Source organism: Streptomyces sp. NPDC021749 (assembly GCF_040640655.1).
Lineage (GTDB): Bacteria > Actinomycetota > Actinomycetes > Streptomycetales > Streptomycetaceae > Streptomyces.
In genome coordinates this window covers 173,015-229,245 of sequence record NZ_JBFACE010000002.1, presented here as the reverse complement: position 1 = coordinate 229,245, position 56,231 = coordinate 173,015, and the positions used below count along the sequence as shown (strand labels likewise).

General features: G+C 71.3%; 51 protein-coding genes, 2 tRNA genes and 3 pseudogenes (2 of these 56 running past the window's edge). 22 read left to right on the top strand and 34 right to left on the bottom strand.

Annotated elements, in window-relative coordinates; genetic code table 11:
* Window positions 1–248, bottom strand: the start of a protein-coding gene (locus tag AB0G35_RS02875) for a protein kinase (protein WP_360942628.1). 1,366 nt of this gene lie to the left of the window's left edge; 248 of the gene's 1,614 nt are visible here — the first part of the coding sequence; its start codon is at window positions 246–248; its stop codon lies off the left edge, out of view.
* Between the two features lie 320 nt (window positions 249–568).
* Here AB0G35_RS02875 and AB0G35_RS02870 point away from each other — a divergent pair, with 320 nt between their 5' ends.
* The gene (locus tag AB0G35_RS02870; protein ID WP_360942625.1) at window positions 569–2,239 is read left to right on the top strand and encodes a protein kinase; all 1,671 of its coding nucleotides are present in this window, start codon (window positions 569–571) and stop codon (window positions 2,237–2,239) included.
* A gap of 63 nt (window positions 2,240–2,302) precedes the next feature.
* Here AB0G35_RS02870 and AB0G35_RS02865 read toward each other — a convergent pair whose 3' ends face one another.
* The 9 genes and pseudogenes from AB0G35_RS02865 to pdhA all read right to left on the bottom strand — a co-directional run bounded on the left by AB0G35_RS02865 (window position 2,303) and on the right by pdhA (window position 11,658).
* Window positions 2,303–2,866: a bacterial proteasome activator family protein gene (locus AB0G35_RS02865; RefSeq protein ID WP_360942622.1), complete on the bottom strand. Its 564-nt coding sequence runs from the start codon at window positions 2,864–2,866 to the stop codon at window positions 2,303–2,305.
* Window positions 2,867–3,104: 238 nt separating this feature from the next.
* Window positions 3,105–3,965, bottom strand: coding sequence for a hypothetical protein (locus tag AB0G35_RS02860; protein ID WP_360942619.1), 861 nt, complete (start codon window positions 3,963–3,965; stop codon window positions 3,105–3,107).
* Between the two features lie 137 nt (window positions 3,966–4,102).
* Entirely contained in the window at window positions 4,103–5,080 is a 978-nt protein-coding gene (locus AB0G35_RS02855) for an NAD(P)H-quinone oxidoreductase (RefSeq protein ID WP_360942616.1), read from the bottom strand.
* Window positions 5,081–5,201: 121 nt separating this feature from the next.
* A pseudogene (locus tag AB0G35_RS02850) lies at window positions 5,202–5,422 on the bottom strand (Ion channel protein); the annotation flags it as partial.
* Window positions 5,419–6,996 carry a molybdopterin-binding protein gene (locus AB0G35_RS02845; RefSeq protein ID WP_360942613.1) on the bottom strand — a complete coding sequence of 526 codons (1,578 nt, stop codon included), beginning with the start codon at window positions 6,994–6,996 and terminating at the stop codon, window positions 5,419–5,421. The pseudogene AB0G35_RS02850 and the gene AB0G35_RS02845, both read right to left, overlap by 4 nt.
* Window positions 6,993–7,892, bottom strand: coding sequence for an NTP transferase domain-containing protein (locus AB0G35_RS02840; RefSeq protein WP_360942610.1), 900 nt, complete (start codon window positions 7,890–7,892; stop codon window positions 6,993–6,995). The genes AB0G35_RS02845 and AB0G35_RS02840 overlap by 4 nt, the downstream gene beginning before the upstream one ends.
* Before the next feature lie 93 nt (window positions 7,893–7,985).
* Window positions 7,986–9,437: a dihydrolipoamide acetyltransferase family protein gene (locus AB0G35_RS02835; protein ID WP_360942607.1), complete on the bottom strand. Its 1,452-nt coding sequence runs from the start codon at window positions 9,435–9,437 to the stop codon at window positions 7,986–7,988.
* Complete coding sequence (locus tag AB0G35_RS02830) at window positions 9,437–10,471, bottom strand: alpha-ketoacid dehydrogenase subunit beta (RefSeq protein ID WP_360942604.1); 1,035 nt, start codon at window positions 10,469–10,471, stop codon at window positions 9,437–9,439. Before AB0G35_RS02830 ends, AB0G35_RS02835 begins: the two co-directional genes overlap by 1 nt.
* A complete protein-coding gene (gene pdhA / locus AB0G35_RS02825) occupies window positions 10,468–11,658 on the bottom strand; it encodes a pyruvate dehydrogenase (acetyl-transferring) E1 component subunit alpha (RefSeq protein WP_360942601.1) in 1,191 nt (396 codons plus the stop codon). Before pdhA ends, AB0G35_RS02830 begins: the two co-directional genes overlap by 4 nt.
* A 225-nt stretch (window positions 11,659–11,883) precedes the next feature.
* Here pdhA and AB0G35_RS02820 point away from each other — a divergent pair, with 225 nt between their 5' ends.
* Window positions 11,884–12,399 carry an Lrp/AsnC family transcriptional regulator gene (locus tag AB0G35_RS02820; RefSeq protein ID WP_360942598.1) on the top strand — a complete coding sequence of 172 codons (516 nt, stop codon included), beginning with the start codon at window positions 11,884–11,886 and terminating at the stop codon, window positions 12,397–12,399.
* Window positions 12,400–12,478: 79 nt separating this feature from the next.
* Here AB0G35_RS02820 and AB0G35_RS02815 read toward each other — a convergent pair whose 3' ends face one another.
* Together AB0G35_RS02815 and AB0G35_RS02810 are read right to left on the bottom strand one after the other, a co-directional pair.
* Window positions 12,479–13,069 carry a TetR/AcrR family transcriptional regulator gene (locus tag AB0G35_RS02815; RefSeq protein WP_360942595.1) on the bottom strand — a complete coding sequence of 197 codons (591 nt, stop codon included), beginning with the start codon at window positions 13,067–13,069 and terminating at the stop codon, window positions 12,479–12,481.
* Window positions 13,070–13,080: 11 nt separating this feature from the next.
* Complete coding sequence (locus AB0G35_RS02810; RefSeq protein ID WP_360942585.1) at window positions 13,081–14,592, bottom strand: 3-hydroxyacyl-CoA dehydrogenase; 1,512 nt, start codon at window positions 14,590–14,592, stop codon at window positions 13,081–13,083.
* A 146-nt stretch (window positions 14,593–14,738) separates the two neighbouring features.
* On the opposite strand from AB0G35_RS02810, the gene paaN reads away from it, so the two are divergent.
* Window positions 14,739–16,421: a phenylacetic acid degradation protein PaaN gene (paaN, locus tag AB0G35_RS02805; RefSeq protein WP_360942582.1), complete on the top strand. Its 1,683-nt coding sequence runs from the start codon at window positions 14,739–14,741 to the stop codon at window positions 16,419–16,421.
* Window positions 16,422–16,475: 54 nt separating this feature from the next.
* Here paaN and AB0G35_RS02800 read toward each other — a convergent pair.
* The 5 genes and pseudogenes from AB0G35_RS02800 to AB0G35_RS02780 all read right to left on the bottom strand — a co-directional run.
* Window positions 16,476–16,900 (bottom strand): annotated as a pseudogene (locus AB0G35_RS02800) (TrmH family RNA methyltransferase); the annotation flags it as partial.
* Between the two features lie 57 nt (window positions 16,901–16,957).
* Complete coding sequence (locus tag AB0G35_RS02795; RefSeq protein WP_360942579.1) at window positions 16,958–17,719, bottom strand: TrmH family RNA methyltransferase; 762 nt, start codon at window positions 17,717–17,719, stop codon at window positions 16,958–16,960.
* A gap of 301 nt (window positions 17,720–18,020) precedes the next feature.
* Window positions 18,021–18,209, bottom strand: a pseudogene (locus tag AB0G35_RS02790) (rRNA methyltransferase); the annotation flags it as partial.
* Between the two features lie 59 nt (window positions 18,210–18,268).
* Window positions 18,269–19,714, bottom strand: coding sequence for an HTTM domain-containing protein (locus AB0G35_RS02785; RefSeq protein WP_360942576.1), 1,446 nt, complete (start codon window positions 19,712–19,714; stop codon window positions 18,269–18,271).
* Entirely contained in the window at window positions 19,711–20,382 is a 672-nt protein-coding gene (locus AB0G35_RS02780) for a DUF5819 family protein (RefSeq protein ID WP_360942573.1), read from the bottom strand. Before AB0G35_RS02780 ends, AB0G35_RS02785 begins: the two co-directional genes overlap by 4 nt.
* A 167-nt stretch (window positions 20,383–20,549) precedes the next feature.
* Between AB0G35_RS02780 and paaA the strand changes: the two genes are divergently transcribed.
* The 6 genes from paaA to AB0G35_RS02750 all read left to right on the top strand — a co-directional run bounded on the left by paaA (window position 20,550) and on the right by AB0G35_RS02750 (window position 25,638).
* A complete protein-coding gene (gene paaA, locus AB0G35_RS02775) occupies window positions 20,550–21,500 on the top strand; it encodes a 1,2-phenylacetyl-CoA epoxidase subunit PaaA (RefSeq protein ID WP_360942570.1) in 951 nt (316 codons plus the stop codon).
* The gene (gene paaB / locus AB0G35_RS02770; RefSeq protein WP_360942567.1) at window positions 21,497–21,847 is read left to right on the top strand and encodes a 1,2-phenylacetyl-CoA epoxidase subunit PaaB; all 351 of its coding nucleotides are present in this window, start codon (window positions 21,497–21,499) and stop codon (window positions 21,845–21,847) included. The genes paaA and paaB overlap by 4 nt, the downstream gene beginning before the upstream one ends.
* Entirely contained in the window at window positions 21,844–22,563 is a 720-nt protein-coding gene (gene paaC / locus AB0G35_RS02765) for a 1,2-phenylacetyl-CoA epoxidase subunit PaaC (protein ID WP_360942564.1), read from the top strand. The genes paaB and paaC overlap by 4 nt, the downstream gene beginning before the upstream one ends.
* Window positions 22,557–23,117, top strand: a complete 561-nt coding sequence (gene paaD / locus AB0G35_RS02760) for a 1,2-phenylacetyl-CoA epoxidase subunit PaaD (protein WP_360942561.1) — start codon at window positions 22,557–22,559, stop codon at window positions 23,115–23,117. The genes paaC and paaD overlap by 7 nt, the downstream gene beginning before the upstream one ends.
* The gene (gene paaE / locus AB0G35_RS02755) at window positions 23,117–24,160 is read left to right on the top strand and encodes a 1,2-phenylacetyl-CoA epoxidase subunit PaaE (protein WP_360942558.1); all 1,044 of its coding nucleotides are present in this window, start codon (window positions 23,117–23,119) and stop codon (window positions 24,158–24,160) included. Before paaD ends, paaE begins: the two co-directional genes overlap by 1 nt.
* Window positions 24,161–24,504: 344 nt before the next feature.
* Window positions 24,505–25,638, top strand: a complete 1,134-nt coding sequence (locus AB0G35_RS02750) for an acyl-CoA dehydrogenase family protein (RefSeq protein WP_360942555.1) — start codon at window positions 24,505–24,507, stop codon at window positions 25,636–25,638.
* Between the two features lie 188 nt (window positions 25,639–25,826).
* Here AB0G35_RS02750 and AB0G35_RS02745 read toward each other — a convergent pair whose 3' ends face one another.
* The 4 genes from AB0G35_RS02745 to AB0G35_RS02730 form a co-directional block, all read right to left on the bottom strand.
* Window positions 25,827–26,171: a rhodanese-like domain-containing protein gene (locus AB0G35_RS02745; protein ID WP_360942552.1), complete on the bottom strand. Its 345-nt coding sequence runs from the start codon at window positions 26,169–26,171 to the stop codon at window positions 25,827–25,829.
* Between the two features lie 10 nt (window positions 26,172–26,181).
* The gene (locus AB0G35_RS02740; RefSeq protein ID WP_360943076.1) at window positions 26,182–27,117 is read right to left on the bottom strand and encodes a J domain-containing protein; all 936 of its coding nucleotides are present in this window, start codon (window positions 27,115–27,117) and stop codon (window positions 26,182–26,184) included.
* 838 nt (window positions 27,118–27,955) lie between these two features.
* On the bottom strand, window positions 27,956–29,449 hold the full coding sequence (locus tag AB0G35_RS02735) for a DUF2252 domain-containing protein (RefSeq protein ID WP_360942549.1): 1,494 nt from the start codon (window positions 29,447–29,449) through the stop codon (window positions 27,956–27,958).
* Between the two features lie 387 nt (window positions 29,450–29,836).
* The gene (locus AB0G35_RS02730; RefSeq protein WP_360942546.1) at window positions 29,837–31,231 is read right to left on the bottom strand and encodes an ABC transporter permease; all 1,395 of its coding nucleotides are present in this window, start codon (window positions 31,229–31,231) and stop codon (window positions 29,837–29,839) included.
* 309 nt (window positions 31,232–31,540) lie between these two features.
* On the opposite strand from AB0G35_RS02730, the gene AB0G35_RS02725 reads away from it, so the two are divergent.
* Entirely contained in the window at window positions 31,541–31,975 is a 435-nt protein-coding gene (locus AB0G35_RS02725; RefSeq protein WP_360942543.1) for a MarR family transcriptional regulator, read from the top strand.
* 110 nt (window positions 31,976–32,085) lie between these two features.
* On the opposite strand, the gene AB0G35_RS02720 is transcribed toward AB0G35_RS02725, so the two are convergent.
* Window positions 32,086–32,448 (bottom strand): helix-turn-helix domain-containing protein, encoded by a 363-nt coding sequence (locus AB0G35_RS02720; RefSeq protein WP_360942540.1) that lies wholly within the window; start codon window positions 32,446–32,448, stop codon window positions 32,086–32,088.
* 367 nt (window positions 32,449–32,815) lie between these two features.
* On the opposite strand from AB0G35_RS02720, the gene AB0G35_RS02715 reads away from it, so the two are divergent.
* Window positions 32,816–33,466 (top strand): NAD(P)H-dependent oxidoreductase, encoded by a 651-nt coding sequence (locus AB0G35_RS02715; protein ID WP_360942537.1) that lies wholly within the window; start codon window positions 32,816–32,818, stop codon window positions 33,464–33,466.
* 326 nt (window positions 33,467–33,792) lie between these two features.
* Here AB0G35_RS02715 and AB0G35_RS02710 read toward each other — a convergent pair whose 3' ends face one another.
* The gene (locus AB0G35_RS02710) at window positions 33,793–34,935 is read right to left on the bottom strand and encodes an MFS transporter (protein ID WP_360942534.1); all 1,143 of its coding nucleotides are present in this window, start codon (window positions 34,933–34,935) and stop codon (window positions 33,793–33,795) included.
* A gap of 259 nt (window positions 34,936–35,194) precedes the next feature.
* Between AB0G35_RS02710 and AB0G35_RS02705 the strand changes: the two genes are divergently transcribed.
* Window positions 35,195–36,133 (top strand): LysR family transcriptional regulator, encoded by a 939-nt coding sequence (locus AB0G35_RS02705; RefSeq protein ID WP_360942531.1) that lies wholly within the window; start codon window positions 35,195–35,197, stop codon window positions 36,131–36,133.
* A 229-nt stretch (window positions 36,134–36,362) separates the two neighbouring features.
* On the opposite strand, the gene AB0G35_RS02700 is transcribed toward AB0G35_RS02705, so the two are convergent.
* A tRNA-Leu gene (locus tag AB0G35_RS02700) sits at window positions 36,363–36,446 on the bottom strand.
* Between the two features lie 579 nt (window positions 36,447–37,025).
* On the opposite strand from AB0G35_RS02700, the gene AB0G35_RS02695 reads away from it, so the two are divergent.
* From AB0G35_RS02695 to pknB, 6 genes are all read left to right on the top strand, one after another.
* Window positions 37,026–37,859 carry a DUF3662 and FHA domain-containing protein gene (locus tag AB0G35_RS02695; protein ID WP_360942528.1) on the top strand — a complete coding sequence of 278 codons (834 nt, stop codon included), beginning with the start codon at window positions 37,026–37,028 and terminating at the stop codon, window positions 37,857–37,859.
* A 10-nt stretch (window positions 37,860–37,869) separates the two neighbouring features.
* Window positions 37,870–38,400 carry an FHA domain-containing protein gene (locus tag AB0G35_RS02690; protein ID WP_360942525.1) on the top strand — a complete coding sequence of 177 codons (531 nt, stop codon included), beginning with the start codon at window positions 37,870–37,872 and terminating at the stop codon, window positions 38,398–38,400.
* 132 nt (window positions 38,401–38,532) lie between these two features.
* Entirely contained in the window at window positions 38,533–40,092 is a 1,560-nt protein-coding gene (locus AB0G35_RS02685; protein ID WP_360942522.1) for a PP2C family serine/threonine-protein phosphatase, read from the top strand.
* Window positions 40,093–40,115: 23 nt separating this feature from the next.
* Window positions 40,116–41,513 (top strand): FtsW/RodA/SpoVE family cell cycle protein, encoded by a 1,398-nt coding sequence (locus tag AB0G35_RS02680; protein WP_360942519.1) that lies wholly within the window; start codon window positions 40,116–40,118, stop codon window positions 41,511–41,513.
* Window positions 41,510–42,979 (top strand): penicillin-binding transpeptidase domain-containing protein, encoded by a 1,470-nt coding sequence (locus tag AB0G35_RS02675; protein WP_360942516.1) that lies wholly within the window; start codon window positions 41,510–41,512, stop codon window positions 42,977–42,979. The genes AB0G35_RS02680 and AB0G35_RS02675 overlap by 4 nt, the downstream gene beginning before the upstream one ends.
* 147 nt (window positions 42,980–43,126) lie before the next feature.
* Entirely contained in the window at window positions 43,127–45,109 is a 1,983-nt protein-coding gene (pknB, locus tag AB0G35_RS02670) for a Stk1 family PASTA domain-containing Ser/Thr kinase (protein WP_360942513.1), read from the top strand.
* 104 nt (window positions 45,110–45,213) lie between these two features.
* On the opposite strand, the gene AB0G35_RS02665 is transcribed toward pknB, so the two are convergent.
* From AB0G35_RS02665 to AB0G35_RS02640, 6 genes are all read right to left on the bottom strand, one after another.
* Window positions 45,214–45,960, bottom strand: coding sequence for a class E sortase (locus AB0G35_RS02665; RefSeq protein ID WP_360942510.1), 747 nt, complete (start codon window positions 45,958–45,960; stop codon window positions 45,214–45,216).
* Window positions 45,961–45,984: 24 nt separating this feature from the next.
* Window positions 45,985–47,490: a class E sortase gene (locus AB0G35_RS02660; RefSeq protein ID WP_360942507.1), complete on the bottom strand. Its 1,506-nt coding sequence runs from the start codon at window positions 47,488–47,490 to the stop codon at window positions 45,985–45,987.
* Window positions 47,487–48,125 (bottom strand): aminodeoxychorismate/anthranilate synthase component II, encoded by a 639-nt coding sequence (locus AB0G35_RS02655; RefSeq protein WP_030412299.1) that lies wholly within the window; start codon window positions 48,123–48,125, stop codon window positions 47,487–47,489. The genes AB0G35_RS02660 and AB0G35_RS02655 overlap by 4 nt, the downstream gene beginning before the upstream one ends.
* Window positions 48,122–48,298 carry a hypothetical protein gene (locus AB0G35_RS02650; protein WP_360942504.1) on the bottom strand — a complete coding sequence of 59 codons (177 nt, stop codon included), beginning with the start codon at window positions 48,296–48,298 and terminating at the stop codon, window positions 48,122–48,124. Before AB0G35_RS02650 ends, AB0G35_RS02655 begins: the two co-directional genes overlap by 4 nt.
* Before the next feature lie 81 nt (window positions 48,299–48,379).
* On the bottom strand, window positions 48,380–49,099 hold the full coding sequence (locus tag AB0G35_RS02645; RefSeq protein ID WP_360942501.1) for a class E sortase: 720 nt from the start codon (window positions 49,097–49,099) through the stop codon (window positions 48,380–48,382).
* A 37-nt stretch (window positions 49,100–49,136) separates the two neighbouring features.
* Window positions 49,137–49,907, bottom strand: coding sequence for a DUF881 domain-containing protein (locus tag AB0G35_RS02640; RefSeq protein ID WP_360942498.1), 771 nt, complete (start codon window positions 49,905–49,907; stop codon window positions 49,137–49,139).
* 122 nt (window positions 49,908–50,029) lie between these two features.
* On the opposite strand from AB0G35_RS02640, the gene crgA reads away from it, so the two are divergent.
* Window positions 50,030–50,284, top strand: coding sequence for a cell division protein CrgA (gene crgA / locus AB0G35_RS02635; RefSeq protein ID WP_360942495.1), 255 nt, complete (start codon window positions 50,030–50,032; stop codon window positions 50,282–50,284).
* Window positions 50,285–50,521: 237 nt separating this feature from the next.
* Here crgA and AB0G35_RS02630 read toward each other — a convergent pair whose 3' ends face one another.
* Together AB0G35_RS02630 and AB0G35_RS02625 are read right to left on the bottom strand one after the other, a co-directional pair.
* A complete protein-coding gene (locus tag AB0G35_RS02630) occupies window positions 50,522–51,439 on the bottom strand; it encodes a rhomboid family intramembrane serine protease (protein ID WP_360942492.1) in 918 nt (305 codons plus the stop codon).
* Window positions 51,440–51,614: 175 nt separating this feature from the next.
* Entirely contained in the window at window positions 51,615–52,142 is a 528-nt protein-coding gene (locus tag AB0G35_RS02625; protein ID WP_360942489.1) for a peptidylprolyl isomerase, read from the bottom strand.
* Between the two features lie 300 nt (window positions 52,143–52,442).
* Between AB0G35_RS02625 and AB0G35_RS02620 the strand changes: the two genes are divergently transcribed.
* A complete protein-coding gene (locus AB0G35_RS02620) occupies window positions 52,443–53,156 on the top strand; it encodes a DUF5324 family protein (protein WP_360942486.1) in 714 nt (237 codons plus the stop codon).
* A gap of 183 nt (window positions 53,157–53,339) precedes the next feature.
* Here AB0G35_RS02620 and AB0G35_RS02615 read toward each other — a convergent pair.
* Window positions 53,340–53,412, bottom strand: a tRNA-Ala gene (locus tag AB0G35_RS02615).
* A 127-nt stretch (window positions 53,413–53,539) separates the two neighbouring features.
* Here AB0G35_RS02615 and AB0G35_RS02610 point away from each other — a divergent pair.
* Window positions 53,540–54,088: a DNA-binding protein gene (locus tag AB0G35_RS02610; RefSeq protein WP_360942483.1), complete on the top strand. Its 549-nt coding sequence runs from the start codon at window positions 53,540–53,542 to the stop codon at window positions 54,086–54,088.
* A 41-nt stretch (window positions 54,089–54,129) separates the two neighbouring features.
* Entirely contained in the window at window positions 54,130–55,545 is a 1,416-nt protein-coding gene (locus AB0G35_RS02605; RefSeq protein ID WP_360942480.1) for a serine/threonine-protein kinase, read from the top strand.
* A gap of 32 nt (window positions 55,546–55,577) precedes the next feature.
* On the opposite strand, the gene AB0G35_RS02600 is transcribed toward AB0G35_RS02605, so the two are convergent.
* Window positions 55,578–56,231, bottom strand: partial view of a hypothetical protein gene (locus tag AB0G35_RS02600; RefSeq protein WP_360942477.1) — the 3' end only. 681 nt of this gene lie beyond the right edge of the window; only the last 654 of its 1,335 coding nucleotides appear in the window; its start codon lies off the right edge, out of view; the stop codon is at window positions 55,578–55,580.

Here is a 56,231-nt window from a genome sequence, read left to right as displayed (position 1 = left end):
AAGCGGGCCTTGGACACCGGGTCCTCGGCGAGGTCGGCGCGCAGCAGCTTCACGGCCACGGTGCGGCCGAGGCGTACGTCCTCGGCGGCGAACACCTCCGCCATACCGCCGCGCCCGAGTCGTCGCGTGAGCCGGTAACGGCCGTCGCCGACCAGCCCGCCGTTGCCCCACATCTCCGGTGCGTCGGGAACATGGGAGCCGGTGGCCTCATGGTCGGACGGGCCCTGGGGGCTCTGCGTCGGTGCCATCGGTCCTCGCCGTCGAATCAATCCGCCCGAGAGCGGTAAGGTCATCGGTCTTCGCTAGAGCACGCTACAGGTTCCGCGGCACCCACCGGTCCGTCGTGGACCGGCCATCAAACCCGCCGTTCGCCTGACATCGCAAGTTCCCCCGGTGACCCAGGGTGCCGAACGTCTCAGGCCCGTGACCGGATCTTGCACATCTGGTCACGGAACGGGCACACGGCTTGACGTGTCCGGGCCCTGGGGCACACTTGGCTGCGGAATTCCAGATTTTGATCGCTATAACGTACGGGTAGTGCGCCGTGCGCCTAGGGGGAAGCGGAACGATGAGCCAGGACGGCGCTCAGGGCCAATTCGAGGGCCGTTCGGTCGGCGGAGGACGTTACCAGCTTCGTGATCTTCTCGGGGCCGGCGGAATGGCATCCGTGCACCTCGCGCACGACACCGTGCTCGACCGCGACGTCGCGATCAAGACACTCCACACCGAGCTCGGTCGCGAGCAGGCCTTCCGCGAGCGCTTCCGCCGCGAGGCGCAGTCAGTGGCGAAGCTCACGCACACCAATATCGTCTCGGTCTTCGACTCCGGCGAGGACGAGCTCGACGGCGGCATGGTGCCGTACATCGTCATGGAGTACGTCGCGGGCCAGCCGCTGCGCTCCGACCTCGACGCCGACGTCGCCCAGCACGGCGCGATGCCGACCGAGAAAGCCCTGAAGATCACGGCCGATGTGCTCGCGGCCCTGGAAGTCAGCCACGAGATGGGGCTGGTCCACCGCGACATCAAGCCCGGCAACGTCATGCTGAACAAGCGCGGCGTCGTCAAGGTCATGGACTTCGGCATCGCCCGGGCCATGCAGTCCGGCGTGACGTCCATGACCCAGACCGGCATGGTGGTCGGCACCCCGCAGTACCTCTCCCCCGAGCAGGCGCTGGGCCGCGGGGTGGACGCCCGCTCCGACCTGTACTCCGTCGGCATCATGCTCTTCGAGCTGCTGACCGGCCAGCTGCCGTTCGACGCGGACTCCCCGCTCGCCATCGCCTACGCCCACGTCCAGGAAGAGCCGCCGGTCCCGTCGAGCATCAACCGCTCGCTGCCGCCGGCCGTGGACGCGCTGGTGGCCCGGGCGCTGAAGAAGAACCCCAACGAACGGTTCCCGACCGCCGAGGCGATGCGGGACGAGTGTCTGCGGATCGCCGGTTCCGGGCAGTCCGGCGCCACCCCGCTGATCATCGGCGAGGGCCCGCGGGCGCGCACCAGCGGTTCCTCGGTGGCCTCCGCGGTCTTCCCCACCGCGTCCGGCAACCCGCAGACGCCGGCCCCGTCGAACGTCCAGCAGCCCTACCAGCCGACGCAGGCGGCCGCCTTCGGCCCGCAGACGCCTCCGCCGCCGAACAACGCGTACCCGACGCCGGTCCCCGGCCCGGTCCCCGGTCCCGTTCCGGGACCGGCGCCGTTCAACACGGGCGGCTACCAGGCCCCGCCGGCGTACACCCCGCCCCCGCCGCCGATCACCGCCTCGATGCCGACGGCCGGCGGCCCCGGTGGGCGGAAGAACAACACCCCGGTGATCGTGGTCTCGGCGATCGTCGGTGTCGTCGTGGTGACCGCGATAGCGATCGGCATCGGTCTGAGCGCCGGCTCCTCCGACGACAACGGCGGCGACGTCACGCCGTCCAGCTACTCCGCTTCGCCCAGCGAGAGCGTCCGTCCCGAGGACAAGACGGCGACGATCCTGACGTCCGAGTGCACCAACCCGACCAAGAGCTACTCCGACAAGCGCAAGATCCTCTTCCCGTCGTTCCGGTTCAAGAACCTGGACTCGGTGAAGGAGTGCATCAAGGCGGCCGGCTGGAAGTACAAGATCGTCAAGGAGGAGGACAGCGCGATCTGGGGCAAGAACACCGTCACGGATCAGTCCCCCGCCGCCATCAGCTGGTGGTACCCGACCAAGGACGCCACCATCGAGCTGACCATCTCCACCGGTCGCAGCGGCTGACGGTCGCACCGCACGCAGAAGGGGCCGGCACGCATCGCGCGCGCCGGCCCCTCGTGCATCAGGTCAGAGGTACGGGCCCGAGCGGGCGCCGCCCTGGCGGGGCTTGCCCTCATCGCCCTCCGTGGGCACGACACCGGGCGGCAGGGCACGGCGCATCGACTCCAGCTGGGCGCGGGCGGCCATCTGCTGGGCGAACAGCGCGGTCTGGATGCCGTGGAACAGACCCTCCAGCCAGCCCACCAGCTGCGCCTGGGCGATCCGCAGCTCCGCCTCCGTCGGCACCGACTCATCGGTGAACGGCAGCGACAGCCGCTCCAGCTCCTCCACCAGTTCGGGCGCCAGCCCGTCCTCCAGCTCCTTCACCGAGCTGGCGTGGATCTCCTTGAGCCGGACCCGGCTGGCCTCGTCGAGGGGCGCGGCCTTCACCTCTTCCAGCAACTGCTTGATCATGCTGCCGATGCGCATGACCTTCGCAGGCTGTTCGACCATGTCCGTCACCGGGACCTCGCGGGGCTCATCGCCGTCGTCCCCGCCACCGGAGCCGGCGCTGCCGAGCGCCATGCCGTCCGGGCCGACAACCAGGACGTGCGGGTTCTCCTGCGACCGTTCGTTCATCGGCATATCCATGCCGCCCATTCTCTCGTACGAGGGCTTCTGAACGGTGGTGCCCCCGGGAGAACGTGATCCACCTTTCTGAAGCCCCCGCCCTGGCGTTTCACGTGAAACAACAAGGTTTCGCTGTTTCACGTGAAACCACGCCCACCATTTCCACGGTTTCACGTGAAACAACGGAGAGTGTTTCACGTGAAACCGTGCGTCTCGCTGCCTCGTTTCACGTGAAACGAGGCAGCGAGAAACGGCGGCCTCAGCGGCGGCGCAGCCGCAGGCCCAGGAACGCCAGCCCCAGGCCCGTCAGTGCCAGGCCCGCACCCATCGGCAGCACCCGTTCGACCGGGGCCGTCGGAGACTCCAGGGCGTACGGGCGGGCGGTGTCCGCGTCCCCGTCCGTGCCCGTCGTCGCGTCCTCGGGGACGGTGGGCGACGGGAGCGGCGGCAGCTTTTCGTACGAGCGCTGGGTGCGCCGGTCGGCGGCCCTGACGCGGTGCGACGACGCGGAGTGCGACCTGGCGGAGTCGGATGCGTCCGCCACCGGCGCATGCCGCTGCACGGGATCGCGGCGGCCGGGCAGCTGATGGGCGCGGTCGGAGTCGGACGGCCCGTCCGGCCCCGCCTCCCGGGTGTGGCCGCGGCCCGCAAAGGCCGGACCGCCGGGACCCTCGCCGTGGAAGCCCGGACCGAACGAGTGGGGGTGGTGGTGCCACCGGCCGTGCCAGCGTCCCGGGTGGTGGTGCGGCCCCCGGTGCGGATAGCCCGCCATGCCGTACGGGAAGCCGGGAAAGCCGTCCGGGAACTCGCGGAAGCGGGCCGGAGGCCCCGGGTGGCCGGCGTGGTGCCGGCCCGGCGCGTAGGGCTCCTCGCCCTGCGGCAGATCGCCCATGAAGTCCTCAGGGGCGAAAGCCTCGGCCCCGAGCATCTCGGGCCGGAATTCCTCCGCCACGTCGTCGTCCGGCGAATCGCCCGGCCGGACGAGCTGAGGTGAGCGGTCCACCGGTGTGGCCTGCCGGTCCGCGGCCGCCGCGGGAGCGGCTCCCACCGGGACGGGCAGGACGACGGCGGCGACCAACAGACTGCTGGCAATGCGCGAACGGAAAGCTGGAGCGACCACAGTGCCCCTCCCGTGCCGAGCCGTCGGGTGTCCAGCCCAGCGTCACATGTGATCAGATTCACGGCATCTTGGGACTGTCCGCCGGGGCATCCGCCGACGGCTCGGGAGGGGCGGTCCGGAAGGCCGCAGCGGCCGTTTCAGACGGTCAGCACGACCTTGCCGACGTGCACGCTCGCGTCCACCACGCGGTGCGCCTCCGCGGCCTCGGACATCGGGAGCGTACGGTCCACGATCGCCCGGACCTGGCCGTTGCCGATCAGCGGCCAGACGTGCTCGCGTACCGCGGCGACGATGGCCGCCTTCTCACTGAGCGGGCGGGCGCGCAACCCGGCGCCGGTGATCGCGGCGCGCTTGGCCATCAGCGCGGCGAGGTTCAGCTCCGCCTTGACCCCGCCCTGCAGCCCGATGATCGCAAGTCGTCCGCTGACCGCCAGGGCCTTCACGTTCCGCTGCAGGTACTTCGCGCCGATGATGTCGAGGATGACGTCCGAGCCCTTGCCGTCGGTGGCCTTGCGGATCTCCTGGACGAAGTCCTGCTCGCGGTAGTCGATCAGGATGTCCGCGCCGAGCTCCGCGCAGCGGGCCAGCTTCTCGGGGCCGCCGGCGGTGACCGCGACCCGCGCCCCGACCGCCTTGGCGAGCTGGATCGCCATCGTTCCGATGCCGCTCGCGCCGCCGTGGACCAGCAGCGTCTCGCCGGGCCGCAGGTGCGCGATCATGAAGACGTTCGACCAGACCGTGCAGGTCACCTCGGGCAGCGCGGCGGCCGTGACCAGGTCCAGGCCGGGCGGCACCGGCAGCACCTGCCCGGCCGGGACCACGACCTTCTCCGCGTAGCCGCCGCCCGCCAGCAGCGCGCACACCTCGTCGCCGACCGCCCAGCCGTGCACGCCCGGGCCGACCGCGCTGATCCGCCCCGAGCACTCCAGGCCCGGGTACGGCGAGGCGCCGGGCGGCGGGTCGTAGAAGCCCTGCCGCTGGAGCAGGTCGGCGCGGTTCACGGCGCTGGCCACGACCTCGATCAGGACCTCGCCCTCGCCGGGCTGCGGGTCGGGCACATCCGTCCAGACAAGTGCTTCGGGGCCACCGGGCTCCGGGATAGTGATCGCTCGCATGGGCGCGAGGCTACTCGCCGTCCGCGGACGGAGCGATGGCACGGGGGCCGGTGACCACGGACGCGTCGTCACCCTCCGGCACGTCGTACCGGCTTGAGTGACCGTCATTCGTCGTCCAGCCGGCTCCGTGCTCTGCAGCGAGCAGGTCGACCGTGCCGTCGGCGTGGTCGTGGTACTCGTCGCGGTCCATCCAGACGATGAAGACCGTCGCCAGCAGCACCACCAGCGCCATCAACAGCCGGCGGGCGACCTGCCGCAGTGGCGGCGACGCGGCAGCATCACGCGGTGCGACCGGTCCTCGGGCGCCTCGTGCGCGGTGCTGTCGTGGGAGGGGAGCTTCACACGGGGCTTCCGGCCGGCCCGAACGGGTCCCCGGCCCGGTCTTCGGGTCCGCCCGCCGACCACCCCGCCGACCAGGGAAGTTCCAGGAGTTCGAGCTCGGTGCCGCGCTGTGCACCGCCGGGCGGGACGACCGCCAGCGCATCGGCGGCGGCGATCCCGCGCAGCATGGCCGGACCGTGGAAGTGCAGCGGCTCCGCCATCAGGCCGTACCGCTCGTCGTCGCGGTAGGCCACCGGGACGAGCCGGGTGTCGTGCGGATGCCCGTGCACCGGCGCGGTCACCGGCGTACGGCAGGGGCCCGGCGGCCGGCGGGCGGCGAGGGTCCGGAGCAGCGGCTCGGCCAGCGTGCAGAGCCCGGACACTGCGGCGAGGGGGTTGCCGGGCAGGCCGACGAGGTGCCGGCGCGGTGCCAGCCGGGCCAGCAGCATCGGGTGCCCCGGGCGCACCGCCACGCCGTCCACCAGCACCTCGGCGCCGAGGCGGCGCAGGATCGGGTGCACGTGGTCGACCGGGCCCGCGGCGGTGCCGCCGGTGGTGATCACCACGTCGGCGGTGGACCCCGCGAGCGCCGCGTACAGCGCGTCGGCGTCGTCGGCGAGGTGGCGGGGGGCGGCCGCGACCACACCGAGGGCCTGCAGCCAGGGGCCGAGCATCGGCCCGAGCGCGTCCCTGATCCGGCCCCCCTGAGGCAGCCCGTGGTCCAGCAACTCGTCGCCCAGGACGAACACTTCGGCCTGCGGCCGGGGATAGGCGGTCAGCTCGTCGTAGCCGGCCGCGGCGGCCAGCCCGAGGACGGCGGGGGTCACCAGCGCGCCGGCCGGCAGCAGGTGGTCACCGCGGCGGCATTCCTGCCCGCGCGGGCGGATGTCCTGGCCGGGTGGTACGGGGCGCGGCGCGGACAACTGCCGAGCGCCGCCGGGCAGTTCGCGTACCTCGCCGTGCTCGCTGCGCAGTACGGCGGTGGCACCGGACGGGATGCGCGCACCGGTCGCAATCGCGATGGCATGGCCGTCCTGGAGTGCCTCGGCAGGGGCCTGACCGGCGAGGATGCCCGGAGCGGCGGCGCCCGCGGGCTGGTCGAGGCGCCAGGGGCCGGGGCCGGAGACCGCCCAGCCGTCCATGGCCGAGGTGTCGAACGACGGCAGGTCGGTGAGGGCGGTCAGCGGGACCGCGAGCGTCCGGCCGAGCGCCTCGGCGAGCGGGGTGGCCACCGGTGCGGGAGGCCCGGGGACGGCGTGCGCGGCGAGTTCACGGGCGCGCTGCCAGGGCGTGGCGGCCGGCCTGCGGCGCGGGCCGGAGGACGGCGGCGGCGCTCCGGCATCCGCAGGGCCGGAAGGGCCGGCCGGGTCGGTGGCGCCGTCCGGGTCGTGGCCGCCGCACGCGCTGGGAGCACCGGAGGCCGCCGCGCGCGGGACGCCTGCGGACGGGATGCCGTGGCCCGGCTCCGGCGATCGGGCCGGGCCGGTGGCCGCTTCGTGGGGGTGGTTGGCCAGGGCGAGCGCGTCCTCGAACGGGTCGCCGCCGCACCGGTCGTCCCGGGCGCCGAGCGCCCCGCGGGTCTCGCCGTCGGTCATTCCGCGGGCTTCGTTCCGGAGTCCGCGGCGCCCCCGGAGCCGGCCGGCCCCTCGGCCTCCGCCCCCTCGGCCTCCGCGGCCCAGCGGTTCGCCAGGGCCGCGGCCCGGTCGGACAGCTCCTTCACGTCCCGGCCCTGCCGGCCCGCCGCGTACCCGATCAGGAAGGTCGTCAGCGGCGCGGCCGGGCGGGCCACGCCGTGCGCCGCGTCCCGCGCGAGGTCGAGAAGCGCCGCGACGTCGACATCGAGGTCGATGCCGAGTTCGGCCTTGACTGCGGTGATCCATTCGTCCAGCACGTGTCCATGCTCCCTGATCCGGGCGCGCGCCGCGCCGAGGTCTTCCCAGGTGTCGCAGTCGAAGGAGGCGGTGGCCGTGGGGTCCGGGACCCGGACGAGTGTCAGGCCGGCCAGCAGGGCGCGCAGCGGCAGACCCGCCGGTGTGCCGTGCTCGCCCCGGATCCGGGCCAGCGCGCGGCGCAGCGGCTCGGCGCGATAGGCCGCCACCAGCGGCTGGTCCCGGCCCGAGGCGTCCTGCAGCAGCGCCCCGTCCGCCGGGGCGGCGGCCGCGGCCAGCAGGCCGCGTACGGTCGCGGCGGTCAGGAACGGCAGGTCCGCGGAGAGGACGAGGACCGTGGGGGCGGTGGTGTGCCGCAGGCCGGCGTCCAGGGCGGCGAGCGGGCCCCCGCCGGGCGGGTCCTCGCGGGTGTGCAGCACGGCGCGGGCGGTCGGGCGGGCCGGGCCGACGACGACGGCGCGGGCGGCGTCCGGGCAGGCGGCGAGCACCCGGTCCAGGAGCGGGCGGCCGCCGACGGACAGGGCGGGCTTGTCCGCCCCGCCGAACCGCCGGGCCGCGCCGCCGGCCAGGACGATCGCGTCGTGGTCGGTGTGGTCGTTCACCCCTTGAGTATCGCCAGCCTCGGCGCGCCCACACAGGGGGTCGTGCACGGGCCCCTCCGGGCCCGACGGGGGACGGGTCCGGAGGGGCCGGGCTCACAGGCCGCGCAGCAGCAGCGCGGGCCGCTCGACGCAGTCGGCCACGTACCGCAGGAAGCCGCCCGCGGTGCCGCCGTCGCACACCCGGTGGTCGAAGGTGAGCGACAGCTGGACGACCTGCCGGACCGCCAACTCGCCGTCGTGCACCCACGGTTTGGCGACTATCCGGCCGACGCCGAGCATCGCCGCCTCGGGATGGTTGATGATCGGCGTGGAGCCGTCGACGCCGAAGACGCCGTAGTTGTTGAGGGTGAAGGTGCCGTGGGTCAGCTCGGCCAGGGACAGCCCGCCGGCCCGGGCGGTCTCCGTGAGCCGCGCCATCTCGGCGGAGAGGTCCTCGACCGTACGGGCCTGGGCGTCGCGGACGACCGGCACGACCAGGCCGCGGTCGGTCTGCGCGGCGAAGCCGAGATGGACTGCGGGCAGCCGGACGATCTCCTGGGTGCGGGTGTCGACGGTGGCGTTGAGCTGCGGGAAGCGCGCGAGCGCGGCGGTGGTGATCCGGGCCAGCAGCGCGAGCAGCGACACCTTGGGGGCGCCGGGGACGTTCATCGCCCGGCGGGCGGCGAGGAGTTCGGTGGCGTCGGCGTCCACCCAGCAGGTCGCCTCGGGGATCTCCCGGCGGCTGCGGCTGAACTTCTCGGCGGCCGCACCGAGCATCCCGCGCAGGGGGATCCGCTCCTCGCCGGGGGTGGGGGCGACGCCGGCAGCGGCGGCCGTGGCGGTCGCGCCCTCGGGGCCCGTCCCGCCGGCCGGGGCGGCCGGCTGGGGTGCGCGTTCCCGGCGGGCGCTGAGCGCGGCCTCGACGTCCGCACGGAGGATCAGTCCGTCCGGCCCGGTGCCGGTGACCTCCCGCAGGTCCAGGTCGTTCTCCCGCGCCATGCGGCGCACCAGCGGCGAGATGACGGGCACCGTACGGCTGTCGGCGTCCGCGGTGCGGGCCGGGCGGTCCGCTCCGCCCTCCTCGGCCGGCGCGGCCGGCTCCGCTCCGGTCGGGGGCTGCGGGCCGCCCGTCTCGAGATGCGCGGCGTCCGCGGGCCGGACCCGGCGCCGCCGGGCCGCGGCCGCGCTCGTGCCGTAGCCGACCAGGACGTTGCCGGAGCCGGTGTCGGCCGCCTCGCCGGACGGTGCCTCGGCGGCTGTCCCGGTGGCGGCGCCCGCATCGGCGCCCGCCTTCGGGGTCTCGGTCAGATCGTCCGGGACCGCGCCGACCGCGACCGTCACCAGCGGGGCACCGACCGGGAGTTCCGCCCCTTCGTCGCCGAAGCGGGCGGTCACCACGCCGCCGTACGGGCACGGCACCTCGACCATTGCCTTGGCGGTCTCGACCTCGACCACCGGCTGGTCGACGGCGACGACCTCGCCGACCTCGACCAGCCACTGCACGATCGTCGCCTCGGTGAGGCCCTCGCCCAGGTCGGGCAGGGTGAATTCACGGACCACGGCCATCACGCACCACGTCCTTCGGTCCAGTCCGACTCCCACTGCAGGCGGGCGACGGTGTCCAGGATCCGGTCGACGCCGGGGAGGTGGTGCCGCTCCAGCATGGGCGGCGGGTAGGGGATGTCGAAGCCGGTCACCCGCAGCACCGGCGCCTCCAGGTGGTGGAAGCAGCGCTCGGTGATCCGCGCGGCGATCTCCCCTCCGGGACCGCCGAACCCACCCGCCTCGTGCACCACCACGGCCCGTCCGGTGCGCCGGACGGATGCGCAGACCGTGTCGTCGTCGAACGGCACCAGGGAGCGCAGATCGACCACTTCCAGGTCCCAGCCCTCGGCGCGGCCGGCCTCGGCGGCCTCCATACAGGCGGGCAGCGAGGGGCCGTAGGTGATCAGGGTGGCGCTGCTGCCGCGGCGGCGTATCTCGGCCCGGCCCAGGGGCGCGACCGGGGTGGGCGCGTCCGGCGACCATTCGGCCTTCGACCAGTACAGCCGCTTGGGCTCCAGGAAGACGACCGGGTCGTCGGAGGCGATGGCGGCCCGCAGCAGCCCGTAGGCGTCCTCGACGGTGGCCGGGGTGACGACCTGCAGCCCCGGGGTGGCGAGGTAGTACGCCTCGGAGGAGTCGCTGTGGTGCTCGACGCCGCCGATGCCGCCGCCGTAGGGGATGCGGATGGTCAGCGGCATCGGGACCGCGCCGCGGGTGCGGTTGCGCATCCGGGCGACATGGCTGACGAGCTGCTCGAACGCCGGGTAGGCGAACGCGTCGAACTGCATCTCGACCACCGGCCGCAGCCCGTACATCGCCATGCCGACGGCGGTGCCCAGGATGCCGGCCTCGGCGAGCGCGGTGTCCGTGCAGCGGTCCTCGCCGAACTCCTTGGCCAGGCCGTCGGTGATACGGAAGACGCCGCCCAGGGTGCCGACGTCCTCGCCCATCACATGGACGGCGGGGTCCTCGGCCATGGCGTCACGCAGCGCGCGGGTCAGTGCCTGCGCCATGGTGGCGGGCTTGCGTGCGGTGGCCGGAGCGGTGGTCGTCATGGCCTGGCCTCCTCGGCGGGCGTGGTGCCCGCGGCGTCCTCGGTGTGTCCGGCGGCCTCGGCGTCCAGCTCGGCGCGCAACTGGGCCGCCTGGGCGCGCAGTTGGCTGGTCTGCTCGGCGAATACGTGGGTGAACAGGTCCATCGGGTTCAGCACCGGGTCGGCGTGCATCCGCTCGCGGAGGTCGGCGGCCAGCTGCTCGGCGCTCTCCCGGGTGGTGGCGACGAACTCGTCGGTCAGCAGGCCGCGGTCGGCCAGCTCGTGCTCCAGCAGGGCTATCGGGTCGTGCGCCCGCCAGGTCTCGACCTCGGCGTCGGTGCGGTAGCGGGTGGCGTCGTCGGCGTTGGTGTGCGCCTCGATGCGGTAGGTGACGGCCTCGACGAGGGTGGGGCCGCCGCCCCGGCGGGCGCGCTGGACGGCCTCGCCGAGCACCTCGTGCATCGCGGGAGCGTCATTGCCGTCGACGAGGCGGCCGGGCATGCCGTAGCCGACCGCTTTGTGGGCGAGGGAGGGGGCGGCGGTCTGCTTGGCGAGCGGCACCGAGATGGCGAAGCCGTTGTTCTGCACCAGGAAGACGACCGGGGCCTGCCAGAGGGCCGCGAAGTTCAGCGCCTCGTGGAAGTCGCCCTCGCTCGTGCCGCCGTCGCCGACCATGGCCAGCGCCACCACCTCGTCGCCCTTGAGACGGGCGGCGTGCGCCAGGCCGACGGCATGGGGGAGCTGGGTGGCGAGCGGGGTGCACAGCGGGGCGATGCGGTGTTCGTGCGGGTCGTAGCCGTTGTGCCAGTCGCCGCGCAGCAGGGTCAGCGCCTGTACGGGGTCGAGGCCGCGGGCCACGGCGGCCAGGGTGTCGCGGTAGCTGGGGAAGAGCCAGTCCTGCTCCTCCAGTGCCAGCGCGGCGGCGACCTCGCAGGCCTCCTGGCCGGTGGAGGACGGGTAGACCGCCAGTCGTCCCTGCCGGGTCAGGGCGGTGGCCTGGGCGTTGTACCGGCGGCCGCGCACGAGCTGGGCGTACAGCCGGGTCAGCAGGCCGGAGTCGAGCCGGGCGGCGGCGTCCGTACCGAGGATGCGGAACGGCTCCTCGTCGGGCAGGAGAGGCGCGGGATCGACGCGCGGGCGCCACGCGGGCGGCGGGCCGGCCAGGCTGCTCTTGTTCCTGCTGCTGCCGGGCTGCTCAAGGACCGTCATGTCGAGCACCTCCTCGGTTCGAAGGGGTGGCGCGATGGCGCCGCAGAAGGGTGGTGGGCGAACGGCGGATGGGCAGGATGAAACCGGTCGGGGCGGGTGAGCCCTTCCCTACCGATTGTTCGGTCGCTGATGCATTTTGGCTACAGGCGGGTTCAGCCTGTGGACAAACGGTTCTCCACAGCTTCAGATGAAGACAGGGCGTCCACAAAGGGGAGGCGGGACCATATGCCGGACGAACAGATGGCCAATAACGACGGTCAGCCGCCGACGTCCGAACCGCCGGTCCCGGCCGCCCGCCCGCTGGACACCATCGACCGGTCGATCCTGCGCATGCTGCAGACCGACGGCAGGGCCTCGATACGCTCCGTGGCCGAGCGGGTGCACGTCTCGCGTGCCAATGCCTACGCGCGCATCAACCGGCTGATGGACGACGGGGTGATCCGCGGTTTCAGCGCCCTCGTCGACCAGGAACGGGCAGGTCAGGGCGCCTCCGCGTACATCACGCTGAAGATCGTGCAGAACTCCTGGCGGACGGTGCGCAAGCAGCTCACCGCGCTGCCGGGTGCCACCCACATCGCGCTGGTCAGCGGCGACTTCGACGTGCTGCTGCTGGTGCACACCAAGGACAACCGGGAACTGCGGGAGCTGGTCCTCACCCGTATCCAGTCGATACCGGAGGTGCTCAGCACCCGCACCCTGCTGGTCTTCGAGGAGACCGATCTCGGCCCCGAGGGGGAATGACCGCCCGAGCGCCGCGGACGGCCGCCAGGGCCCCGTCAGGCGCCGGCCAGAGCCCCGGCGGGCGCCGCCAGAGCCCCTGTCAGGCCCGGCGCAGGCCCGCGAACGCGGTACGCACCACGGCCTCGGCGACCTCGTCGCGGCTCGCCGCGCCGCCCCGCCCGGGCCGGTACCACTCCACAATCGAATTGATCATGCCGAAGAGCAGCCTCGTGGCGAGCCGGACATCCACGTCGTCCCGGAGATCGCCGTCGGCGGCGGCCTGCTTGAGGAGCGCGGCGACCTCGTGGTCGAACTCCCGGCGGCGCTCCATGGCCCACCGTTCGGTGTCCGTGTTACCGCGCACCCGCAACAGCAGCGTGACGTAGGGGAGTTCGTCCATGAGCACCTCGGCCACCCGGCGGGTGACGTGCTCCAGCCGCTCGATCGCCCGCCCCTGGACGGCCGCCGGCTCCTCCAGCACCGCGAAGAGGCCGTCCAGGGCCCGGCTTATGGCGCGGTGCAGCAGCTCTTCCTTGCTGCGCACATGGTGGTAGATCGAGGACTTGGAGATGCCGGCCGCCTTGGAGAGGTGCTCCATGGAGGTGCCGTCGTAGCCGCGCTCGATGAACACCTCGACGGCGACGGCGAGCAGCGAATCGGGCGTGTAGGTGTCGCGTTTGGCCATGGTCATGATGAGAGCACCTATTCCTCAAGGTCCGCACGGCGCCGCAGCGCCCAGGACGGCACGTAGCGTCCCCCGGCATTCTGGTGGTGCATCGAGTCCAGCAGGTCCCACACCCAGTGGGCGCCGAGCCGTTCGACCCACTCCATGGGGCCGCCGGGGTAGTTCACGCCCAGTCGCATGGCCGTGTCGATGTCCTCGGGGGTGGCCACCTCGCGGGCGGCGGCGTCCACGGCGAAGTCGATGATCATCGCGACCGTCCGGGCGACGATCATGCCCGGGACGTCGCCGATCACGCTGACCTCCTTGCCCAGCGCCTGGAACAGCCCGACCGCCTCCGCGACGTCCGCCTCGGAACAGGTCTCCGAGGCGGCCAGCGCGATCCGGGTGGCGGCCCGGTAGTCGAGCGAGAGGTCGAAGCGGATGTACTTGTCGTAGACGACGCTCGTCGCCGGGTAGCCGTTGGTGAGCGCGAGGCAGGCCCCGCCGGGCAGCCGGATGAAGCCCTCCGACTCGCCCGGCGTGCGGTCGCGGGCGACCTTGATGCCGGCCTCCTCGATGAGCTCGCGGAGCACCGCGGCCGGGCCGGGCAGCCGCGCGTGCAGGGCGACGGCCTCCGGGGCCGGGCAGGGTTCCGCGGTGTGCGGCGCGGGCCGCCGGGCGCCTTCGGCGTAGTCGTACCAGCCGCGTCCCGCCTTGCGGCCGTGCAGCCCGGACTCCACCAGCCGGCGCTGCGCCAGTGAGGGCGTGAACTTCGGGTCCTGGAAGAAGGACTGCCACACGGAGTGGGTGACCGCCTCGTTGACGTCCTGCCCGATGAGGTCGGTCAGCTCGAACGGCCCCATCTTGAAGCCCGCGCCGTCGCGCAGCACCGCGTCGATGGTGGCGGGGTCGGCGACCCGTTCCTCATAGGCGCGCAGGGCCTCGGCGTAGAAGGGGCGGGCGATGCGGTTGACGATGAAACCGGGGGTGTCGGCGCAGCGCACCGGCTTCTTCCCCCAGGCCGCGGCGGTGTCGTACGCCGTGGTGGCGGCCGCCTCGTCCGTGGCGAAGCCGCTGACCACCTCGACCAGCGGAAGCAGCGGGGCGGGGTTGAAGAAGTGCAGGCCCACACAGCGGCCGGGGCGGCGCAGTCCGCCGGCGACAGCTGTCACGGACAGCGACGACGTGTTGGTGGCGAGCAGGCAGTCGTCGCCGACGATGTCCTCCAGCGACCTGAACAGCTGCTGTTTGGCGGTCAGTTCCTCCAGGATCGCCTCGACGACCAGCGCGGCGTCGGCCAGCTCGGTGAGGGCGGTGGCGGGGGAGAGGCGGTCGCGGGCGGTGTCCCGCTCGGCCGCCGTGATCCGGCCTTTCTCCACCAGCCGGTCCAGTCGCCGCACGAGCGCGTCGGCGGCCTGCTCCGCGCGGCCGGGGGCACTGTCGTAGAGCCGTACGCGATGGCCGGCGACCAGCGCCACCTGCGCGATTCCCTGTCCCATGGTGCCCGTGCCCACGACTGCCACGGTGTTGCCGGTGCCGATTGCCGTCATGCCAGCTGATCCTCCCCGACCGACTTTTCCACAGGCTCGCCGGGCCCTCTTGCCCCGACCGATCGTTCGGTTACTCTAACTCCGTTGCCCCGTCCGCTCCCAGCCCTATCCGCTTTCCGTCCGGCTCGACGAGGAGTTGGTCATCGATGGCCGCCGAAATGACCGCAGCGCAGTTGATCGAGAAGCACCGTCCGACCCTCGATCAGGCGCTGGAGGCGATCCGTACCCGCGCCTACTGGTCCCCGCACCCCGAGCACCCCAAGGCGTACGGCGAGACCGCCGCGGCCGACGGTGCGGCCGCGTTCGAGGCGCTGCGCGGCAAGCGCTTCGAGCTCACCCAGCCCGGTACGGACGACTGGACGGGCCAGGAGGTCTCGCCCTACGGGCCGGAGCTGGGGATCAGCTATCCGCACCCGGACGTGGACGTCCTGCTGCCCGCGATGCGCGCCACGATCCCCGCCTGGCGGGACGCCGGCCCGGAGCTGCGCGCGGCGGTCTGTCTGGAGATCCTGGCCCGGATCAGCGCGCGCACCCATGAGTTCGCGCAGGCCGTGATGCACACCAGCGGCCAGGCGTTCATGATGGCGTTCCAGGCCGGCGGGCCGCACGCCCAGGACCGCGGCCTGGAGGCGGTGGCGTACGCGTACGCCGAGCAGACCCGTACGCCGGAGCAGGCGGCGTGGTCCAAGCCGCAGGGCAAGCGCGACCCGCTGGAGCTGACCAAGAGCTTCACGGCCGTGCCGCGCGGCGTGGCCCTGATGATCGGGTGCAACACCTTCCCGACCTGGAACGGCTACCCGGGCCTGTTCGCCTCCCTGGCCACCGGCAACCCGGTCCTGGTCAAGCCGCATCCGCGGGCGGTGCTGCCGCTGGCCATGACCGTCAAGGTGGCGCGCGAGGTGCTCGACGACGCCGGGTTCCCCGCCGACCTGGTGTGCCTGGCCGTGGACCGGCCGGACGAAGGCCTGGCCAAGACGCTGGCCGTCCGCCCGGAGGTCCGCCTCATCGACTACACCGGCTCGACCGCGTTCGGCGACTGGCTGGAGACCCACGCCCGGCAGGCCGAGGTGTACACCGAGAAGGCCGGCGTGAACACCGTCGTCATCGACTCCACCGATGACTACAAGGGCATGCTCGGCAACCTCGCCTTCTCCCTGTCGCTCTACAGCGGCCAGATGTGCACCACCCCGCAGAACCTGCTCATTCCCCGCGGCGGCATCACCACGGACGCCGGGCCGAAGTCGTACGACGAAGTGGTCAGCGATCTCGCGGGCGCGGTGAGCGGGCTGCTGGGCGACGACGCGCGGGCCAACGCGCTGCTGGGCGCGATCGTCAATCCGCAGGTCAAGGAGCGGATCGAGGCCGCTGCCGGGCTCGGCGAGGTGGCCCTGGCCTCCCGTGAGGTGGCCAACCCGGACTTCCCCGGCGCGACGGTCCGCACCCCCGTGATCGTCAAGCTGGACGGCGCCAAGCCGGATGCCGAGGCGGCGTATCTGTCCGAGTGCTTCGGGCCGGTGTCGTTCGCGGTGGCCGTCGACTCCGCCGCCGACGCCGTGGAGCTGCTGCGGCGGACGGTCCGCGAGAAGGGCGCCATGACGGTCGGCGCGTACACCACGGACGCCGAGGTCGAGCGGCTGGTGGAGGACGCTTGCCTGGAGGAGTGCGCCCAGCTGTCGCTGAACCTCACCGGCGGGGTCTATGTGAATCAGACCGCGGCGTTCTCGGACTTCCACGGCTCGGGCGGGAACCCGGCGGCGAATGCGGTGCTCTGCGACAGCGCGTTCGTGGCCAGCCGCTTCCGGATGGTGGAGGTGCGCCGCCCCGCATGACCTGTGCCGGGCCCGGGGCGCCCGGCACGTGCCGCAGTAGTGGCCGGGCGCCGGTCAGCCGGCGCCGGTTCCGTCGATCCGGGCGTGGCGGCCGATCCAGGCGTGCATCGCGATGGCGGCCGCCGCCCCCGCATTGATCGAGCGGGTCGAGCCGAACTGCGCGATCGAGCAGACCAGCGAGGCGTACCGGCGCGCCTCCTCGGTCAGCCCCGGCCCCTCCTGGCCGAACGGGAGCACACACCGGCGCGGCAGCTCGGTCGTCTCCAGCGGCACGGCCCCGGGAGATTGTCGATCCCGATGATCGGCAGCCCCTCGGCCGTGGCCCAGGCGGTGAGGTCCGCGGTGTCCGGGTGGTGGCGGACGTGCTGGTAGCGGTCGGTCACCATCGCCCCGCGCCGGTTCCAGCGCCGCTGGCCGACGATGTGGACCTCCTTGGCCAGGAACGCGTTCGCGGTGCGCACGACGGAGCCGATGTTGAAGTATCGGTTACATCGGTTACATAACGGGTTTGGAGAACGACCCGCCGTCACGTCTGCTCACGGCACAGGCGGGGGCCCTCCCCAGTGGAAGAGAGCCATGGCGACGCTCGTAGCGAGGTTGTAGCTGGACACCTGTGGTCTCATCGGGAGAGCCACGAGCTTGGTGGCACGCTTCCGGAGTTCCGGAGATATCCCGTGCCGCTCGGAACCGAACGCCAGCAGCGCGTCATCAGGAAGTACTACAGATCTGATGTCGTCTCCCTCCGGGTCCAGCGCGTACACCGGCCCCGGCGGTAGGTCGTCGAGCGGGAGACTCTCCACCGCGGTCGCGTAATGAAGGCCAGCTGCTGCGCGCACCACGTTGGGGTGCCACGGGTCCATGTCACCGGTAGTGACAACGCCGGTGGCACCGAACCCGGCCGCGAGCCGGACCACGGCGCCGACATTCCCCAGGTTGCGAGGGTTCTCCAAGACGACAATGGGAGCCGGCCGCGGAGTCCTCGACAGGGTCTCCAGATTTCGTTGAGGGTCGGGACGAACAGCGAGACCCGCCACGTGCGTGGGGTGCACCCTGGGCACAAGGTCCCGGTACGTTGCGGCCGGCACCTCGATCACAAGATCGCCGACCCGGTTCGTGAGGTCATCGGCCAGTTCGTCGGCCAGTGTGAGGACGGCGCCCTTGTCGCTGGAGATCGCAAGGCGGACGTCCGCCCCGAAGCGAAGAGCGTGCTTCATGGCATGAAACCCGTCCAGCAGCACCATCTCAGGCGCAGCGTCCCGCCACTGTCCTACGGCTCTTGTGATCTCGTCCTCGCTCACCACATCAGACTACGGCGGGCGGCCGCTACCAGGGCCTTCACCCGGACCTGGCATCCGGTCCACTGCACGCTCGGCTGGATCAGATCATCGCCCCTCCTGTTTACGGTCTGCCGGTAGCTCCGCGGCGATCACTTCACCGCTTGTGGCGACTTCCAGTTGACCTGGCACCCTCACCTGTCGCTCTCCAGACGGTCGCCGGATGGTGAGCCGTGACGGTAGGGCGCAAAAGAGAGGCGGACCGGCTCCGTGGGCTTCATGCCCTCGAAGCCAGGGGCTCAACACCCCTTCCGTATACGGGATTGAAGTCGTGGCCCCAGTTTTCGACCGCCACGTGGAAGTCGTGGCGGCGGGTGTCGAGGTCCGCGACGATCGCCTCACGCGTCCAGTAGCGGTAGCGGTCGACGACGTTGCGGCGGTCGCCGTGCGCCGGCAGCTCCGGGTCGTAACGGTCGTCCTGCGGCCAGGGCTCCGGATGCGGGCCGACGCCGATCCGGGGCCCCTAGCCCTCGTCGTACTGGAGGGGCTCGGCGGGGGCGGTTTTCTCGCTGCTCACCCCACGAGCGTATGGCCACCGCCGCCGTACTCCGTACGGGCCGGGGGCTCACCGCCTCCGGGGCCGCCGTCCGGGACGGCCGGGACGGCGCGGGGGAAGAGCCGTTCGCGCAGTCCGGAGACGCGGGCGGAGAGCCAGGTCAGGAAGTTCGTCGGCAGGAAGACCGCGTCCGCGGCGATCATGGCGAGCGAGAAGAACGGCAGCCCCAGCAGGAACGCGATCGAGAGGTGCTCGCAGATCATGATGACCAGGAGCACGTTCTTGAGCCGGCGGTTGAAGAGCGTGAAGGGGAAGGCCACCTGGACGATCACCGTGCCGTAGGTGATCAGCATGACCATCAGGCCGTTGCTGCCGAGCAGCTGGGAGAGCGCGGGCCAGGGGGAGAAGTAGTCCAGGTGCATCGGGTAGTAGACCGCGGTGCCGTCCTGCCAGCGGGAACCCTGGATCTTGTACCAGCCGGCGGTGGAGTAGACCAGGCAGACCTCGACCATGATCACGAGCAGGGCGCCGTTGTGGGCGAGCTTGGTGAGCGTGTCCACAACGGTGCGCGGCTCCCCCGGCGCGTAGCGCTCGACCGCCCACCACAGGGCGTGCGCGGCCCACAGGCCCCACAGGACCAGGCTCCAGCCGATGTGCGGGAACGGGCCGTTGTCGAACCACAGGAGGGCGTAGCTGCCGGTGAACTGGGCGACGGCGAGGGCCAGGCCGAGCACGGCCCACAGGACGATGCCGGTCAGGTCGCGTCCGCGACCCGCATCCGGCGTGCGCTCGGCGGTCTGCGCTCCCTCGGGCATCTCCGCGCGGGCCGCGGACGCCTCTGCCGCGGCCCGGGCGCGCTTGGCACGGCGGGCGTCCAGCGACCAGACCTGGCCGCATCGGGTGAGCACGAGATACATCGACATCAGGTGGATGACGTTGTCGCCGCCGTCCCCTATGAAAACGCTGCGGTTCTGCAGCGAGATCACGCCGAGCATGAAGAGCACCGACATGGTCCGGGTGCGCCAGCCGAGCATCAGCGCCGCGCTCGACGCGACGGCCATCAGGTAGACGCACTCGAACCAGCCGCGGCCGTCGGACCACAGCAGCACGGAGAAGGCGTGGTTGGCGTCCAGGAGGTGGCGCGCCATGTCCAGGCTCCAGGGGCTGTCGGGCCCGTAGAGCGTGAGGCGGTGCGGCCACTCGCGCAGCAGGAACAGCAGCCAGGTCGCCGAGAAGCCGATCCGGATCACGGCGGTCTGGTACGGGGCCAGCGCGCGGCCGGTGGCGCGGCCGAAGAGGCGGCCGACGGCGCGCTCGATCCGGGTCTCCTCGTAGGAGGCCGGGGCCGCGGCGGGGACCTGGTGGGCGTGGGGTGCGTGCGCCTGCTGCGGCACGTCGGTGGACTCCGTGGGGTGCGAGGGCTGCGAGGTGCCCTGGGGCTGCTGGGGCGTCGGTGACGTCACTGGCTGTTCGCCCCCTCGGGCAGGTCGGCCGCGGTGACCTGCCACCAGGGCAGCGCGCGGTACACGGGCTTGTCGCTGATCTTCTCGGTGCTCCACGGCGGCGGGCTGACGGCGGCCGTACGGGAGCGGACCTGGACGCGCTCGACCCGGCCGCCGGCCGCGGTCCACTCGCCACCCATCCGGAACATCACGATCCGCCGGATGTAGCGCTCGGCCAGCTCGCCGCGGGTGCCGATCGGGCGGCCCTGGGCGTTGTGGCTGTTGAGGAAGAGCTCCCAGCCCCGGCGCAGCTGGTTCTGCTCGGTGTGGCTGGGCAGCGGGTTGTGGAGTATGGCCCGGCCGTCACGGGCGGTCAGGTCGGTCCAGCCGGTGGTGCGGCTGCTGCCGTCCTCGGCGCGGACCTCCGCGCGGACCTGGACCGCGACGTTCTGCTGGAGGGGGTTGGGCGCGAACAGCTTCCAGTTCTGTTCGTACTCGGGATAGACGTAGTCGCTGATCAGGGCGCCCTGCTGCTTGCTCAGCGTGTTCTGCGGCGCGACATGCAGAAACATCATGGCGAGATGAATCGCGACGATGACGGCGACGGCGCAGGCCGCCACGCCTATGACGATCCGCGAGGGTAGCGACAGCGCGGCCAAAGACCGCGATTCGTCCCCGAATGACTGCATTCCCGCCCCGTTCCCGTAAACCCATGCGGTCAACTCCGCTCCGGAACCGTACCTATGCGGCCGCACCGGGCACACCCTCCCCTGACTTATCCGCAGGCTTGACACCCGCTGCCCGCCCACTCACCATTGAACCGAACGATCGGTCGGTCGGGAGCGAGGGGGCACACATGACGACGATCGCGCCGGAGGAGGCGGCTCAGGAGGCCGCATTCGACGCCACCGTGGCCGCGGACGAGCGGATCGAACCACGCGACTGGATGCCGGAGGCCTACCGCTCCACACTCGTGCGGCAGATAGCGCAGCACGCCCACTCCGAGATCATCGGCATGCAGCCGGAGGCCAACTGGATCACCCGCGCGCCCTCCCTGCGCCGCAAGGCGATCCTGATGGCCAAGGTGCAGGACGAGGCCGGCCACGGCCTGTATCTCTACAGCGCCGCCGAAACCCTCGGCACCAGCCGCGACGAACTCCTCGACAAGCTCCACACCGGCCGCCAGAAGTACTCCTCGATCTTCAACTACCCGACCCTGACCTGGGCGGACGTCGGAGCCATCGGCTGGCTGGTGGACGGTGCGGCGATCACCAACCAGGTCCCGCTGTGCCGGTGCTCCTACGGCCCCTACGCCCGCGCGATGGTCCGCATCTGCAAGGAGGAGTCCTTCCACCAGCGCCAGGGCTACGAGCTCCTGCTGACCCTCAGCCGCGGCACCGACGCCCAGCACGCGATGGCGCAGGACGCGGTCGACCGCTGGTGGTGGCCGTCCCTGATGATGTTCGGCCCGCCGGACGACGAGTCGTCGCACTCCGCCCAGTCCATGGCCTGGAAGATCAAGCGGCACTCCAACGACGAGCTCCGCCAGCGCTTCGTCGACATCTGCGTCCCCCAGGCCGAGGCCCTCGGCCTGCCCCTCCCCGACCCCGACCTGGTGTGGAACGAGGACCGCGGACACTACGACTTCGGCTCCATCGACTGGACCGAGTTCCGGGAGGTCCTCAAGGGCAACGGGCCCTGCAACGAGCAGCGGATCAACCGCCGCCGGCAGGCCCACGAAGAAGGCGCCTGGGTGCGCGAGGCAGCCGCCGCACACGCGGCCAAGCACGGGAAGGCCGGACGATGACGACGACACCCCGCCCCGCGGAGATCCCCGCCGCAGGCGCCCCCACAGCAGCGGCGGACGCCCGCCCCACCGACTGGCCCCTGTGGGAGGTCTTCGTCCGCAGCCGCCGCGGCCTGTCGCACACCCACGCCGGCAGTCTGCACGCCCCGGACGCCGAGATGGCACTGCGCAACGCCCGCGACCTCTACACCCGGCGCTCCGAAGGCGTCTCCCTCTGGGTGGTGCCCTCCGCCCAGATCACCGCCTCCTCCCCCGACGAGAAGGACGCCTTCTTCGAGCCGGCCGGTGACAAGCCCTACCGCCACCCGACCTTCTACGAGATCCCGGAGGGGGTGCACCACCTGTGAGGGACACCATCACCACCCCCGCCCTGCCCCTCGGGGACGATGCGCTGATCCTCTCCCACCGCCTGGGCGAGTGGGCCGGCCAGGCCCCGGTCCTGGAGGAGGAGGTGGCGCTGGCCAACATCGCGCTGGACCTGCTCGGCCAGGCCCGGGTGCTGCTCTCCCTGGCCGGCGACGAGGACCGGCTGGCGTATCTGCGCGAGGAGCGGGAATTCCGCAACCTCCAACTCGTCGAGCAGCCCAACGGCGACTTCGCCCACACCATCGCCCGCCAGCTCTACTTCTCCACCTTCCAGGAGCTGCTCTTCGAGCACCTGGCCGGCGGGGACAGCGAGTTGGCTCCGTTGGCCGGCAAAGCCGTCAAGGAGGTCGCCTACCACCGCGACCACGCCACCCAGTGGACCCTCCGGCTGGGCGACGGCACCGACGAGAGCCACACCCGGATGCAGCGCGCCCTGGATGCCCTCTGGCGCTTCACGGGCGAGATGTTCGAGCCGGTGGCCGGCCTGGAAGCGCTGCCCTGGGCCACCTTCCACGACGTGTGGACGACCCGCATCACCGCCACCGTCGAGCAGGCCACGCTCCGCCTCCCCGAAGGACCGCAGCGCGGCGCCTGGACCGCCGGCGCGGGCCGCCAGGGCCTGCACACCGAACCGTTCGGACGGTTGCTCGCCGAGATGCAGCACCTCCACCGCAGCCACCCGGGGGCGACATGGTGACCGCCGGCGACACCACGGCCACCAGGTCCGGCACGGCCCCTACAGCCGGCACGGACGCCCCGCCCACCACGGCTCTCGAAGCGGAGCTGCTGGCGCTGGCCGGCTCCGTACCCGACCCCGAGCTGCCCGTCCTCACCCTCGCCGAACTCGGCGTCCTGCGCGATCTCCGGCTGACGGCCCCCGACCGCGTCGAGGTGGAGCTCACCCCCACCTACACCGGCTGCCCCGCCATCGAGGCCATGTCCGCCGACATCGAGCGGATACTCCACGACCACGGCATATCCGACGTCGAGGTCCGTACGGTCCTCAGCCCGCCCTGGACCACGGACGCCATCACCGCCGAGGGCCGCCGCAAGCTGGCCGACTTCGGCATCGCACCACCGCGCCCGGCCGGCCCGGCCGGCGGACCGGTCTCCGTCGACCTGACGATCCGCTGCCCGCACTGCGGATCGACCGACACCACCCTCCTGAGCCGGTTCTCCTCCACGGCCTGCAAGGCGCTGCGCCGCTGCGAGTCCTGCCGCGAACCCTTCGACCACTTCAAGGAGTTGTGATGTTCCACCCGCTCCGGGTCCAGGAGGTCGAGCGGCTCACGGACGACGCGGTGGCCGTCACCTTCACCGTCCCGCCCGAACTCCGCAGCGCCTTCCGGCACACCCCCGGGCAGCACATCGCGCTGCGCAGAACGGTCGACGGCCAGGAGATCCGCCGTACGTACTCCATCTGCACCCCGGCCACCGACGAGCCCGTCCTTCGCGTCGGCATCCGGCACGTCGAGGACGGCTCCTTCTCGACCTACGCGCTCAAGGAGCTGGCGGTCGGCGACACGGTGGAGGTGATGGCCCCGGCCGGCCGGTTCGTCCTCGCCCCGCGCCCCGGCCACTTCGTCGGGATCGTCGGCGGCAGCGGCATCACCCCCGTTCTCTCCATTGCCACCACCCTCCTCGCCCAGCAGCCCGACGCCCGCTTCTGCCTGATCCGCAGCGACCGCACCGCGGCCTCGACCATGTTCCTGGAGGAGGTCGCCGACCTGAAGGACCGCTACCCCGACCGCTTCCAGCTGATCCACACCCTCTCCCGCGAGGAACAGCAGGCCGGCCTGCCCTCCGGCCGCCTGGACGAGGACCGGCTCCGCACCCTGCTGCCCGCCCTGCTGAAGACCGACGCCATCGACGGCTGGTACCTCTGCGGCCCGTACGGCCTGGTCCAGGGCGCCGAACGCGCCCTGCGCGCCCTCGGCGTACCCCGCAACCGCATCCACGAAGAGATCTTCCACGTCGACAACGGCGCCCCGACCGCGCCCGCGGCCAAGGCCCCCGCGCACAGCACGGTGACCGCCACCCTCGACGGCCGCTCCGGCACCTGGCCCGTCCACGACGGCGAATCACTCCTCGAAGCCGTCCTCCGCAACCGCGCCGATGCCCCCTACGCCTGCAAGGGCGGCGTCTGCGGCACCTGCCGGGCCTTCCTGGTCTCCGGCGACATACGCATGGACCGCAACTTCGCCCTCGAATCCGAAGAGGTCGACGCCGGCTACGTCCTCGCCTGCCAGTCCCACCCGGTCACGGAGAAGGTCGAGCTGGACTTCGACCGGTAGGGGTTAGGGGGTCGGCAGGTTGCCGGTAGGTGGGGAGGCAGGTAGGCGGTAGGCAGATAGGCGGTAGGTGGGGAGGCGGTAGGTGGGGGGACTGGGCTGGCGTTCTGCGGAGGGGGAGGAGGGGGAGAGGGGGGAGGGGGCCCGGAGGGGAAAGGAGGTCGATAGGGCGAATCCGTGGAGCCCCTCGACCGTCGGGTCGACCGTCGGGCCGTCCGGCCTGCCGCCTCATCATCGCCACCGCATCGCCACCGCCATTCCCAATTCCTGGAACATGTTCTACCTTGTCGTGCGCGGACTTGACGGTGCGTCAGTTATGTGGCGCCGCGCGGAAGGAAGGACAGGCAGTGGACTTCACCTTCACCGAGGAGCAACAGGCCGCCGTCGAAGCGGCGCGGGCCGTCTTCTCGGGAACCGCACCGGACGGCGTACCCAGCCCGGCACTCACCACCGGAGCGGTTGCCGACGACTTCGACCGCGCGCTGTGGCGCAAGCTCGCCGACGCCGATCTGCTGGGCCTGCTCATCGGGCAGGAATACGGCGGCGCGGGCCTCGACCCGATAGCGCTCTGCCTCGTACTGCGCGAATCGGCGAAGGTACTGGCGCGCGTGCCCCTGCTGGAGTCCGGCGCCGCGGCGCTCACCCTCCAGCAGTACGCCGACGCCGCGCTCCGTACGGACGTACTGCCGCAGATCGCCACCGGAGAGCTCGTCGTCACCGTCGCCGCCGCCGGCCGGACCGGCCATGAACCGGCCGAACTCGCCGTACGCACCACCCGGGAGGGCACCGAGTGGATCCTCGACGGCGCCCAGACCGCCGTCCCCTGGGCCACCACCGCCGACCGGATCCTGCTGCCCGCACACACCGCCGAGGGCAACACCGTTCTCGCCCTCGTCCCCCGCACCCACCCCGGCGTCACGCTCGCCGACCAGTTCTCGACCAGCGGCGAGCGCCAGGCCGAGGTCCGGCTGGACTCCGTCCGTATCAGCGTCACCGAAACGATCACAGACGCGGCCGCCTGGGAGTCCCTCCGCCACCTCCTGACCACCGGCACCTGCGCACTGGCCCTGGGGCTGGGCGAGCAGGTACTCGCCATGACCAGCGAGTACACCGGCAAGCGCGAACAGTTCGGGTACCCGCTGGCCACCTTCCAGGCCGTAGCGGTCCAGGCCGCCGACCGCTTCATCGACCTGCGCGCCATGGAGGCCACCCTCTGGCAGGCCGCCTGGCGCCTCACCGCCGACGCACCCGGCCCGCTCCCGCCGGCGGGTGATGTCGCGGTGGCCAAGATCTGGGCCTCCGAGGGCGTACGCCGCGTCGTCCAGACCGCACAGCACCTGCACGGCGGCTTCGGCGCCGACACCGACTACCCGCTGCATCGCTACCACGCCTGGGCCAAGCAGCTCGAACTCTCCCTCGGGCCCGCCGCCGCCCACGAAGAGGCCCTCGGCGACCTGCTCGCGGCACATCCGCTGGGGTGAGCCGGGCCGGGTGAGCTGGTGGGCCGGGCCGGGTGAGCTGGTGAGCCGGAGCGAGGAGCCCGCGGATCGGATTCGGAATCGCCCGGGCCGGGGCCCTGGCCCGGGCGGGCACTGTTTTCGGGGGCTGCAGGGGCCCGGGGGCTGCGCTGGCCGGGGGGACTGGCCAGGGGGCACTGGCCGGCAGCCGGCTAGATAACTGTCCCCGTTCCGCCCTTACCGTCCGAAACGGGACGCCCGGCGGCCTCCCACGCCTGCATTCCGCCCGCGACGTTCACGGCGTCGATGCCCTGCTGGATCAGGTACTGCGCCACCTGGGCCGAACGGCCACCCACGCGGCACAGAACGTAGACCTTGTCGCCCTCGGGCGCATTCTCGGTCAACTCCCCGTAGCGGGCGACGAACTCGCTCATCGGGATGTGCAGCGCGCCTTCGGCGTGCCCCGCCTCCCACTCGTCGTCCTCCCGCACGTCCAGGAGGAAGGCCTCGGCCGAGAGCGCATCGACACCAACGGTGGGTACAGAACCAAATTGCATGGTCTCGACGCTACCCGACCAGCTGCGCGAGGTACGCCTCACGCTCTGCGACATCGGCGAGCAGCTTCTCGGCGATCTCGTCGAGGAGCCGGTCCGGGTCCTCCGGCGCCATCTTGATCATCGCGCCGATCGCACTCTCCTCCAGCTCAGCGGCGACGGCCGCCAGCAGCTCCTTGCGCGTGGCCAGCCACTCCAGGCGAGCATAAAGCTCCTCACTCTCGCTGAGCCGCTCCTCGGCCGGCGCCGGACCGGCCTCCCATTCCCGCGCCAGCTCCTGCAGCGCCGCCTCGTCACCCCGGCCGTACGCCGCATTGACCCGTGCGATGAACGCATCCCGCCGCGCCCGCTCCGCGTCGTCCCGCGCCAGGTCCGGGTGCGCCTTGCGGACGAGCTCGCGGTAGGCCTTACGGGCCTCCTCGCTGGGCCGCACCTTCTGCGGCGGCTGCACCGGCTGCTCGGTGAGCATCGCCTGCGCCTCCGGAAACAGCCCGTCCGCCCCCATCCATCCATGGAAGAGCTCTTCCACCTCCGGCATCGGCATCACCGACGCCCGCGCCTCGCGCGCCTTACGGATGTCCTCGGGGTCGCCGGTGCGCGCTGCCACGGCCTCCGCGATCTGCGCATCCAGCTCGTCCAACCGCGCGTACATGGGACCGAGCCGCTGATGGTGCAGCCGGGAGAAGTTCTCCACCTCCACCCGGAACGTCTCCACCGCGATCTCGAACTCGATCAACGCCTGCTCCGCCGCCAACACGGCTTTGGCCAGCCGCCGCGTCCCCTCGGCGGCTGCATCTTGCCCTTGGGAGTCCTGCGGGCCCTGGGCATCCTGGCCGGAGTGCTCATGCCCTGCAGGGTGATCATGTCCTGCCTGATCCGCCTGCCCGACGCCGCCGGCTACGGAACCTGCGGCCGCCTGGCCTGCCTCCGCCTGGTCTGTTCCGTTCACCTGGTCCGGCTGGTCCGTCTGGTCCGGGTTGTCCGGGTGATCCGGCTGGTTTTCGTGGCCGCCGCCGTACCCGCTCGGGGCGCTCTGACCGCCGTCGGGGGCATCCGGCGCCTGCGGAGCCCCCAGGGCATCCGCCGTGCCCGGTCCTTCCGCTCGGTGCTGGCCGTCCTGCGCGTTCTCCGCGTGCGAGTTCGTCACCCGGTCAGCGTACGGCCCGAGCCACCCCCTGCCCTCCCTCGCCACCGACTGTGCGCTTCCGTCACTCCGGGCCTCGGGTATGGTCGCCCGCCTTCCCCATAGGCCGGAGCTTCACCGTTCCGTTCTGCTTCCCCCGGGCCCCTCCCCCCACCCCACCCCCTCCCCTCACCCACCACTCCCCTCACCCACCACCAACCGCCGAGCGCCCATCCCTCACCACTCAGGGCTCACCGCCCACGGGCCACGACTCACGGCTCACGGCTCACGGCTCACGGCTCACGGCTCACGGCTCACCAACCATCGACCACAACAACCGGCGACCGAACACAACCCAGCCCCGGCCACAGCGCTCACGCCCAGCCCCTGGGTGAAACCCCACACGCGCAGCCCGGCCAACGACTCTGGAGATCACCTCCTGGTCGGCAACGCTCACACAGCCCTGCCCCGAACCGTCAGGGCATCCCTGCAACTCGCGACCAACCGCACGCTCGCAGGTTCCGCAACGCGGTATGCCCCGCATAACCCCTCCGGCTCTTGCCTCGCTGCCGGTCAGTAAGCGCCACCGTCGGCCAGGAGGGGTCATCGTCGGCTGGGAGAAGCCGACGCCGACCCGGCAGAGGAGGTCGTCAGTCGGGGAAAGTCATACCCCCATTTCTGCTGCCACGCGGCCGTTCTTCACTGCTGTTGTCAGGGCCGTGTGGTCCGCTTCCGTGCAGTCTGCGTAGGCGACGGCGAACTTCGTTATGGCCTCGTCCAGTTCCTCGCTCTTGCCGCAGTAGCCGGCCACCAGGCGTGGGTCGGCGCTGTGGGCGTGGGCTCGGGCCAGGAGGGCGCCGGTCATCCGGGCGTAGTCGTCCAGCTGGTCGCCGGTCAGCTGAGACGGGTCCACGCTGCCCTTGCGGTTCCTGAACTGGCGGACCTGGAAGGGCAGTCCGGTCAAACCGGTCGAGTCGTGCATCCCCTGGCCGTTGGCAGTGGAGTGTGTGCCTCTCCCGCCGGCACTGGAGTGTGTGCCTCCTCCGTCGGCCGGGGGTATGTCCTGCACGGTCGTCCAGCCGAGCAGGATGTCGCTGACGACCTGCATCCTCCGCTGGCCGAGCACCACCCGACGGCCTTCGTGCGTCACCGCCGGGGCCGGGAAGCCGGCCTTCTCGACGTACGGTGCCAGGGCCGAGCTGCGGGCCTCCTTCACTTGCAGGACCAGCGGCTCGCCCCGGTGATCCAGGAGCAGCACCACGTACGACCGCAATCCCACGCTGCCCGTGCCGACCACCCGGAAGGCCACATCGTGCACCGCGTACCGAGCCAGCAGGGGCAGCCGGTCCTCGGGGAGGGTGTCGAGGTAGCTGGTGAGAGAGGTGGCCACGGCTGCCGCTTCCGTGTCCGGTACGCGGCGCAGCACCGGCGGCGCATCCACGAACCGGCGTCCGCCGTCCGCCGTCAGTTCGGTCGCCTTCGCCGCGAACCGGGCGCTGGTGTTCTTCCGCGCCTTGGCCGACACCCGCTCCAGCGTCCCCAGCAGGTCCCGAGCATCGGTGTGCGAGACCAGTTCCTCATCGGCGATCGCGTTCCACGCCTCGGTGACCGGCAGCTTCGCCAGCAGCCGCATCGTGCGTCGGTACGCGCCCGCCGCGTCCCGGGCAGCGTTGCGGCACTCGTCCTCAGCAACGCCCGCTTCCCGGCCCGCCAGCACCATCGACGTGGCGAGCCGCTTCACGTCCCACTCCCACGGGCCGTACAGGGTCTCGTCGAAGTCGTTGAGGTCGATGACGAGGCCGCCACGAGCATCGCCGTAGAGCCCGAAGTTGGCGGCGTGCGCGTCGCCGCAGATCTGGGCGCCGATACCGGTCACCGGATCGGCCGTCAGGTCGTACGCCATCAGGCCCGCGGAACCGCGGAGGAAGGCGAACGGGCTCGCGGCCATCCGGCCGACCCGTATGGGCGTCAGATCGGGAAGCCGTCCGGCGTTGGATTCCTCCACCGCCGCTACCGCGTCCGGGCGTTCGGCCACGCTCGACAGCGCGGACTGCGCGGAACGGGGCAGCCGCTCCCGCAACGCCCGGCCAACCGCCTTGGGCGACGGGCCCTGTGCATCGGCCTTGGCAAACCCCGGTACGTACGGCACACGCGTCATGGCGGGCCACCTCCCCCTTCAGGACCTTCACGGCCGCGGCGACTTCGGCGACATCCACCAGGTCGGGAGGTCGGCGAATTCCTTAGTTACTGGAACTGTTGTTACTGGCACTTCTGTTGCTGGGACTGCTGTTGCTGGGCACTGTTACTGAGCACTACTTACCGGCCGCCGAGCGGGACTGCTCCGAGCGGGATCGCCCGGGACTGCTCCCGGCCTGCCGACGTGCAATGACGTTACCGACGTAGTGTCGTCGCGCGCAGAGCCTGTGGATAACTCTGCGTATGCGCTGGTCGTTGACGGGAAGAGGCCAGGGAGAGGGGCAGAAGGAATCCGGAGGAAGCGGGAGGAAGTGGGAGGTGGCCAGGCGCAGCGAGGGAGTGCCAGCCGCTAGACGCCTACGGCCTCCGCCATGTCTTCCTCTGCGGCTTCGTTCGGCGAGCCGGTACCGCGCGCCGCCGCCCCCACCGAACGCCGCGGCCTGGACTCCGGCACCGTCGCCGCCACCGCGGCCGCATTGGCCGCCGTCTCCGCCTCCACGGCCCGTCGGCGCCGCTCGGCCAGCCCCGCCAGGCCGACCATCAGCACACCGACGAACAGCCATCCCACCAGCGTCCAGACGTGCCTGGACAGGCCGTAACCGTCGAAGTAGACGTGACTGCGGACACCCTCCACGAAGCCGGCACCGTTCCAGAAGGAGTGCAACGCGGCGAAGAATCCGTTCTGCATCTCGGGCCGGAAAATCCCGCCCGACGAAGTGAAGTTGAGCATCACGAAGAGGGCCATCACGCCGAGCGTCGTCCACCGCTTGAGGAAGGTGTGCAGGCCGGTGCCGATCAACAGAACGCCGGCGGAGTACAGCCACGCCATGCCCCACAGGCCCCGCAAACCGTGGTCGATGAGGTGGAACACCGGGCCGGCGAAGGCCGTACCAATGAGGCTGACCACAATGGACGTGCCGATCGCCAGCGCGGCGCGCAGCCGGAGCGGCAGCACGGCACCGGCGCCGCCGATGACGGCGACCGAGGCATACGAGCCGATGCTGATCGCGACCAGCAGGAAGAAGATGCCCTGCCCGGTCGGGTCGTCCTCGGCAGGCGGTGCAACGTCCGTGACCTTCAGCGGGGCGCCCTGCCGGGCCGCGAGTGGGGTAAAGATCTTCTGCACTACGGAGGCACTGGTGTCGGATCCGGCGGTGGCGACGAGCAGTTCGGGCACCGCCGCACCACGCGTCCGTGGCTGAGTCCCGGCCCCGGTCTCTGCCTGCACCCGAGACCGCCCCGACCCCGGCTCCGGCCCCTCCCCCTGGCCCTGACCCTGGGCCCGGCCCTGGCCCTGACCGTGCGACTCTCCCTGCGTCTGCGTCTGCGTCTGCGAATGCGAATGCGACGGCATCTGCCCCTGCGTCCGCTCCCCCTCCGGCTGGGCCTGCGCCTTAGCGTTCATCACGTACGCACCGAATATGTCCTGGTGCTTCAGCTGCTCGACCGCGGTCGACCGGTTGGGGACCGTACGCGCCTCCAGGGCACCGCCCGACTTGTCGTTGATCGACTGGGCGAGCAGTTGTGCGCTGCTGCTCGATCCCACGACCGCGACCGGCAGGTGGTGGGGCGCGGGATGCGCGAACGCGCCCAGGTAGGCGAGCCCCATGCCGACGCACATCAGCAGGGGCGTGACCAGGTGCGCCAATACATGGCGGAGCCCGGCTGCAGGGGCGGCGGGAGCGGCTCGGTGGCCGCCCTGCGGCGTGCTTCGGTGGTGGTCGGGACGTCGGACCGTACTCATGGGGCGAGCCTTCTCAGCTGAGGGATTCTGTCGCTGGCTTGGGTGCAGGGAATGGGAGAGAGGGCCGCGGGGACTGGGGATGGGGGATGGGGATGGGGGCGGGGATGGAGATGGGGTGGGGGTGGGCTCGGGAATCGCGAAGTCGTCCCTTCGGGGGCTCTCCAGGTCGATCTGGGCAAGGTGCCGAGGAACCAATGAATGGACGCAATGACCGGCCGATCTGACCGATCACGCCGGAAACGCAATGGTTGGCAAATACAACTCCTTGCTCACGTTGTACTCTACAACTACATCTAAGAAAGGCAACCCGTGCCCCACCGCGATGACTCCGTCGAGACCATCCAGCAGGAGATGACCGCATTCGCCCGGCGGGCCCGCGCGACCGCCGCCCGGATGCATCCCGAGCTGTCGCTGGTCTCCTACACCCTGCTTGCGCACCTCGATGACCAGCGCGGATGCCGCGCAACGGACCTCGCGGCGCACTACTTCCTGGACAAGTCCACGGTCAGCCGGCAGATCGCCGCGCTGGAGAAGCTCGGGTTCGTCGAGCGCCGGGTCGACCCGGACGACCACCGCGTCCAGGTGCTTCACCCCACCGAGAAAGGCGCCCAGGTGCTCGCCAACGTCACCGCCAGCCGCCGCCAGGCCTTCCACGAGCGCCTGGCCGACTGGGACGAGGACGACCTCGACCGCTTCGCCACCTACCTAGGGCGCTATAACGCAGCCCAGGAACGATTGGGCTGACCAACCAGGCCCCGCACGCACATCCCCGACCGCCCTCAGACGGTCCCCGACCGACCCGCCACGCCCCCTGGCCCCTGACCGCTAGCCCCTGGCCCCTGACTCCTGGCCCCCTACCTCCGGAACCGCTGCGGACATTGACCGCCGTCCGCCAGATAGGTCTGCGCCCAGCGCCCCAGCTCCTTGAGGGCGGGGTCCATTGCACGGCCGGCCTCCGTGAGCCGGTAGGAGACACGTAGCGGCGGGCCCGCATCCACTTCGCGGACGACCAGGCCGACGCCCGCGAGCTCCATCAGACGGTCGGAGAGCATCCGCTCGCTGATACCGGGGATCGCCCGCCGCAGGTCGGCGAAGTGCACCGGGCCGGGCATCAGGGTCGCGACGATCAGCCCGGTCCAGCGCTTCCCGAACAGCTCGAAAACGCGTGCCATGCCGTCGTCGACCTGCTTACACGTCGCCTCGCTGTGGTCCGCCATACACCCAGCGTACCGCCCTCTCCTTGGCTACTGCAGAAAAGTAAGCTCCTGTGCTATTAATAGCGACGTACGGAATTCAACCAGCTGACCAAGCAGCGCTCACCCCGTGCTCAGCCAGGGACCGTGCCGCAGCCCTGTCGACCGCGGGGAGCTGCACCCGGCGCTGAACCCCTGGTGAGGCTCAGCGAGGCCTGGCGAGGCCTGGTGAGGCTCTCTGGGCCACTGCTGAACGACGTGCTGAACCACGCGCCAAACCACGCGCTGAATCACCTGCTGTCCCTGCCCGACGAATCGGGGCGGTGTTTCACGTGAAACACCGCCTCCAGCGGCGCCCGACCGGCCGCCACCGACCGAAGGAACGAATCCCATGGCCACGCTTCTGCTCATCGACTCGTCCGTCTCCCCCGAAGGCGTCTCCGCCTCCCGCTCCGTCACCGCGACCTTCCGCAAGGCCTGGGAGGAGCAGCACCCCGAGGGCACCGTCGTCTACCGCGACCTGGCCGCCGACCCGCTGCCGCACCTCGACGGCGTCGCCGCCTCCGCCGCCTTCTCCGACCCGACCACCCACACCCCCGAGCAGCAGGCCGCGTTCGCCGTACGGGTCAAGCTCGCCGAGGAGCTGGAGCAGGCCGACGCGGTCGTCATCGCCGCGCCGATGTACAACTTCACGATCCCCTCCACGCTCAAGGCGTGGCTCGACCAGGTGATCATCATGGGCCGTACCGCGGGTGAAGCACCGTCCGCCAAGGGGACGCCCGTCACGGTCGTCGCCAGCCGTGGCGGCTCGTACGCGCCGGGCACGCCCCGTGAGGGCATGGAGTACGTGCAGAACTACCTGGAGGCCGTGCTGGGCGGTGCCATGGGCCTGGACGTCGAGTTCATCGTCCCCGAGCTGACCATGGCACCCGTCAACCCGGCGATGGCCGACCTGGTGCCGCTGTACGAGACCTCCCGCGACAAGGCCCACGAGGACGCCGCGGCCAAGGCCAAGGCCCTCGCCGAGCGTCTCGCCGCCTGAGAACGGGAACCGGGCCCCGAACCTCGGCCCCGAGCCCCAGAACCCGTAGAACGGGACCGCCCAGCCGCGGGCTCCGAGCACGCCACACAGCCCGGAACCCGCGGCAGGGGCTCGCCAACAACCGCCCGAAGACAGGCCAACGAGCCTCCCGCAGAAGGTCAACACACCTCCCGACGCCCGAGCCGACACACGAGCCGACCAACGAAACTCCGGGCGAGTCTCCTGACAGGTCTCCTGACAAGGCCCTCGGCCCACCGCGAGCCCCAGCGCCCACCGCCCCCCTCCACCCCCCTCTCCCCAGCCCCCTAACTCCCCCTCACTCCCCCTCATCTCCGCCCCGGCCCTCCCGGCCCCCTCCCCGCCCCCGCCGTCACCAGCGCGCCCACGGCCAGCACGCCGCCCAGCCACATCACGCCGGCCGGCCCCCAGCTGTCCGCGGCCCGGCCGCCCAGGAGGGCGCCCAGGGCGATGGCCCCGTTGAACACCGCCACGAAGAGCGCGGAGGCGGCCTCCCGTGCGCCCGGCGCGGCCGACGTCAACCACGTCTGGGTGCTGACCGAGACGCCCCCGTAGGCCAGCCCCCATACGGCCATCAGAGCCGCCGGCCCGGCCACACCGGTGTCCGGCCCCAGCAGCGGCACCAGCAGCACCGTCCCGGCGAGCACCCCGCAGATCACCAGCAGCGTCGCCCGCGGGGAGCGCGCCGCCCCAGCCCCCGCCGCGAAGTTCCCCGCCAAACCGGCGAGGCCGAAGGCCAGCAGCAGGGTGCTGATCCGCCCCGGCTGCACCCCGGCCACGTCCTCCAGCACCGGCCGCACATACGTGTACGCCGCGAAATGGCCCGTCACCAGGAGCCCGACCAGCAGCAGTCCGGTCCGTACGGGCGCACCGCGCAGCAGGCCGAGCACCCCGCCGACGCGGACCCCGGCGGACTCCGGAAGCGGCGGCAACAGCACCGCCAGCGCGAGCGCCACCACCGCGCACACCGCGGCCATCCCCACGAACGCCGCGCGCCAGCCGCCCAGTTCGCCCAGGGACGTACCGGCCGGGACCCCCAGCACCGAGGCCGCCGCGACCCCGCTGAAGATCAGGGACGTGGCCGCCGCGACCCGGTGCGCGGGCACCAGCCGCACCGCGAGCCCCGCCGCGATCGCCCACACCCCGCCCATCCCCAGCCCCACCAGCACCCGGGCCACCAGCAGCACCGCGACGTTCGGGGCGTACGCGGCGAGCAGATTGGCCGCCGTCAGCGTGGCCATCAGAGCGGCCAGCACCGCCCGCCGGTCCCGGCGCCCCACCAGCAGCGTCAGCACCGGCGCGGCCACCGCGGCCACCAGACCGGTCACGGTCAGGGTCAGTCCCGCCGTACCGTCCGAGACCCGCAGCTCACGGCTGATCGGGGTCAGCAGTCCGACGGGCAGCATCTCGGACGTCACGACCGTGAAGGTCGCCGCCGCCAGCGCCGCCACCGCAGGCCAGCCACCACCCCGCCGGCCCCGTCCGTCTCCTCCCCGGCGGCCGTTCAACTCTCCCGCCGGAGAGGGAAGTTGCTGCACCGTCGTCGATCTCGCCACCGGACCCTCCGTCGGTCCGTCCGCACTGTTCGTCATGCCCCCAGCCAACGCCCGCGCCCACCGGGGAACAACGGCCAACTCCTCACCCTTCTATGAGCAGGACTCATCGATCCCCTCATCAGTCCGCCCATCGACCCAGGAGTTGGCGCGCCGCATGACCACCGCTCCCGACCCGACCGCCCCCGGCACGACCCCGACGTCCCCCGGCCTCGAACTCCGCGAGCTGGAGTGCTTCCTCGTGCTGTCCGAGGAACTGCACTTCGGGCGCACCGGCGAGCGGCTGTACGTCTCGCAGAGCCGCGTCAGCCAGCTGCTGCGTTCCCTGGAGTCACGGATCGGCGCCCGGCTCATCGACCGCACCAGCCGCCGGGTCCGGCTGACCCCGCTCGGCGAGGAGTTCCGTACGTCGCTGCGCCCCGCCTACGAGGCCCTGCGCGCGACCGTGGAGCGCGCCCGCAGTGCCGCCCGGGGCGTCGAAGGACGGCTGACGATCGGGTTCCAGGGCACCGCGGACGACCGGATCATGCGGGCCATCGAGACCTTCCAGCGCCGCCACCCCGGTTGTGCCACCGACATCGTCGAGATCCCGCTGTGCGACCCCTTCGGTGCGCTGCGCAACGGGGCGGTCGACGTCGCGGTGACGCTGCTGCCCATGGCCGAGCCGGACCTCACCCTCGGCCCGGTCTTCTCCGCCCAGCAGCAGACCCTCGCGGTGTCCGTACGGCATCCCCTGGCATCCCGTACGGCGATCGGCGCCGAGGACCTCGCCGACGTCCCGCTGATCTCTCCGGACGGTCCGGCGCCGCCCTACTGGCGCGCGGCCCACGCCCCGGCCACCACACCCCAGGGCCGCCCCGTACCGGCCGGGCCGCGGGTCAGCACTCTCCAGGAGGGCCTCACCCTCACCGCGGCCGGACGCGGGGCGATGCTGCTGTGCCGGCCCACCGCGGACTACCACGGCCGGCGCGACCTCGTCTTCGTCCCGGTGAGCGGACTACCGGACTCCGTCCTGGGCCTGGTCCACCACACCGCCCGCGAGACCGCCCGGATCCGCGCCTTCCGCACGGCCGTGACCGATTCGCTACGGCCGTGACCGACTCGCTACGCCTTCGACGGAGGCCGTGAATCCGGGACGGCCCGCACACACATGGTCGTGATGGAGGCCACAGAAGGGGGACCACGTGCGCGCCTCATTCCCGCCGCAACCCCAAGCCCCGCACCAGGAGGTGACCGAGGCAACAATGTGAGGAGGGCAACGCGAAACAGGAACAACGAAAGACCCCTGGTTCCCGGATTTCTCCGGAGACCAGGGGTCTCATCTGTGCGCGAGGGGGGAGTTGAACCCCCACGCCCTTTCGGGCACTGGAACCTGAATCCAGCGCGTCTGCCTATTCCGCCACCCGCGCATGGGTGCTGCCGGTTGATTCTCTCACGCGATCCGGGCTGTTCCGTCCGGGTCTTGTGCGAGCGCCTGCCGACATCCAGAACATTAGCACGCTGGCAGGGGTGGGTTCACACGCCTTTCCCCCGGACCCCTCCCCGGCGGCGTCTCCTGGGACCCGAGCGGGGGCCGAGGCCCGCGCAGCGCCGCGCAGTACCGCGCAAGGGGGATGCGGCACCGTGCGGTGACGTACCGGATCGGGAGGTGACGCGCAGCGGCGTGAGGTGACGCACGGAGCCGTGAGGTGGCGTGCGGGGGCATGTGCCGGGCAGGGTGTCCGGGGCCCTGTCCGACTCCGTGCCCCGGCCGCCCGTGGTGGTCGGCGGTTGCGGGACACTGTCATCGGGGCACATCTACGATCGCAGTGCACGAGCAGCGGGCGAGGAGCGGACAGGCACCGGGCAACCCTGTGAGAGGCGACACTCGTCCTCAAGGCGGGAAAGGGGAACCAGCCGATTTCCCAAGGCGTGGATACGATCAGTAAGCAGTATCAGGACCACCCGATCAGGACGACACCGACGAAGACTGAGGAAGGAGGTGCCCCGTGGGAGTACTGAAGCGTTTCGAGCAGCGTCTCGAAGGTCTCGTCAACGGCACCTTCGCCAAGGTGTTCAAGTCCGAGGTGCAGCCCGTTGAGATCGCCGGCGCGCTGCAGCGCGAGTGCGACAACAACGCCACCATCTGGAACCGCGACCGCACGGTCGTCCCCAATGACTTCATCGTCGAACTGAGCGCCCCGGACTACGAGCGGCTGAGCCCGTACAGCGGGCAGCTCGGCGACGAGCTGTCGGGCATGGTCCGCGACTACGCGAAGCAGCAGCGCTACACCTTCATGGGGTCGATCAAGGTCCACCTGGAGAAGGCCGACGATCTCGACACCGGCCTGTACCGCGTACGCAGCCGCACCCTCGCCTCCAGCACGTCCCAGGAGCACCCGGGCCAGGCGGCCGCCCAGCGCGCCTCGGCGGTCCCGCAGGGCCCGCGGCCCGGCGCCGGCCACGTGAGCCCGCCCCCCATGCCTTCCTCCCCGCCTCCCGGCGGCGCACAGCCCGTACCCCGTGCGGCACCGCCCGGTGCAGGGCCGCAGCCCTACGCGCAGACCCGGCGCTGGATCGAGATCAACGGCACCCGCCACCAGATCTCGCGCCCCACGCTCGTGCTGGGCCGCAGCACCGACGCTGACGTACGGATCGACGACCCGGGTGTCTCCCGGCGTCACTGTGAGATCCGGGTCGGAACGCCCCCCATGATCCAGGATCTGGGTTCTACCAACGGCATCGTGGTAGACGGGCAGCACACCACCCGCGCTAGTCTCCGCGACGGCTCGCGGATCGTCGTGGGCAGTACCACCATCGTTTACCGGCAAGCCGAAGGGTGAAGCGGGGGCAATGTCAGAGCTGACCCTCACGGTCATGCGGTTGGGTTTCCTCGCCGTACTGTGGCTGTTCGTCATCGTGGCCGTTCAGGTCATCCGCAGCGATCTGTTCGGCACCCGCGTGACCCAACGCGGGGCCGCCCGGCGCGGCGGGCAGGAAGCCCGTACCCAGCGCCAGGCCGCGCCGCCGCAGCAACAGCAGCAGCGCCGCCAGGAAGGCGGCCGCGGCGGCAACCGCCAGCGCCGAGGAGCGCCCACGAAGCTCGTGGTCTCCGAGGGGTCGCTGACCGGCACCACCGTCGCCCTCCAAGGCCAGACGATCTCCCTGGGCCGTGCGCACGACTCCACGATCGTGCTGGACGACGACTACGCGTCCAGCAGGCATGCCAGGATCTACCCGGACCGTGACGGCCAGTGGATCGTCGAGGACCTCGGTTCCACCAACGGCACGTACATGGACCGGACCCGACTGACGACCCCGACACCGATTCCCCTGGGAGCCCCGATCCGCATCGGCAAGACCGTCATCGAGCTGCGGAAGTAGTACGACAATGAGCGAGCGGAGCGAGCGAGCCGCGACGGTCCACTCGGCGGACCCGGGCGTGCTCCCGACCGGAGGGTGGGCAGTGTGGCCAGGCGAGACCGGCTGTACCCCGAGCCGACGGGTGAGGTGCGCATGAGTCTGTCACTGCGCTTCGCCGCCGGATCGCACAAGGGCATGATCCGCGAGGGCAACGAGGACTCCGGCTACGCCGGGCCGCGGCTGCTCGCCATCGCGGACGGCATGGGCGGCCAGGCCGCCGGTGAGGTCGCCTCCTCCGAGGTGATCTCCACGCTCGTCCAGCTCGACGACGACGTCCCGGGGTCGGACATCCTGACCTCGCTCGGCAGTGCCGTGCAGCGCGCCAACGAGCAGCTGCGGGTGATGGTCGAGGAGGACCCCCAGCTCGAAGGCATGGGGACGACGCTGACCGCGCTGCTGTGGACCGGCCAGCGGCTCGGTCTGGTGCACGTCGGCGACTCCCGCGCGTACCTGCTGCGGGACGGTGTGCTGACCCAGATCACGCAGGACCACACCTGGGTGCAGCGGCTGGTCGACGAGGGCCGGATCACCGAGGAGGAGGCCACCACCCATCCGCAGCGGTCGCTGCTGATGCGGGCGCTGGGCAGCGGTGATCACGTCGAGCCCGATCTGTCGATCCGCGAGGTGCGGGCCGGCGACCGCTATCTGATCTGCTCGGACGGGCTGTCCGGCGTCGTCAGCCACCAGACGCTGGAAGAGACGCTGGCCGGCTACCACGGGCCGCACGAGACGGTGCAGGAGCTGATCCAGCTCGCGCTGCGCGGCGGCGGCCCGGACAACATCACCTGCATCGTCGCCGACGTCCTGGACGTGGACGGCAACGACACGATGGCCGGGCAGCTCAACGACACCCCGGTGATCGTCGGTGCCGTCGCGGAGAACCAGAACCAGCTCAACGACCCCAGCACGCTCCAGACGCCGGCCGCCCGGGCCGCCGAGCTGGGCCGTCCGGGCGGGCAGCCGGCCGCGCCCGGTGGTGCCTTCGGGCCGCCCGGGAGCGGCGGTCCGGAGGTCGGGGGCCCGCCACAGGGCTCCTTCGGCGCGTTCATGGACGAGGACTTCGTCAAGCCCAAGCGCGGGCGGTGGCTCAAGCGGTCGCTGTTCGGCGTGCTGGCGCTGGCCGTGGTCGGCGGCGGGCTCTATGCGGGCTACCGCTGGACGCAGACCCAGTACTTCGTCGGCGCCAAGGACGACCACGTCGCGCTGTACCGCGGCATCAGCCAGGACCTCGCCTGGTTCAAGCTGAACGCCGTGGACGAGGACCACCCCGAGATCGAACTCAAGTACCTGCCGCTGTACCAGCGCAACCAGGTCAAGCAGACGATCGCGGTCGACAGCCGCATGCAGGGCGGCGACAAGGTCACCGAGCTGAGCAAGCAGGCCAACGCCTGCCGCAGCAAGGAACAGCGGGAGGCCGCCGAGCGCGAAGCGGCGCGCAACAAGGGCAAGGGCCAGGCGGGCACGCCGACCAAGCCCGGCACCCCGACCAAGCCCGGTACGCCGACCACCAGGCCCGGCACCGCGGACAAGTCCGGCACCGGTACGGCGGGGGCGCTGTCGGCGCCCGCGTCCGCGACTCCCACACCCACTCCCAGCCAGGCCCCCTCCGAGGAGCAGCAGAAGCTGGAAAAGAATTGCAGCACCCAGCAGTGAGGGCGTAGGGGGCCGTACATCTCATGAGCAGTACCACCAACACCACCACCATCGGCACGATCGGAGCCCCGAGCCGCCGCAACACCGAGCTGGCGATGCTCGTCTTCGCCGTGCTGATCCCGGTGTTCGCGTACATCAACGTCGGGCTGGCCAAGGAAGAGGCCGTGCCCGCCGGTGTGCTCGGCTACACGCTGGGCCTCGGCCTGCTGGCGGGCGTCGCCCACCTCGTCGTCCGCAAGTGGGCGCCGTACGCGGATCCGCTGATGCTGCCGATCGCCACCCTGCTCAATGGTCTGGGCCTGGTGTTCATCTGGCGTCTGGACCAGGAGCCCCAGATCAGCACCCCGCAGCTGGGCGGTGCGATGGCGCCGGGGCAGCTGATGTGGTCGACGCTGGGTGTCGCGCTCTTCCTCGGCGTGCTGATCTTCCTCAAGGACCACCGCGTCCTGCAGCGCTACACCTACATCTCGATGGTGGTCGCGCTGGTGCTGCTGATCGCGCCGATCTTCTTCCCGGCCCGCTTCGGCGCGCGCATCTGGATCACCATCCCCGGTGTCGGTTCGCTGCAGCCGGGTGAGTTCGCCAAGATCATCATCGCGATCTTCTTCGCGGGCTACCTGATGGTGAAGCGGGACGCGCTGGCGCTGGCCAGCCGCCGCTTCATGGGCCTGTACCTCCCGCGCGGCCGCGACCTCGGCCCGATCCTGGTGATCTGGGCGCTCAGCCTGATGATCCTGGTCTTCGAGACCGACCTGGGTACCTCGCTGCTGTTCTTCGGCCTCTTCGTGATCATGCTGTACGTGGCCACCGAGCGGACCAGCTGGATCGTCTTCGGTCTGCTGCTCAGCGCGGGCGGCGCGGTGGCCGTGGCCACGTTCGAGTCCCACGTCCAGGTGCGTGTCCACAACTGGCTGAACCCGCTGGAGCTGCTCAACGGCGGTGTCACCGAGACCGCGCAGGCGATGTACTCCTTCGGCTCCGGCGGCATCCTCGGCTCGGGCCTGGGCCAGGGCTACTCCCGGCTCATCGGCGGTATCGCCCCCAAGAGCGACTACATCCTCGCCACGGTCGGCGAGGAGATCGGCCTGGCCGGCCTGATGGCGATCCTGATGCTGTACGGCCTGCTGATCGAGCGCGGTATCCGTACGGCGCTGGCCGCCCGTGACCCGTTCGGCAAGCTGCTGTCGATCGGCCTGTCCGGCGCCTTCGCGCTGCAGGTCTTCGTCGTCGCCGGCGGTGTGACCGGTCTCATCCCGCTGACCGGTATGACGATGCCGTTCCTGGCCCAGGGTGGTTCCTCCGTCATCGCGAACTGGGCGCTGGTGGCGATCCTGCTGCGCATCAGCGACACCGCGCGCCGGCCGGCCCCGACCCCCGCACCGTCCACCGACGCCGAGATGACCCAGGTGGTCCGCCCGTGAACAAGCCCCTGCGTCGGGTCGCGATCTTCTGCGGCCTGCTCGTCCTCGCCCTGCTGGTCCGCGTCAACTGGGTGCAGTTCGTCCAGGGCGACGAACTGAAGAACGACCCGCACAACCGCCGGGTCGCGATCGAGCGCTACAGCACGCCGCGCGGCAACATCATCGTCGACGGCAAGGCGGTCACCGGCTCCACGACCACCGACAGCGGTGACTTCAAGTACAAGCGCACGTACAAGAACGGCAAGATGTGGGCGCCGGTCACCGGCTACGCCTCGCAGGCCTTCGACGCCAACCAGCTGGAGAAGCTCAACGACGGCATCCTCACCGGCACCGACGACCGGCTCTTCTTCAGCCGCACGGTGGACATGTTCACCGGCAGCAAGCAGAAGGGCGGCAACGTGGTGACCACGCTGGACGCCAAGGCCCAGAAGGCCGCCTTCGACGGGCTCGGTGACAAGAAGGGCGCGGTCGCCGCGATCAACCCGGAGACCGGCGCGATCCTGGCACTGGCCAGCACCCCGTCGTACGACCCGTCCACCTTCGCCGGGATGAGCGACAAGGACGCCGAGGCGTACAACGCGCTGCAGAAGAAGAACAACCCCGACGAGCCGATGCTCAACCGGGCGCTGCGCCAGACCTACCCGCCGGGCTCCACCTTCAAGGTCGTCACGGCCTCTGCGGCGCTGCAGAACGGGCTCTACAACGACGTCGACGCCAAGACGAACTCGCCGCTGCCCTACACGCTGCCCGACACCCAGGGCATCGAGCTGAAGAACGAGGGCAGCATCCCGTGCGAGAACGCGTCGCTGCGGGTGGCGCTGCAGTACTCCTGCAACACGGTCTTCGGCAAGATCAGCGCCGATCTCGGCAACAAGAAGATGAAGGCCGAGGCGGAGAAGTTCGGCTTCAACGACCCGAAGATCGACACCCCCGTCCGGGCCGCGGAGAGCATCTTCCCCAAGGACAACCGGCCGCAGAACGCGATGGCGGGCATCGGCCAGGCCTCCAACCGGGCCACGCCGCTGCAGATGGCCATGGTCGCCTCGGCGGTCGCCAACGGCGGCAAGCTGATGAAGCCGTACATGGTCGAGCAGCTGGTGGCACCGAACCTCAACGTCGTCCAGCAGCACACCCCGCAGGAGATGAGCCGGCCGCTGAGCCCGGAGAACGCGCAGAAGATCCAGAGCATCATGGAGACCGTGGTCCAGAAGGGCACGGGAACCAACGCGCAGATCCCGGACGTCACCGTCGGCGGTAAGACCGGTACCGCACAGCACGGTGAGAACAACAAGGACAACCCGTACGCCTGGTTCATCTCCTACGCGAAGACCGACAAGGGCACCCCCGTCGCGGTCGCCGTGGTCATTGAGGGATCCGACACCCTGCGCAGCGACATCGCGGGTGGAAAGCTCGCGGCTCCGATCGCCAAGCGCGTCATGGAGGCGGTACTCGAAGGCGAGAAGTGACCCGGGCCATGCCAATACCGGTCGCATATCAGGTTGCGGCTCCGGCCCGGTCCGGTAAGGCGTGCCGGGTACGGTAGCCCGGACAGCACACCGCCGGACCACACACACGGGTGCGGTCGGGACTGACGGAGAGGGCTGGAGAAGCTTATGGAAGAGCCGCGTCGCCTCGGCGGCCGGTACGAGCTGGGCTCGGTGCTCGGCCGCGGTGGCATGGCCGAGGTGTACCTCGCCCATGACACCCGCCTGGGCCGCACCGTGGCTGTGAAGACGCTGCGGGTGGACCTCGCCCGTGACCCGTCCTTCCAGGCCCGGTTCCGCCGTGAGGCCCAGTCGGCCGCCTCGCTGAACCATCCGTCGATCGTCGCGGTCTACGACACCGGCGAGGACTACGTCGACGGTGTCTCGATCCCGTACATCGTCATGGAGTACGTCGACGGATCGACGCTGCGTGAGCTGCTGCACTCCGGAAGAAAGCTGCTGCCCGAGCGCTCGCTGGAGATGACCATCGGGGTCCTCCAGGCGCTGGAGTACTCCCACCGGGCCGGGATCGTCCACCGCGACATCAAGCCGGCGAACGTCATGCTGACGCGCACCGGCCAGGTCAAGGTCATGGACTTCGGCATCGCCCGCGCCATGGGCGACGCCGGCATGACGATGACGCAGACCGCGGCGGTCATCGGCACCGCGCAGTACCTCTCGCCGGAGCAGGCCAAGGGCGAGCAGGTCGACGCCCGCTCCGACCTGTACTCCACCGGCTGTCTGCTGTACGAGCTGCTGACCGTGCGGCCGCCGTTCGTCGGTGACTCGCCGGTCGCGGTGGCGTACCAGCACGTCCGCGAGGAGCCCCAGAAGCCGAGCAACTTCGACCCCGAGATCACGCCGGAGATGGACGCCATCGTCCTGAAGGCGCTGGTCAAGGACCCGGACTACCGCTACCAGTCGGCGGACGAGATGCGTGCCGACATCGAGGCGGCGCTGGAGGGCCAGCCGGTCGCGGCGACCTCGGCGATGGGCGCGGTCGGCTACGACCAGGACCAGCCCACGACGATGCTGCGGGCGCAGGACCCGGCGGGCCAGACCACGATGCTCCCGCCGATGAACCCGGACGACGGCGGCTACGGCTACGACGAGCGGGCCGACCGGCGCCGCGGCGGCGGCCAGAAGAAGAGCAACGTCTCGACGATCCTGCTGGTCCTCGCGGCGGTGCTGGTCCTGGTCGGGGCGATCTTCATCGGCAAGGCGATGTTCAGCGGCAGCAAGCAGGACGGCAAGTTCCCCGCCCCGAACCTCGTCGGCAGGACGCTGAAGGAAGCCAAGCAGTCCGGCGTGAACAGCTCCTTCAAGGTCGCGTCGGCCGGCAGCAAGCCCTGCAGCAACGTCAAGAAGAGGCAGGTCACCAGCCAGGACCCGAAGCCGGGTATCCAGATCGCGAAGAACGACACGATCACGGTGACGATCTGCTCCGGGGCCGTCAAGGTGACCGTCCCCGACGTCCAGAGCCTGCAGGCGGAAGAAGCCAAGACGCAGCTCCACAACAAGGGCTTCGACAACGTCAAGCTGGTCGAGGAGGAGTCCGACCGGACGGCGGGCATCGTCCTCAAGCAGGACCCGGAGCCGCAGACCAAGGCGACCAAGGACACCGAGATCACCCTCACGGTCGCCAAGGAGATCCAGAAGGTCAGCGTCCCGGACGTCAAGGGTCAGGACGCGGCGGCCGCCGAGAAGCAGCTGAAGGACCTCGGCTTCCAGGTCACCAAGACCGAGCAGGACGCCCCCGACCCGAGCCAGGTCGGCAAGGTGATGAGCCAGAGCCCGGAGGGCAACACCCCGGCCAAGAGCGGCTCCACGGTCAACCTCGTCATCGGCAAGGCCGCGGCGCAGACTCAGGTTCCGGAGGTGCGGGGCCAGAAGCTGAAGGACGCGAAGAAGGCGCTGCAGCAGGCCGGCTTCACCAACATCCAGATCTCGGGTCCGCAGGACGACAACGCCCGGGTGCTCAACCAGGACCCCGCGGGGAACACCCCGACCGACCCGAAGTCCACCACCGTGACGCTGACCACCGTCGGTGGCGGGGGCGGCGACAGCGGCGGTAATGACGGCGGCGGCTTCATAGGCGGACCGTTCGGCTGACGGCCGCACGGCATCACGAGGAAGCCCCGGCAGCCCTTGGAGGGCGGCCGGGGCTTCGTCATGTGCCGGGCGGGCGGTACGGGGCCGTGGCGGTCTCTGTCCGGCTACTGGCTCAGTTCTTTCGGCGGTGTGCGGTCCGCGTCGACCTTTTCCGTGCGCTCCAGTTCGCCCCAGACGATGTAGCGGTAGGTCGAGGTGTAGACGGGGGTGCAGGTCGTGAGGGTGATGTAGCGGCCGGCCTTGTGCTTGCCGGACTCCTTGGGGACCTTGTTGAGGACGTCGACGTTGTACTTCGAGGTCTCGGGCAGGACCGCGAAGACCTTGTAGACGAACCAGGTGTCCTTGGTCTCGAAGACGATCGGGTCGCCGTCCTTGAGCTTGTCGATGTTGTGGAACTTCGCGCCGTGGCCGTCGCGGTGCGCGGCGAGGGTGAAGTTGCCCTTCTTGTCCTGCGGCAGCGCCGACTTGACCGGCTTGGTGTAGTAGCCGGCCACGCCCTCGTTGAGGACCTCGCTGCTGGTGCCCTTCTTGACCAGCACCTCGCCGTTGTCCATCGCGGGGACGTGCAGGAAGCCGATACCGTCCTTGGTGTCCAGCGCCCCGGGCCCCTTGGGGCCGCTGCTGGCCCAGTGGCGGCGCACCTGGTCGCTCTGCTGGTGCGCCTCGCGGTCGGCGAGGACGTTGGTCCACCACAGCGAGTACGCGACGAACAGGCCCAGGATCAGCCCGGTGGTGATCAGCAGTTCACCGATGACGCTGACGACGGACGCGATGGTCCGGCGCACCCGGCGCGGTGGCGAGGGCGGCGGCGCGGACCGGTCGCTCTCTTCGTCGGTTCCGGTTGCAGTCACCGCGTAGCACCCCTCTTGTTTTCGCTAGCCGCCGAGCGCTTCCGGTTTGCCCTTGCTCCGCGGCCGCTCGTCGACCATCTTGCCCCAGACGATCAACCGAAAGGTACTGGTGAATTCCGGGGTGCAGGTCGTCAGGGTGATGTAGCGGCCGGGCTTGGTGAAGCCCGAGCCGGGCGGCACCGGCCCGATCACGCTGGTGTTGCTGGGCGACGTCTGCGGGAGCACGCTCTCCATCTCGTACGTGTAGTACGCGGCCTTCGTCTCGACGATGATCTTGTCGCCCTTGACGAGCCGGTTGACGTAGCGGAACGGCTCGCCGTGGGTGTTGCGGTGCGCCGCGACCGCGAAGTTGCCCTTCTTGTCCCAGGGCATCGCGGTCTTGATCCCGCTGCTCTTGTCGTAGTGACCGATCATGCCGTGGTCCAGCACGGAGTGCTTGTCGATGCCCTCCGCTATCGGCGCCTTCACGTCGAGCTTGGGGATGTACATGATCCCGAAGCGCTCGCCGACGGCGAGGTTCTTCTTCTCGGCGCCGCCCTTGTCCCACTCGTGCTGGAGGTTGGTGGCAGCGCCGCCGGCTTCTTCCTCGGCCATCACGTTCGTCCACCACAGCTGGTAGGTGACGAACAGCAGCATCAGCACGCCGAGGGTGATGAACGCCTCGCCGAGGGCGCGGCTGGCGATCAGGCTGGGGCTGTCCTTCGCGGCGCGGGCGGCCCGGCGGGCTTCGACGCGGGAGAGGGGGGCCCGGGCCGGTTCGGAGGCCGTGGCAGCGGCGGCGGGGGCGGCGGCAGCGCCGGTGCGGCGGCCGCGCCGGCCCCCTTTCCTGGCGGCCTCCTGAGCGGCCTTACGGCGGGCTGCGCGGCCGCCGGGCGCGGGCGTCTCCGCCGCACGGGAGGCCGAGGCCGTGGTTTCACGTGAAACACCGGCTCCTGTTTCACGTGAAACGGCGTCGGTTTCACGTGAAACAGCGTCCCGGTCGGCCGGCCCGGCCTGCTCCGCCTGGCGCAGGGCCATGGTCTCGTCGTCGTCCCGCCGCGGCGTCGCGGCAGGCGCCGGTGCGGCCGGAGTCGCCGGGGCGGGGGCGGGCGCCGTCGGGGGCGTCGCCGCGGCGTACGGGCCGGGTATCGGTTCGGGCGCGGCCGGGGCGGGGCCGCCGGACCGGGTGCGGGGGCCGTACGCCTGGCCGTAGGCGGCAGGGTCCGGGCCGTAGGACCGCTGTGTCCCGGGGCCGGGCCGGGGCGGGGCCGGCGGCTGCGGCTCCTGGTGGGGGCGGAACCAGGGCGAGGACGGCCCCTCATCGGCCGGTGGGGCCGCGTGACGCCGCCGGCGACCGGTACCGGGCGGCGGCGCTTCCTGGCCCGGCAGGGGGTCGTTCAGCGGGTCGTTCAGCCGGCCGACCGCCGCCTCGAACGCATCGGGCTGCCCGAGCGGGTCCGGGGACCCGTACGGGTCCTGCGGCGCGTAGGGCTGTTCCGGTTCGTACGGCTCGGAGGACCTCCCTTCACGCTCGGGGCGCAGGGCGGTCACGCGCCGGCCTTGCCGACCACCGGGGCGAGCCCCGTCGAGCGCTCCACTGCTCCCGCGTCGCCGCATTCGACGAGCCAGTTGGCCAGCATCCGGTGTCCCCACTCCGTCAGCACCGACTCGGGGTGGAACTGCACGCCCTCGACCGGGAGTTGACGGTGCCGCAGGCCCATGATGATGCCGTCGTGCGTGCGGGCCGTGACCTCCAGCGCGTCCGGGACGGTGGCGGGTTCGGCGGCCAGCGAGTGGTAGCGGGTCGCGGTGAACGGCGAGGGCAGTCCGGCGAAGACGCCCTTGCCGCCGTGCTCGACGAGCGAGGTCTTGCCGTGCAGCAGCTCGGGCGCCCGGTCCACCACCCCGCCGTAGGCCACCGCCATCGACTGCATGCCCAGGCAGACGCCGAAGACCGGGACGCCGGTGTCGGCGCAGTGCCGGACCATGTCGACGCAGACGCCGGCCTGCTCGGGCGTACCGGGGCCGGGCGAGAGCAGGACGCCGTCGAAGCCGTCCTGGGCGTGCCGGGGCGCGACCTCGTCGTTGCGCAGCACCTCACACTCGGCACCGAGCTGGTAGAGGTACTGGACGAGGTTGAAGACGAAGCTGTCGTAGTTGTCGACGACGAGAATCCGTGCGGTCATCGGAGGGCAGCCATCCCTTCGTCGACAGTGACGTCATTGAAGGGCAGCAGCGGCTCCGCCCACGGAAAGACGTACTGGAAGAGTACGAAGACGACCGCCAGTACGAGCACCACGGAAATCAGCGCCTTCACCCATGTGTTGCCCGGCAGATGCCGCCAGATCCAGCCGTACATGCTGTCGCTGTCCCCTTGCCGATGCCGATGACGATGTCGATTGCGACACCAGAGTAAGGGGCGAGGGCGGGGGCGGGTGGGTCAGCCGGTCAAAGCCGACGGCCTTCCCTGGGCGACGGGTTGGGCGGAATCCAGGTGGGCCCAGGCGATCAGCCGGTGGCTGTGGCCCCACTCCGGTTCGCAGGTGGTCAGCGTGAGGTAGCGGCCCGGGCCGTTGAAGCCGGACTTCCGCGGCACCGGGTCGATCACGCCGATGTCGGTCGGCAGCGTCGTGTAGGGGCGGTTGTCGATGCGGTAGGTGAACCAGGTCGTGCCGTCGGTCAGGACCACGGCGTCCCCGGGCCGCAGCTCGGGGAAGTCCTTGAACGGGTCGCCGTAGGTGCGGCGGTGGCCGGCCACCGCGAAGTTGCCGAGGCCGCCGAGGCGGGCGGTGCGGGAGTAGTGGCCGAGGCCGCGCTGGAGGGTGCCGGTCGCGGTGCCTTCCAGGACGGGCTTGGCCCAGTCGGCACCGAAGCGCGGGACGTACATCACGGCGAAGGAGTCGCCCGGCCGGTGGTGGCGGGGACGTGGAGCCGGGGCGGGGCTCTCGCCGGGCGGCGGCGTGCGGTCGGGGGCGGCCGCCGGGGACGACCACTGGTCGTGGAGCTTGCCGATCTCGCCGTCCATGGCGCTGTCGGCCCGTACGCCGGTCCAGAAGAGCAGGTAGACCACGAAGAGGACGATCAGTGCGCCGGCGGTGAGGCAGATCTCGCTGAGCGTCCGCACGATCCATCGCGCCGCCGTCCGGCTCCGCAGCGTCATCCGGCCCGCCCCTCCCCGCCGGCCCGCCGGGCGCGGGTTACGGCTTCACAGGCTGTGCGTAGTGGAGATCCACTGTGCCGGAGTAGCCGGGCAGAGTCACCGCCTCGCGCTGGTCGACTTTCCAGCCCAGGCCATAGGCGTTGACGTACTGCAGGTAGTTCTGGATGGCGGGGGAGGCGGTCAGCGCGTTGTTGAGCGCCTCGCGGTCGCCGACCGCGGTGATCTTGTACGGCGGGGAGTAGACCCGGCCCTGGAGGATCAGGGTGTTGCCGACGCAGCGGACCGCGCTGGTGGAGATCAGCCGCTGGTCCATGACCTTGATGCCCTTGGCGCCGCCGTGCCACAGGGCGTTCACCACGGCCTGGAGGTCCTGCTGGTGGATGACCAGGTCGTTGGGCTGGGGCTCGGGGACGCCGGGGATCTTGGCGGTGGCGTTCGGCGGGGCGTCCATGAGCGTGACCGTCACGCCCTGGCCGGACACCGGCTTGGTGCCGGCGCTCTTCTCCAGCGCCCGGAGCCTGGCGTCCTCGGCCTTGGAGCTGCCGTTGTCGCGCCGGGCGAGGGCGTCGACCTCCTCGCGCAGGGTGGCGTTGCGGTCGTCCTGGAGGCCGTTCTTGTGGCTGCGTTCCTGGATGAGGTCGGAGAGGCGCAGCATGGAGTCGTCGGAACGCAGATTGGTGCCCCGCGCGGTGTCGAAACTCAGCCAGAACAGCAGCCCGGCGAGGGCGAAGACCACGAGGGTCAGCAGCCGGACCGGCCGCAGACGGGCACGGCGGGGAAGGCCGGAGGGGTCGGCGGGATTGCTCAACGTACCCTTACTCCTTACGACGCCGCGGAAGCACTACGCTAACGGACGCCCGGGAAAGGAATCCGATCCCCACCGCGTCCGCGCCCGGCGCACACCGCAGCGCATCGACAGGAGAGTTCCTCGTGCCGAAGTCACGGATCCGCAAGAAGGACGATTTCACGCCGCCGCCGGCCAAGACCACCAATCTGAAGATGAACTCCGGCCGGGGTTGGGTGGCGCCACTGATGCTGGCGATGTTCCTGATCGGTCTTGTGTGGATCGTGATGTTCTACGTGTCCGAGGGCGATCTGCCGATCGCGTCCATGGGCAACTGGAACATCGTCTGCGGCTTCGGGTTCATCGCGGTGGGCTTCGGCGTATCCACTCAGTGGAAGTAGCGCAAGCCCTGCCCAAGGCCATCCACACGGTTATCCACAGCCGGGGAAAACTTCAGAAGATCTGTGGATAACCCTCCGGCGGTTGACGCCGGTGTGATCGGCCGGGCCCTCCAGCCCGGCCGCTCCCTCCCCGCTCCTTCCTGCGGAAACGCAGGTCAGAGCGGTCCGGAAGGGAAGTTCCGCACAGCTTGCACAAGATCGGCCACGCACTGTGGACAACGTGCCGGAACGGGCCCCTCAGCCCACGAGCTGGAGGGTCCGTACCCACACCACCGCGGCGATCGCCAGCACCGCCACCGCACACGTCGCCACATGCACCGCGTTCCGGCGGTCGCGCGGTGCGTGCACCATCCCGAACGCCACCGCGGCGCCCACGACCAGCCCGCCGACGTGTGCCTGCCAGGCGATGTGCGGCCACAGGAACGTGAAGCCCAGGTTGAGGGCGAGCAGGATCAGCACCGGCTTCATGTCGTAGTTCAGCCGGCGCATCAGCACCGCGGTCGCGCCCAGCAGCCCGAAGATCGCGCCGGACGCACCCAGCGAGGGCTGGTTCTGGGCCGCGAGGAGGTACGACAGCGCGCTGCCGCCCAGGCCGGAGAGCAGGTACAGCGCGGTGAACCGCAGCCGGCCGAGCGCCGCCTCCAGCGGCGGGCCCAGCCACCACAGCGAGAGCATGTTGAACGCGATGTGCGCGACCTGCTGGTGCAGGAACATCGCGGTCAGCAGGCGGTACCACTCACCCGCGGCGACCCCGACGACCTGGTAGCGGGCCGGGTCGGCGGCCAGGCCCAGCAGGTCGAGCCGGTCGGGCAGCGGGCTCGACGGGCCGCCGGTGGCCAGCACGGCCACGAACACCGCGGCGTTCAGCCCCAGCAGGATCTTGGTGACCAGCCGCCGGTCGGCCGCGACCGCGCCGCCCGCGAGCGTGCGCGGGGCGGTCGCCCGCGGGGAGTGGCCGGTGCCGCTGCCGCCGCGTACGCAGTCCGGGCACTGGAAGCCGACCGAGGCGCTGACCATGCACTCGGGGCAGATCGGGCGGTCGCACCGGGTGCAGCGGATGCCGCTGACACGATCCGGATGGCGGTAGCAGCCGGGCAGGCCGTCATCGCCCCGTGCGTCCTGCGGCTCCTGCGGGCTGCCTGGCACCTGGTCCATCGGTCCCCTCGTCCTCTTCCCACGTCCGCGGGCGGCATCGAAACACCGGCATCACAACACACCGCCCCTGGCGCTGGCCGTCCGGCCACCGCCCCTGAACGAGCTGCGCGCCCCGCCTGATGTACGTCCAGGCAGGGCGCAATGGTTCCCGGGCCGCGCCCGGGCGCACCGCGGGTCAGCGGGTCTCGACGACCACGGACTCGATGACCACGTCCTTGACCGGGCGGTCGGTGCGCGGGTTGGTCTGGGTGGTGGCGATGGCGTCCACGACCTTCTTGCTCGCCTCGTTGCTGACCTCACCGAAGATGGTGTGCTTGCCGGTCAGCCAGGCGGTCGGGGAGACCGTGACGAAGAACTGGGAGCCGTTGGTGCCCGGGCCGGCGTTGGCCATGGCGAGCAGGTACGGCTTGTCGAAGGCCAGATCGGGGTGGAACTCGTCGGCGAACTCGTAGCCCGGGCCGCCGGTGCCGTTGCCCAGCGGGTCACCACCCTGGATCATGAAGCCGCTGATCACCCGGTGGAAGACGGTGCCGTTGTACAGCGGAGCGGTGGTCTTCTCCCCGGTCGCCGGGTTCGTCCACTCCCGCTCACCCTTGGCGAGCTCGACGAAGTTCTTCACCGTCTTGGGTGCGTGGTTCGGCAGAAGCCGAATCTCGATGTCGCCCTGGTTCGTCTTCAGGGTGGCGTAGAGCTGCTCAGCCACGATCAACCTTCCATGAGTCTTTGCTGACGGGCCCCCGATCCTCGCACGAAGTACCCCTGCCGTCGCCGGACCACCACCTCTTACCGGGCATCGCACTGATTTCGGGCGCGCTCGGCGGCAAAGCGTGGCATCGTCGTCCACAGAGCCCGGAAGTGTCCGGTATTGACCCGTATGCCTGCTCACGCATGCCGTATGGCGCGGCAGCGGGCATGATCTTCCAACGGGTGGACAGGCGACATAGCAGACAAGGGGAACCGAACCCCCGAGCCCCCCGGACACGCCACCGAGGAGGAGGAACCCGTGACCCGCAAGGACAGCGTGCGCGCCGCGACTCATTCGGCCAAGGACAGCGTGCGGCACGCCGCGGAGGCGGTGGCTCCGTATGCCGGTACGGCCAAGGACGCCGCCGTGCACTACGCGCACGAGGCCCGTACGCGTATGGCCCCCAAGGTGGCCGAGGCCGCCCACCAGGCCCGCGTGCAGTACGACGCCCATCTGCACCCCCGCATCGAGCACGCCCGCGGCGCCCTGCCGCCCAAGGTGGACGCGGCGGCGAACCGGGCGGCGCGCCGGACCCGCAAGGCGGCCCGCCAGGCCGCCGAGTACACCGCCCCCCGGCTGGAGCACGCCGTGAGCAGTGCCCGCGCCGCGACCGATCCGGTACGTGAGGAAGCCCTGGCCCGCGGTACCGCCGCGCTCGCCGCGCTGCGCGGCCAGGTGACCGCCAAGGAGATCGCCAAGCTCCAGAAGAAGCACAGCCGCCGCGCCCGGCGGGGCAAGCTCGCCAAGCGCTTCGCGGTGCTGGGCGTCCTGGCCGCCGGTGCGGTGGTCGCATGGAAGTGGTGGGACAAGCAGGCCAACCCGGACTGGCTGGTCGAGCCGCCGGCCCCCACCGAGGCCGGCGACCGCGGCCGGCTGAGCGCGGTCGACGGCAGCGAGGGCGCCGCGCTCGACCCCGAGGTCCAGGCCAAGCAGGAAGAGGCCGATGAGCGCGGCGGTGGCAGCACCGCCTGACGCCGGGCCGCCCGCAGCACACCGGGCCGCGTCCCCACCCCGTCCGCGGGGCGGCGGGCGCGGCCCGATCCCTTGCCGGCCCGCGCCGGCCCGCGCGCAGCCGGAGTGACGGCCCGTCAGTCAGCCAGGGCAGCAAAAAGCCCTCCTGACCAGCGAAGACGCCGGACGGAAGGGCTTGGGGAGTGGAGCCTAGGGGAGTCGAACCCCTGACATCTGCCATGCAAAGACAGCGCTCTACCAACTGAGCTAAGGCCCCTTCGCGCACCAGGGTACCCGGTGTCCGGGCGCTTTCCCGACCGGGTATCGCCGCACACCGTCGCTCTCCGTAGGATGCTTCGCGAGATTCGCGGCAGCGAAGCGATCGGGGAGACAGGGGAGACGGCATGGACGCAGCACAGCAGGAAGCCACCGCGCGGGCCCGGGAGCTGCAGCGCAGTTGGTACGGGGAGCCTCTGGGCGCGCTGTTCCGCCGACTCATCGACGACCTCGGTCTCAACCAGGCCCGGCTCGCCGCCGTGCTCGGGCTCTCGGCCCCGATGCTCTCCCAGCTGATGAGCGGGCAGCGGGCGAAGATAGGCAACCCGGCCGTGGTGCAGCGGGTCCAGGCGCTGCAGGAGCTGGCGAGCCAGGTCGCGGACGGCAGCGTCAGCGCCGCCGAGGCCACCGACCGCATGGAAGAGATCAAGAAGACCGCCGGCGGCTCGGTGCTCAACAACACCGCGCAGCAGACGTCGTCGACGGGGGCGACCACCGTGCGCCGGGTGGTCCGCGAGATCCAGTCGCTGCTGCGCTCCGTCTCCGACGCCGGGGACATCATCGACGCGGCGAACACCCTCGCCCCCACTCACCCCGAACTGGCAGAGTTCCTCCGGGTCTACGGTGCCGGCCGCACCGCGGACGCGGTCGCCCACTACGAGGCGCACCAGAGTTAGCCACAGGGGACTTGGCGGGTTCAGGAAGCGGACGGGGCGCAATGGGTGAGATCTTCGCCGGCCGGTACGAGCTGATCGACCCGATCGGGCGCGGCGGGGTGGGCGCGGTCTGGCGCGCCTGGGACCACCGACGGCGGCGCTATGTGGCGGCGAAGGTGCTCCAGCAGAGCGATGCGCACACGCTGCTGCGCTTCGTCCGCGAACAGGCACTGCGGATCGACCATCCGCACGTGCTGGCCCCGGCGAGCTGGGCGGCCGACGACGACAAGGTGCTGTTCACCATGGACCTGGTGAGCGGCGGCTCGCTGGCCCATCTGACCGGCGACTACGGCCCCTTGCCCGCACGGTTCGTGTGCACGCTGCTGGACCAGCTGCTGGCCGGGCTGACCGCGGTGCACGCGGAGGGCGTGGTGCACCGCGACATCAAGCCGGCGAACATCCTGCTGGAGGCCACCGGCACCGGCCGCCCGCATCTGCGGCTGTCGGACTTCGGCATCGCGATGCGCAAGGGCGAGCCGCGGCTCACCGAGGCCAACTACGTGGTGGGCACCCCTGGTTACTTCGCGCCCGAGCAGCTGCTGGGCGCCGAACCGGACTTCCCCGGCGACCTGTTCGCGGTCGGGCTGGTCGCGATCTACCTGCTCACCGGCGTCAAACCGGATCCCGAGGCGCTGGTCGGGCACTTCGCCGACGGGATCCCGAACGCGCCCGAGGGCGTGCCGGAGCCGCTGTGGCAGGTGCTGGCGTCCCTGGTGCACCCGAACCCGGACGCCCGGTTCAAGACGGCCACGGGGGCGCGCAAGGCGATCCTGTCGGTGGTCGAGCTGCTGCCGGAGACGACGGTGGAGGACGAGGTCGTCGAGGTCTTCGACCACATCGGGCCGCTGCCGGCCGGATTCGGGCCGGACGGGCCGCTGGCGACCGCCGAGCCGGAGGAGTCCGCGCCGGCCGACGGACCCGCCACGGCCGCTGCCGGGCCCCCCGGACACGCGTCACTCGGCAACACCGGGACGACCGGGCACAGCCCCCTTACCGGTACCGGGACGACCGGGCACGGCCCCCTCACAGACACCGGGACGACCGGACGCGGCCCGCTCACCGGTACCGACAGCTTCCCGCTCGCCCCGCCGGAACCGCGCACGCCGCCGGAACCGCCCACCCCGCCGACGCCCGCTCCCCTGCCCCGGCCGGTCCCCGCAGCGCCCCCGCCGCCCTCGGTGCCGGCGTACGAACCGACCGCCGCGGTCCGCCCCGAAGCCGCCGTCACCCGTCCCTACACGGCGGGCCCGCACCCGGTTCCCGGGCAGCCGCGGGCGGGTGTCTCGTTCGGCGCTCCGGCGGTGGCGCCGCCCGTCCCGTACCGCAAGCCGGGACCGCCCCCGAAGGTCGCGGTCCCGGTGCTGATCGTGGCGCTGTTGTGCATCGCGGTCGGCGTCTGGGCGCTGATCTCGGCCTGAGGACCGCGCCCCCTCGTCCCGGCCGCCGCGGCCTACCAGCCCCCCGGGCCGAAGTGCCGTGCTTCCGGCACCTGTTGGGCCGGCGGACGGGCCGCCGCGGACCGCCGGGCCGCCAGCGTCCACGCCCCGAGCCCGGTCAGCAGCACCACGCCCGTGCCGATGCCGGTGTATCCGACCGTCACCAGCGTGCCGTTCGGCGCCGCGTCCTCCTGCGCGCTGCGGCCTTTCTGCGCCGCCTCCCGGTCGTCGGGCGTGACGGAGAAATGCTGGGTGGGGGAGGCGTATACGGGGCCGGGCTTGGGCTTCTGGCGGACGTCCACCCGGAGCGTGAGATCGGCGCCCTTGGGGAAGTACGGGGCGGTGTCGGGGTTCAGGCTCACTTCCAGGTAGTACCAGCCGGCGAAGCGCATCGCGCTGACCGCGTCGGTGGGGTTGAAGCGGTTGCCGTAGTCGACGGGTGCGGTGAACTTCTTCGCGGCGGCCCCGTTGTCGTACGCGACGAAGCTGTCATTGCCGACCGCGCCGCGGGCCGGGTTGTAGACGCTCAGCCCGAGTGCGTTGGCGAGGAAACGGGTCTTGCGGGTAGGGGAGTTGGGCAGCTCGGCGCTGAGGTTGAGCCGCTGGCCCCAGTCGACCGGGACCCGGTAGAAGCGGGTCTCGCCCGGCTGGATGCGGTCCTTCCACAC

Excerpts from the sequence above, each read along its gene's own strand:
- AB0G35_RS02870 (WP_360942625.1), top strand. The coding sequence starts at position 569 with ATGAGCCAGGACGGCGCTCAGGGCCAATTCGAGGGCCGTTCGGTCGGC.
- AB0G35_RS02865 (WP_360942622.1), bottom strand. The coding sequence starts at position 2,866 with ATGGATATGCCGATGAACGAACGGTCGCAGGAGAACCCGCACGTCCTG.
- AB0G35_RS02855 (WP_360942616.1), bottom strand. The coding sequence starts at position 5,080 with ATGCGAGCGATCACTATCCCGGAGCCCGGTGGCCCCGAAGCACTTGTC.
- AB0G35_RS02845 (WP_360942613.1), bottom strand. The coding sequence starts at position 6,996 with ATGACCGACGGCGAGACCCGCGGGGCGCTCGGCGCCCGGGACGACCGG.
- AB0G35_RS02835 (WP_360942607.1), bottom strand. The coding sequence starts at position 9,437 with ATGGCCGTGGTCCGTGAATTCACCCTGCCCGACCTGGGCGAGGGCCTC.
- AB0G35_RS02830 (WP_360942604.1), bottom strand. The coding sequence starts at position 10,471 with ATGACGACCACCGCTCCGGCCACCGCACGCAAGCCCGCCACCATGGCG.
- pdhA (WP_360942601.1), bottom strand. The coding sequence starts at position 11,658 with ATGACGGTCCTTGAGCAGCCCGGCAGCAGCAGGAACAAGAGCAGCCTG.
- AB0G35_RS02820 (WP_360942598.1), top strand. The coding sequence starts at position 11,884 with ATGCCGGACGAACAGATGGCCAATAACGACGGTCAGCCGCCGACGTCC.
- AB0G35_RS02815 (WP_360942595.1), bottom strand. The coding sequence starts at position 13,069 with ATGACCATGGCCAAACGCGACACCTACACGCCCGATTCGCTGCTCGCC.
- AB0G35_RS02810 (WP_360942585.1), bottom strand. The coding sequence starts at position 14,592 with ATGACGGCAATCGGCACCGGCAACACCGTGGCAGTCGTGGGCACGGGC.
- paaN (WP_360942582.1), top strand. The coding sequence starts at position 14,739 with ATGGCCGCCGAAATGACCGCAGCGCAGTTGATCGAGAAGCACCGTCCG.
- AB0G35_RS02780 (WP_360942573.1), bottom strand. The coding sequence starts at position 20,382 with ATGCAGTCATTCGGGGACGAATCGCGGTCTTTGGCCGCGCTGTCGCTA.
- paaA (WP_360942570.1), top strand. The coding sequence starts at position 20,550 with ATGACGACGATCGCGCCGGAGGAGGCGGCTCAGGAGGCCGCATTCGAC.
- paaB (WP_360942567.1), top strand. The coding sequence starts at position 21,497 with ATGACGACGACACCCCGCCCCGCGGAGATCCCCGCCGCAGGCGCCCCC.
- paaD (WP_360942561.1), top strand. The coding sequence starts at position 22,557 with ATGGTGACCGCCGGCGACACCACGGCCACCAGGTCCGGCACGGCCCCT.
- paaE (WP_360942558.1), top strand. The coding sequence starts at position 23,117 with ATGTTCCACCCGCTCCGGGTCCAGGAGGTCGAGCGGCTCACGGACGAC.
- AB0G35_RS02745 (WP_360942552.1), bottom strand. The coding sequence starts at position 26,171 with ATGCAATTTGGTTCTGTACCCACCGTTGGTGTCGATGCGCTCTCGGCC.
- AB0G35_RS02735 (WP_360942549.1), bottom strand. The coding sequence starts at position 29,449 with ATGACGCGTGTGCCGTACGTACCGGGGTTTGCCAAGGCCGATGCACAG.
- AB0G35_RS02730 (WP_360942546.1), bottom strand. The coding sequence starts at position 31,231 with ATGAGTACGGTCCGACGTCCCGACCACCACCGAAGCACGCCGCAGGGC.
- AB0G35_RS02720 (WP_360942540.1), bottom strand. The coding sequence starts at position 32,448 with ATGGCGGACCACAGCGAGGCGACGTGTAAGCAGGTCGACGACGGCATG.
- AB0G35_RS02715 (WP_360942537.1), top strand. The coding sequence starts at position 32,816 with ATGGCCACGCTTCTGCTCATCGACTCGTCCGTCTCCCCCGAAGGCGTC.
- AB0G35_RS02705 (WP_360942531.1), top strand. The coding sequence starts at position 35,195 with ATGACCACCGCTCCCGACCCGACCGCCCCCGGCACGACCCCGACGTCC.
- AB0G35_RS02690 (WP_360942525.1), top strand. The coding sequence starts at position 37,870 with ATGTCAGAGCTGACCCTCACGGTCATGCGGTTGGGTTTCCTCGCCGTA.
- AB0G35_RS02685 (WP_360942522.1), top strand. The coding sequence starts at position 38,533 with ATGAGTCTGTCACTGCGCTTCGCCGCCGGATCGCACAAGGGCATGATC.
- AB0G35_RS02680 (WP_360942519.1), top strand. The coding sequence starts at position 40,116 with ATGAGCAGTACCACCAACACCACCACCATCGGCACGATCGGAGCCCCG.
- pknB (WP_360942513.1), top strand. The coding sequence starts at position 43,127 with ATGGAAGAGCCGCGTCGCCTCGGCGGCCGGTACGAGCTGGGCTCGGTG.
- AB0G35_RS02655 (WP_030412299.1), bottom strand. The coding sequence starts at position 48,125 with ATGACCGCACGGATTCTCGTCGTCGACAACTACGACAGCTTCGTCTTC.
- AB0G35_RS02650 (WP_360942504.1), bottom strand. The coding sequence starts at position 48,298 with ATGTACGGCTGGATCTGGCGGCATCTGCCGGGCAACACATGGGTGAAG.
- AB0G35_RS02645 (WP_360942501.1), bottom strand. The coding sequence starts at position 49,099 with ATGACGCTGCGGAGCCGGACGGCGGCGCGATGGATCGTGCGGACGCTC.
- AB0G35_RS02630 (WP_360942492.1), bottom strand. The coding sequence starts at position 51,439 with ATGGACCAGGTGCCAGGCAGCCCGCAGGAGCCGCAGGACGCACGGGGC.
- AB0G35_RS02610 (WP_360942483.1), top strand. The coding sequence starts at position 53,540 with ATGGACGCAGCACAGCAGGAAGCCACCGCGCGGGCCCGGGAGCTGCAG.
- AB0G35_RS02605 (WP_360942480.1), top strand. The coding sequence starts at position 54,130 with ATGGGTGAGATCTTCGCCGGCCGGTACGAGCTGATCGACCCGATCGGG.